The sequence below is a fragment of the Fluviibacter sp. genome (assembly GCF_057744235.1).
Genome location: NZ_JBIJFP010000014.1, coordinates 1 through 46,335 on the forward strand (window position 1 = coordinate 1; position 46,335 = coordinate 46,335).

41 protein-coding genes and 3 tRNA genes are annotated in these 46,335 nt (G+C 55.3%); 21 read left to right on the forward strand and 23 right to left on the reverse strand.

Translation table 11 applies throughout. From position 1 onward, the window contains the following. Positions 1–265: 265 nt before the first annotated feature. Both AC3GOJ_RS07625 and AC3GOJ_RS07630 read right to left on the reverse strand, forming a co-directional pair. On the reverse strand, positions 266–913 hold the full coding sequence (locus AC3GOJ_RS07625) for a response regulator transcription factor (RefSeq protein WP_488236869.1): 648 nt from the start codon (positions 911–913) through the stop codon (positions 266–268). Beyond that, positions 910–2,349: a sensor histidine kinase gene (locus AC3GOJ_RS07630; protein ID WP_488236870.1), complete on the reverse strand. Its 1,440-nt coding sequence runs from the start codon at positions 2,347–2,349 to the stop codon at positions 910–912. The genes AC3GOJ_RS07625 and AC3GOJ_RS07630 overlap by 4 nt, the downstream gene beginning before the upstream one ends. 683 nt (positions 2,350–3,032) lie before the next feature. On the opposite strand from AC3GOJ_RS07630, the gene AC3GOJ_RS07635 reads away from it, so the two are divergent. Then, positions 3,033–9,419: a hypothetical protein gene (locus tag AC3GOJ_RS07635; RefSeq protein ID WP_488236871.1), complete on the forward strand. Its 6,387-nt coding sequence runs from the start codon at positions 3,033–3,035 to the stop codon at positions 9,417–9,419. A 122-nt stretch (positions 9,420–9,541) separates the two neighbouring features. On the opposite strand, the gene AC3GOJ_RS07640 is transcribed toward AC3GOJ_RS07635, so the two are convergent. Together AC3GOJ_RS07640 and AC3GOJ_RS07645 are read right to left on the reverse strand one after the other, a co-directional pair. Beyond that, positions 9,542–9,617: transfer RNA gene (locus tag AC3GOJ_RS07640), tRNA-Lys, on the reverse strand. Positions 9,618–9,642: 25 nt separating this feature from the next. Next, positions 9,643–9,718 (reverse strand) — tRNA-Lys (locus AC3GOJ_RS07645). A gap of 126 nt (positions 9,719–9,844) precedes the next feature. On the opposite strand from AC3GOJ_RS07645, the gene ovoA reads away from it, so the two are divergent. After that, positions 9,845–11,971 (forward strand): 5-histidylcysteine sulfoxide synthase, encoded by a 2,127-nt coding sequence (gene ovoA, locus AC3GOJ_RS07650; protein ID WP_488236872.1) that lies wholly within the window; start codon positions 9,845–9,847, stop codon positions 11,969–11,971. Between the two features lies 1 nt (position 11,972). Here the strand turns inward: ovoA and queC are convergent, their stop codons facing one another. The 17 genes from queC to ftsY form a co-directional block, all read right to left on the reverse strand. Further along, a complete protein-coding gene (gene queC / locus AC3GOJ_RS07655) occupies positions 11,973–12,674 on the reverse strand; it encodes a 7-cyano-7-deazaguanine synthase QueC (RefSeq protein ID WP_488236873.1) in 702 nt (233 codons plus the stop codon). Further along, entirely contained in the window at positions 12,664–13,332 is a 669-nt protein-coding gene (gene queE, locus AC3GOJ_RS07660; RefSeq protein ID WP_488236874.1) for a 7-carboxy-7-deazaguanine synthase QueE, read from the reverse strand. Before queE ends, queC begins: the two co-directional genes overlap by 11 nt. A 6-nt stretch (positions 13,333–13,338) precedes the next feature. Next, positions 13,339–14,148 carry a tol-pal system protein YbgF gene (gene ybgF, locus AC3GOJ_RS07665; protein ID WP_488236875.1) on the reverse strand — a complete coding sequence of 270 codons (810 nt, stop codon included), beginning with the start codon at positions 14,146–14,148 and terminating at the stop codon, positions 13,339–13,341. Positions 14,149–14,150: 2 nt separating this feature from the next. Continuing rightward, the gene (gene pal / locus AC3GOJ_RS07670) at positions 14,151–14,675 is read right to left on the reverse strand and encodes a peptidoglycan-associated lipoprotein Pal (protein ID WP_488236876.1); all 525 of its coding nucleotides are present in this window, start codon (positions 14,673–14,675) and stop codon (positions 14,151–14,153) included. An 84-nt stretch (positions 14,676–14,759) separates the two neighbouring features. Then, complete coding sequence (tolB, locus tag AC3GOJ_RS07675) at positions 14,760–16,058, reverse strand: Tol-Pal system beta propeller repeat protein TolB (RefSeq protein WP_488236877.1); 1,299 nt, start codon at positions 16,056–16,058, stop codon at positions 14,760–14,762. Positions 16,059–16,088: 30 nt separating this feature from the next. Further along, positions 16,089–17,162, reverse strand: coding sequence for a cell envelope integrity protein TolA (gene tolA, locus AC3GOJ_RS07680; protein ID WP_488236878.1), 1,074 nt, complete (start codon positions 17,160–17,162; stop codon positions 16,089–16,091). A 13-nt stretch (positions 17,163–17,175) separates the two neighbouring features. Beyond that, positions 17,176–17,589 carry a protein TolR gene (tolR, locus tag AC3GOJ_RS07685; RefSeq protein ID WP_488236879.1) on the reverse strand — a complete coding sequence of 138 codons (414 nt, stop codon included), beginning with the start codon at positions 17,587–17,589 and terminating at the stop codon, positions 17,176–17,178. Positions 17,590–17,601: 12 nt separating this feature from the next. Then, the gene (gene tolQ, locus AC3GOJ_RS07690) at positions 17,602–18,282 is read right to left on the reverse strand and encodes a protein TolQ (RefSeq protein ID WP_488236880.1); all 681 of its coding nucleotides are present in this window, start codon (positions 18,280–18,282) and stop codon (positions 17,602–17,604) included. Then, a complete protein-coding gene (gene ybgC / locus AC3GOJ_RS07695) occupies positions 18,279–18,704 on the reverse strand; it encodes a tol-pal system-associated acyl-CoA thioesterase (protein WP_488236881.1) in 426 nt (141 codons plus the stop codon). The genes tolQ and ybgC overlap by 4 nt, the downstream gene beginning before the upstream one ends. Positions 18,705–18,714: 10 nt before the next feature. Beyond that, positions 18,715–19,791: a Holliday junction branch migration DNA helicase RuvB gene (gene ruvB, locus AC3GOJ_RS07700; protein ID WP_488236882.1), complete on the reverse strand. Its 1,077-nt coding sequence runs from the start codon at positions 19,789–19,791 to the stop codon at positions 18,715–18,717. Then, entirely contained in the window at positions 19,788–20,849 is a 1,062-nt protein-coding gene (locus AC3GOJ_RS07705; protein ID WP_488236883.1) for an AI-2E family transporter, read from the reverse strand. The genes ruvB and AC3GOJ_RS07705 overlap by 4 nt, the downstream gene beginning before the upstream one ends. 20 nt (positions 20,850–20,869) lie before the next feature. Further along, entirely contained in the window at positions 20,870–21,466 is a 597-nt protein-coding gene (gene ruvA, locus AC3GOJ_RS07710) for a Holliday junction branch migration protein RuvA (RefSeq protein ID WP_488236884.1), read from the reverse strand. Continuing rightward, positions 21,463–22,089 (reverse strand): crossover junction endodeoxyribonuclease RuvC, encoded by a 627-nt coding sequence (gene ruvC, locus AC3GOJ_RS07715; RefSeq protein ID WP_488236885.1) that lies wholly within the window; start codon positions 22,087–22,089, stop codon positions 21,463–21,465. Before ruvC ends, ruvA begins: the two co-directional genes overlap by 4 nt. 4 nt (positions 22,090–22,093) lie before the next feature. Next, positions 22,094–22,822 carry a YebC/PmpR family DNA-binding transcriptional regulator gene (locus AC3GOJ_RS07720; RefSeq protein ID WP_488236886.1) on the reverse strand — a complete coding sequence of 243 codons (729 nt, stop codon included), beginning with the start codon at positions 22,820–22,822 and terminating at the stop codon, positions 22,094–22,096. A 137-nt stretch (positions 22,823–22,959) separates the two neighbouring features. Next, on the reverse strand, positions 22,960–23,844 hold the full coding sequence (gene rpoH, locus AC3GOJ_RS07725) for an RNA polymerase sigma factor RpoH (protein ID WP_488236887.1): 885 nt from the start codon (positions 23,842–23,844) through the stop codon (positions 22,960–22,962). Between the two features lie 88 nt (positions 23,845–23,932). After that, positions 23,933–25,045, reverse strand: coding sequence for a calcium:cation antiporter (locus tag AC3GOJ_RS07730; protein WP_488236888.1), 1,113 nt, complete (start codon positions 25,043–25,045; stop codon positions 23,933–23,935). 3 nt (positions 25,046–25,048) lie between these two features. Then, entirely contained in the window at positions 25,049–25,993 is a 945-nt protein-coding gene (gene ftsY / locus AC3GOJ_RS07735; RefSeq protein WP_488236889.1) for a signal recognition particle-docking protein FtsY, read from the reverse strand. A 54-nt stretch (positions 25,994–26,047) separates the two neighbouring features. On the opposite strand from ftsY, the gene AC3GOJ_RS07740 reads away from it, so the two are divergent. From AC3GOJ_RS07740 to AC3GOJ_RS07760, 5 genes are all read left to right on the forward strand, one after another. After that, a complete protein-coding gene (locus tag AC3GOJ_RS07740; protein ID WP_488236890.1) occupies positions 26,048–27,454 on the forward strand; it encodes a M16 family metallopeptidase in 1,407 nt (468 codons plus the stop codon). Further along, a complete protein-coding gene (locus AC3GOJ_RS07745; RefSeq protein ID WP_488236891.1) occupies positions 27,454–28,782 on the forward strand; it encodes a M16 family metallopeptidase in 1,329 nt (442 codons plus the stop codon). Before AC3GOJ_RS07740 ends, AC3GOJ_RS07745 begins: the two co-directional genes overlap by 1 nt. Positions 28,783–28,792: 10 nt before the next feature. Then, positions 28,793–29,437 (forward strand): 16S rRNA (guanine(966)-N(2))-methyltransferase RsmD, encoded by a 645-nt coding sequence (gene rsmD, locus AC3GOJ_RS07750; RefSeq protein ID WP_488236892.1) that lies wholly within the window; start codon positions 28,793–28,795, stop codon positions 29,435–29,437. 4 nt (positions 29,438–29,441) lie between these two features. Then, positions 29,442–29,939 carry a pantetheine-phosphate adenylyltransferase gene (gene coaD / locus AC3GOJ_RS07755; protein WP_488236908.1) on the forward strand — a complete coding sequence of 166 codons (498 nt, stop codon included), beginning with the start codon at positions 29,442–29,444 and terminating at the stop codon, positions 29,937–29,939. Between the two features lie 75 nt (positions 29,940–30,014). Beyond that, positions 30,015–30,263 (forward strand): YfhL family 4Fe-4S dicluster ferredoxin, encoded by a 249-nt coding sequence (locus AC3GOJ_RS07760; protein WP_488236893.1) that lies wholly within the window; start codon positions 30,015–30,017, stop codon positions 30,261–30,263. A gap of 194 nt (positions 30,264–30,457) precedes the next feature. Here the strand turns inward: AC3GOJ_RS07760 and mutM are convergent, their stop codons facing one another. After that, entirely contained in the window at positions 30,458–31,294 is an 837-nt protein-coding gene (gene mutM / locus AC3GOJ_RS07765) for a bifunctional DNA-formamidopyrimidine glycosylase/DNA-(apurinic or apyrimidinic site) lyase (protein WP_488236894.1), read from the reverse strand. Between the two features lie 62 nt (positions 31,295–31,356). Here mutM and AC3GOJ_RS07770 point away from each other — a divergent pair, with 62 nt between their 5' ends. The 14 genes from AC3GOJ_RS07770 (at position 31,357) to AC3GOJ_RS07835 (ending at position 46,248) form a co-directional block, all read left to right on the forward strand. Continuing rightward, a complete protein-coding gene (locus AC3GOJ_RS07770) occupies positions 31,357–33,195 on the forward strand; it encodes a tetratricopeptide repeat protein (RefSeq protein ID WP_488236895.1) in 1,839 nt (612 codons plus the stop codon). Then, a complete protein-coding gene (locus tag AC3GOJ_RS07775; RefSeq protein ID WP_488236896.1) occupies positions 33,192–33,827 on the forward strand; it encodes a lipoprotein insertase outer membrane protein LolB in 636 nt (211 codons plus the stop codon). Before AC3GOJ_RS07770 ends, AC3GOJ_RS07775 begins: the two co-directional genes overlap by 4 nt. A 22-nt stretch (positions 33,828–33,849) precedes the next feature. After that, positions 33,850–34,779: a 4-(cytidine 5'-diphospho)-2-C-methyl-D-erythritol kinase gene (gene ispE, locus AC3GOJ_RS07780; protein ID WP_488236897.1), complete on the forward strand. Its 930-nt coding sequence runs from the start codon at positions 33,850–33,852 to the stop codon at positions 34,777–34,779. A gap of 120 nt (positions 34,780–34,899) precedes the next feature. Further along, a tRNA-Gln gene (locus tag AC3GOJ_RS07785) sits at positions 34,900–34,976 on the forward strand. A gap of 120 nt (positions 34,977–35,096) precedes the next feature. Beyond that, on the forward strand, positions 35,097–36,047 hold the full coding sequence (locus tag AC3GOJ_RS07790; RefSeq protein ID WP_488236898.1) for a ribose-phosphate pyrophosphokinase: 951 nt from the start codon (positions 35,097–35,099) through the stop codon (positions 36,045–36,047). Between the two features lie 65 nt (positions 36,048–36,112). Next, positions 36,113–36,733 carry a 50S ribosomal protein L25/general stress protein Ctc gene (locus AC3GOJ_RS07795; protein WP_488236899.1) on the forward strand — a complete coding sequence of 207 codons (621 nt, stop codon included), beginning with the start codon at positions 36,113–36,115 and terminating at the stop codon, positions 36,731–36,733. Positions 36,734–36,824: 91 nt separating this feature from the next. Then, the gene (pth, locus tag AC3GOJ_RS07800) at positions 36,825–37,475 is read left to right on the forward strand and encodes an aminoacyl-tRNA hydrolase (RefSeq protein WP_488236900.1); all 651 of its coding nucleotides are present in this window, start codon (positions 36,825–36,827) and stop codon (positions 37,473–37,475) included. Further along, on the forward strand, positions 37,462–39,390 hold the full coding sequence (locus AC3GOJ_RS07805) for a sensor histidine kinase (protein WP_488236901.1): 1,929 nt from the start codon (positions 37,462–37,464) through the stop codon (positions 39,388–39,390). The genes pth and AC3GOJ_RS07805 overlap by 14 nt, the downstream gene beginning before the upstream one ends. Next, complete coding sequence (locus AC3GOJ_RS07810; protein WP_488236902.1) at positions 39,384–40,058, forward strand: response regulator transcription factor; 675 nt, start codon at positions 39,384–39,386, stop codon at positions 40,056–40,058. The genes AC3GOJ_RS07805 and AC3GOJ_RS07810 overlap by 7 nt, the downstream gene beginning before the upstream one ends. Before the next feature lie 68 nt (positions 40,059–40,126). After that, positions 40,127–41,035: a hypothetical protein gene (locus AC3GOJ_RS07815; RefSeq protein ID WP_488236903.1), complete on the forward strand. Its 909-nt coding sequence runs from the start codon at positions 40,127–40,129 to the stop codon at positions 41,033–41,035. Positions 41,036–41,076: 41 nt separating this feature from the next. Further along, positions 41,077–42,390 carry an alpha/beta fold hydrolase gene (locus AC3GOJ_RS07820; protein ID WP_488236904.1) on the forward strand — a complete coding sequence of 438 codons (1,314 nt, stop codon included), beginning with the start codon at positions 41,077–41,079 and terminating at the stop codon, positions 42,388–42,390. 17 nt (positions 42,391–42,407) lie between these two features. Further along, positions 42,408–44,078, forward strand: coding sequence for an alpha-keto acid decarboxylase family protein (locus AC3GOJ_RS07825; RefSeq protein ID WP_488236905.1), 1,671 nt, complete (start codon positions 42,408–42,410; stop codon positions 44,076–44,078). A gap of 18 nt (positions 44,079–44,096) precedes the next feature. Beyond that, on the forward strand, positions 44,097–45,416 hold the full coding sequence (locus AC3GOJ_RS07830) for an alpha/beta fold hydrolase (RefSeq protein ID WP_488236906.1): 1,320 nt from the start codon (positions 44,097–44,099) through the stop codon (positions 45,414–45,416). Continuing rightward, positions 45,397–46,248: a hypothetical protein gene (locus tag AC3GOJ_RS07835; RefSeq protein ID WP_488236907.1), complete on the forward strand. Its 852-nt coding sequence runs from the start codon at positions 45,397–45,399 to the stop codon at positions 46,246–46,248. Before AC3GOJ_RS07830 ends, AC3GOJ_RS07835 begins: the two co-directional genes overlap by 20 nt. Here the strand turns inward: AC3GOJ_RS07835 and AC3GOJ_RS07840 are convergent. Next, positions 46,237–46,335: integrase core domain-containing protein (locus tag AC3GOJ_RS07840; protein WP_488236505.1), on the reverse strand; the 99-nt coding region annotated here is incomplete at its 5' end. The genes AC3GOJ_RS07835 and AC3GOJ_RS07840 overlap by 12 nt on opposite strands.

The following is a 46,335-nucleotide window of genomic DNA, read 5'->3' on the forward strand; positions in this document are numbered from 1 at the left end:
AGTTCGCCAGTAAAGATGTGAGTAATGCTTCAGGTACGTCGTGTTTCTTGCTGCTCATGGTGCCTCCGGTCAATACGGCAGTTTCCTGCCAAATGACCGTTTACACAAAATTCAGGACACCCTCCCCCCTCGTATGAAGAGGATCAGGCAATGCAACGTATGTTTAGTGAGATGGAAGAGCAGGGGCGGCGGTTACCTAAAATCTGAGGGCGGCCTGAGATTTAATGCTTACGGTATTCGGTGACTCTGACGTAGAGACTGGGATTTAGGTGCCTTCTACAATTCTTAAGATAGATTGACGGTGTTCATCATGGTAGCGAGCCAGCTCCATAAGCGTATTCAGATTGAGCTTGTTTTTTAAGAAGGTGCGGTACATCTTCACCGTTCTAAGAGATAGGCCCAGCATTTGAGCAACCTCGTTTTGTTGATGCCCTTGGCCGAGCAACAATAAGACTTGCGCCTCTCTCTGGCTGATCGGAATGTCAATAATTTTTTCATTGCCAATCCCTCGGCTAGTGACTTCACTATTTGCATGGGTGGAATCGAATAAGCTAGCAAGCTTATCGCTGACTTGATTTGCAGTGAACGGCTTAAGCATGAAATCTATAGCCCCACCATGCCATGCATCGATAATGTCCGCCTGATGGGCATTGCCACTCATGAAGATAATGGGAAACGCCACATTCATCAGCTTAAGGTTGGTTTGTAGTTCAACCCCTGTCATCCCCGGCATCTGGAAATCCAGGAGAATGCAGGAGGGGATCCCGTCTTCAAATTCAAAGTCATTGAATGCGCTTAAAAATGATTCGGCAGAATCAAAAGTGCGCACGAGATAGTCGCGGGATAGCCAGTCCTGCAATCCCTCACGAATATCTGACTCGTCGTCGACGATAATGACTCTAGCGTTCTTCATGAATGGATGATGCCTTCTCGCGCCAGGGGGATTTTAATTTCAAAAATGGCGCCGCCATAGATGCCATTGGAGGCGGTAATGCCACCCTGGTGTTTGTCCAGAATGGTTTTGCTTAGCCATAAGCCAACCCCTAACCCCTCTTTTTTTGTCGTGTTATAAAGATCGAATAGGGTAGGCAAAAGTGCAGGATTGATACCGGTCCCGCTATCCTCGATCGATAGTTTTGCGAATTCTGTGTCCTGGGAAATGGCTAATCTAATTTCTTTAAGAGTTGATTCGGATTCAGTGATTGAGTCAGTAGCATTGTTGAAGAGATTAATTAAGACCTGCTGAAGTTGGATCTTGTCTCCATAAACAACCGGATTTGATGAGATTGACTTTAGCAATGCAATCCTTTTGGCTTTCAGGGTTGGCTCAATGATTTCAAGAATTTCATGGGTGATCTGCTGTAGGTTTATGGGGTGAAATTCGTCATTACGTGACGTAAAGAGCTGACGTAGATTATTTACAAGATCAGATAATTTACCCAGTTGATCAGAGATTTTATTGAGTGGTATGACAAAGCTTGGGTTTTGGCCTGACTCCAAGAGGTTTCTCTTAACAGTCTCTGTTTGCAGAGCGATGCCTGTAAGCGGCTGACTCAGTTGATGGGCAAGAGAGCTCGCCAGGGAACTAATGCCTATGACACGGTTCGAAGCGATCAAGCCTCGCAAGAGTTGATCCTTTTCTTCAATTGCCCTAGCCAGATCTCTATTGAGGATGTTTGCTTTGTGGGTCCTGGGGTCCATCCAGCTAATCCGGAGGGATTGATAGGCAACGTACCGAAAAATACAAAGGCCGACATAAAACGCATAAAAAGAGGCGATAAGCGTTGTCGGGCCATGCGGCTTAATTGGGGCACCCAAAAAGTAACTTGCAATTCTTGTCAGCGCAAATAACGTGAGACCAATTTCTATGGCGCCGATCCATTTCAGGAATAGATTTTTTGAAATCTCAATGCCAGCGCTGGATTTATAAGCGGCATAGGTGCTTAAAGCTAATCCACACGAAACGATGGCATATAAAAGGGTGGGGAGATTGGGGTCGATAACTATCCGACAGAACTCCATGAATAAGCAATAGGCTGCACACAGCGTTAGCAGCATCACAAATTTTTCAATTCGTACCGCTCGAGTTAGCGCATGGATGCTAAATAGAATGGCTACCTCTGCGCAAAGCCCCATCAGGTTGCTGAAGAAAAATATCACCGGCTGCTGGTAGTCGGCGTTTGTGTTGATCAAGGCGAACAACACCACCATAGGGAGCGTGATCACCTCTGCAAGCAGGAAGAATCTTCCGGATGTATCGATTTGCTCTTTGAAGGAAAAATAAAGAATGCTCGCCGAGCCGACCGTCACAAAGAAGTATAAAACGGACAGGGAGATGAGCGGGTTCATTCGTTGGATAATGCCTTGAGGACAGTTAGGGCAGAGAGATGTCCAGCTTGGCAGCCAGCACACGCCGCTAGAAACCGTCGATTATAAAGATGTTGCATTGATGGAGGAACTGTACCTGGGTACGTAGTACTGATCTCGCGCAACCCATAGGATGTCTACTACCACAATGCTCTAACCTACCAGCATGGGTTGTCTTGGCAGAAATGCAGTGTGCATTAAATCCTACCGTAGTGGTTCTTTGAATTATCAACACCGGGTCTTTGCATAGTTGATTGGAGTTCGATGTGATAAATAGCCTAAACACAAAACTTTTTTTTCTGTCCGCTATATTCATAGTCAACAGTGTTTTTGCTCAATCATGGATTAGTAATGGCACTGATAGTTGGACTCTTGATTCGACAAGCGCTGCTAGCGCAGCGACAGGTAATCAACTTGGAAGCTTTTCCTTAGTTCCAGCCAATCCTTCGACTTCTGTTAATACCATTAATGCTGCGGTTTCCAGCTCAGATGGTACCCAAGGTAGTGGTACTGGGGGAGCTGGAGTCGGTGGTCAGTATTTTATTAATGTCACTGGTTATGGTGGAGGGGCGGGCACTGTAGGATCTAACGGCCCAAATATTAACTTTAGTTCCAGTACGGGGGGTTCAGCAACTATAAATGGAGCTGGATACATTGGTGGATCAATGCAAGACCCTTATCGACCCTCTGGTCCGACGTATACACAAGGACCTGGGGCCGTTATCAGCGTCATAAGCGATGGATCTAGCTCAACCAATGGATACTACACCAGTAGTCCTGTTGGTTACTCTGGAGGAAATGGTGGCAATCTGAATGTGGCAGTGACCGGCGGTACTTTCAATTTATATGGATCACCCACTGGTGTGGTTACCAATATACCGTGGCAACCAAACGCTAGCGCAATTGTCGTGCTTTCAAATGCTGGAACACCCACAGCAATTTATCCATATGGACAGCAACCCAAGGATGCAACGGTTGGTAATGGGGGAAATGGCGGTCAAGTCACTGTCGCTAATAGCGCCAATATCACCATCGGTTCATCAACTGCGCTAATTAATGCTCAATTTAATGGTATTACCGCCGTCTCTAATGGCGCCGCTGGTGCTGTTTGCTGTGGAATGCAGGTTAACAATAGTCCTTCATACCAACTCACCCCTTCTTACTATAACTCTAATACCCTTGCTTTATGGACTGGAGTAAATGGTAATGGTGGCGATGTGAGTGTCCAAAACTCTGGCTCCATCAACAGCTGGGGCGCAAGTAATATGGGGATTGTTGCTGCAAGTATTGGTGGTGCGCCGCAAATAGATCCCTCTCAGCCGGTGGATACCTCCGGATTATGGTTTACACAGGCCCAAGCCTCAGGTGTTGGTGGAAACGTGAATGTTACTAATTCAGGCAATATGAATTTAGTTGGCCAGCATTCATTTGGAATTTTTGCAGTAAGCACTGGTCAACAGATCATCTTACCTCCAACTATGCCTGCTGCTGGCTCTACTGTGTCCCCAGGCAATGTCACCGTTCAAAACACAGCAAATATTGTTGTTGGATCGCCAGGCTCTACCAGCTCTTTAGTGTCAAGTGGAATCTTCGCTTTGAGCTCTCCTGGATGGATGACATCGCCGCTATCAAACATGGCAAATGGCTTTACAACTGCTGGTACTGGTGGGGCTGTGCAGATTACCAATTCTGGAGCAATTTCTGCATACGGAACATCAAGCTATGGAATTGCCGCATTAAGCATTGGTAATAGCGGCATTTTTAGTAATAGTTCTGCGACCTCAAGCAAATACTACATGGGGAATGGAGCATCTGCCAACTCCTTAAATTCTAACGGTGGTTCCGCTAGCGTTAACAATAATAGTGGGGCCATTACTGTCGCTGGCCAAGGTACAGCCGGTATTATCGCCGCTGCAAACGGTGATGGTGGTTTGATTTCCAATTTGGCAAACCCCGTTTATTCCTCTAACGTTATCACCAATCCAAAAACACAAATTCAAACGGCTGACTTAATTGCCGGCACTACTGTTGGCAATAATTCAGGAACCTATACCGCCAATGGTGGCACAACTACGGTAAGCAATTCCGGATCCGTTGTAACTGGTATTGCTGGTGGCGGCGGAGAAACTGCTATTGGTATTCTGGCGCAATCCATTGGTGGTGGTGGAGGTCATGCAGGAGGTGCGTATTCTGTAGCTCAAGTTGGAGATAATGGCGGGGCTGGCGGTGTTGGCGGTAACGTAACCGTAAACAATACAGGCACCGTAAACACATCGAATGATGGCTCCCACGGCATCTTGACTCAATCGATTGGTGGCGGTGGTGGCAATGGTGCTGGTGGGGCTGGTGGGTTTGTTGCTGTCGGCGGAGCCGGTGGTTCTGGTGGTAATGCGGGCGCAGTGAGCGTTACCAACGGCGTAGCTGGCCAACCTATTCAAGGTTATGTTAATACCTACGGTGATTACTCGGCAGGCGTGGTTGCCCACAGCATCGGTGGTGGGGGCGGTAATGGTGGCTACAATAAGGCATATGGTATTTTTAATGCCACCAGCATCGGTGGAACCGGTGGCCAGGGTGGGGTCGGTGGGTCGGTTAATTTTGCTAACTACGGGATGATCGCAACGTCTGGCGATCAATCACAAGGCGTGCTTTTGCAATCTATTGGTGGTGGCGGTGGCGTTGGTGGCGCTGCGAGTAGTTATGCCGCCGGTATTGTTTTTGCCAGTGCAGTAGCGGTTGGCGGAACGGGTGGATCTGGTGGTGCTGGCGGAGCTATTGGTTCCAACTCTACACCTATAATTAATGCTGCCAACATCTCTACAAATGGCAACGATGCGATTGGCGTTCTGGCGCAAAGCATTGGCGGCGGCGGCGGTAATGCCGGCAGTTCTTTAGCTAAATCTATAGCGGCATCTCCTGATCCGGAACTTCCAGCCATTGCATTTACATCCTCTATTGGTGGCTCAGGGGGCGTAACCGGGAACGGAGGTAGTGTGTATTTCCAAAACAGCGGAAATATTAATACTATTGGCACCAACTCTCACGCAATAGCCCTCCAATCCATTGGCGGTGGCGGCGGTAATGGTGGAGATGCCAGTGCTGGAGCCAGTACCGTTGGAATACCTGAAGTCAGTATTGAGCTTGCAGTCGGTGTTGGCGGATCTAGCTCTGCTTCTGGTGATGGCGGTACAGTGTCCGTTGCGAATCTAATAAATTCTTCAATTAGTACTTATGGCCATAATGCAAGTGGCATTCTTGTGCAGAGCATTGGCGGCGGCGGTGGGATTAGCGGCATTGGTAATAGCACGCAACCAGGAGGTGCTGGCGGTGAAATTACAATTACCCCATCGATTGGCGTTGGCGGTAATGGTGGTGGTGGAGGGGCAGGTGGCACCGTTAACATAACTAGTGTTGGCGGTTTTACTACCTATGGAACAAACAGTTCCGCAATCACAGCGCAATCTATTGGTGGCGGTGGCGGAGTCGGCGGAAACGCTGGTGTGCTCGGAACCTCCGGAAGTATTGATGCCAATATCGCTGTTGGAGGTAACGGTGGCAGTGGCGGTAATGCGGGCTCAGTAACTGTTACCAATAGTGGAAACATTAGTACTGGCGCTTCAATTGTGTTTCCTAGTAATAACAATATTGCAATTGGTGGAGATTCGCATGGGATCGTTGCGCAATCCATCTCAGGGGGCGGTGGTATGGGTGGCAGTTCTGACCCAACTGCAAATCTGATTAGTAGTCCGTTTGCGGTTGTTGGCACATCGATCGACGCCATCTTAACGTGGAAGAATATATATAAATACTTCTCTGCAAGTAGCACCACCCCTCCTATGAGTTATGTTGCGACGGTGGGTGTTGGTGGAACGGGTGGTGCAGGGGGAACGGCTGGTGTGGTGGATGTGACTAACTCTGGGAATATACAAACCCTAGGACATCGATCCTTTGGCATCCTTGCTCAATCGATCGGTGGCGGTGGTGGTACCGGTGGCTCTGTTATGAGCGGTAGTTCTGCTGTGGGCTCTTCTCTTTCAGGGGGCATTGGCCTTGGGGTGCTTAAGGGATTAACTTTTGAAGCTGGGGTTAATGTTGGTGGTAGTGGTGGCACTTCTAGTACGGGTAATACCGTAAACATTACGCAATCAGGAAGTATTGTTACAGCGGGATATGGTTCTCACGGTGTTGTAGCTCAAAGTATTGGCGGTGGTGGTGGTATTGGGGCCGATGGATCTATTGCTGCCAATACTGGTTTTACTGGTTCTGCATCAGTGCATGGTGGGGTGAGTGGCGGATTTAACCTTGCCCTTGGAACCACATCTTCACAGCCTGCCATTGGTTCTGGAGGTACCGTTAATTATGGAAATGGAAGCTCTTCTTCCGCTTCAATTACAACCTATGGCGATAACGCAGTTGGACTCCTTGCCCAATCAATCGGCGGCGGAGGTGGTATTGCTTCTGGAGGCTGTACAAACAATGGCCTGAGCGCTAGCGCAAGTGCTTGCTTTACTAATACAGCCATGACTCCGGGCACTACAACACCAATTAGTTTTATTAACGGGGGGCAATCTATGGCCCTGTCAATTAATCCCTCGCCAGGCTCATCTACCTTTGCATCAAATGGGGGTTCAGTCACCGTCAATTCCAATGACACGATCAATATTAACGGCTCAGGATCGATTGGTATTGCAGCTCAAAGTATTGGTGGCGGAGGAGGTCTTATTCTAGCTAATGCGGCAAATATTTCGAGTGCTACATTACCGCTAGCGGGAACTTCAAATGGTACTGGAGGGGCTAATGTTATTGTGAACGCTAACGGTAACATCAACCTAAATCAAAGTGCCCAGGGCGCCATCGGAATTTTGGCGCAATCTATTGGTGGCGGAGGCGGCTACCTGGGTGATCCCAATGCTTTTAACCCCATGTCGGTTACCAGCTATTCATCACCGTTAATTAACACAGGAACAAATATAAATACTGCTGCCGGAGGGGGATACGTCGGCCCTACGGTGAATGGCAACATAACTATGTATGGGCCCAACCAAATTGGCGTAGTCGCCCAGTCTATAGGTGGGGGTGGTGGTATTGCCTCTGTAAATGGGGCCACCACTACGCAAAATACTTCTGCCGGCTCAGGCACAGTGGCGGGCTCAGGCAATCAAGTATTTGTGACAGTAAATGGATCTATTATTGATAATGGAAATAAAGGTGGTACGGTAGGCATTTTTGCGCAGAGTTCTGGTAATGCTGAGAGCACTTATGGTAGAGACATTATTACCGTACTTGTTTTTGGGGCAATAAAGGCGAATACTGGGATTATAATTTCTGGTGGTTCGAATACTTCATCTACGCCCAACAATTTATATCTTGGACAAAATGCTTCCATTACAGTACCCAGTGGTAACAATGCAATTGTTGCTACCGATGGTTTTGCCGTGCTTAATAACAATGGATATATTTCTGGGGGCTTAGCACTTGGTCCTGGAGGCTCGATAATTAACATCGGAACTACAAATGCTACTGGAGACATTACGACATCCAACAACAGCTTTAAAAATTACGGCAAGGTGTACGTAGCCGGTGTTGGCGCTATCGGTGAAACTGATATCTACGGTTCTTACAAACACTTTTCAACAGGTAGGACGTATTTTGATGTCAATACCACTTCAGGTTCAAACGATTTTGTGAAGATCGTGGCTGATAGTGTGAGTGCAGGGACCATGTTGCAAGGCGGTAGTTTTCAGATGAATCGCGTGGATAGCAACATACTCCCTACAAAGGGATCAACAAACTTAGTTCTGACTGCTCAAGGTGGATACCTGGCTAGTGCAGATGGTGTGAATGCAACACCCATTTCGATAAGTGACACTTCCCCATTGGTGACTTGGAGCTTGCAACAGAACGGGAATAATTTGTCAGCCCAGTATCAGGGGTTAAATGCCTCTCCAGCAGGATATTCATTTAACAAAAACCAGCAGAACTTCCTTAATTACGTTGTTAATGGGTACAACGCGGGTGATGCAGGGGTTAATAATGCACTCGGCAGCCTCGTTTCGAATGGGGCTGCGGCCAATCTCAATGGTGCATTGAATACGCTAAATGGTGCTGCCCAAACCATTCAGTCGCAAACGATTGTAATGACCGGTAATGCCATGTTGGGCAATGCGTTGAGTTGTCCTACCTTTGAACAAAACGGCACAATTTATGGCGAAACGGAATGCGTTTGGGGTAAGTTCAATGGCGGTCAGATGCGTCAGGCGTACTCGGATAACAACGTTGGCTATCGTGTCAACGACAACACTTTTTCACTCGGTACGCAGTTGAGAATAGCATCCGACACCTTTTTTGGGGCGTCAGCACGTTTTGGCCAAACCAATTCTTCCTCAACCAACTTTGGCGCAACGGCTAATGTGGGTGATGTGTCTCTAGGCATTAAAAAAATCGTTGGTGACTACTACTTAGGTGTATCAGGCGCTTTTGGCGTAGCAAGCCAGTCCAATAATCGGTACACCACCGACTTCTTTACAGGGCAGGGCTACAACATGACCTCTCACAGCAATGCCTATTACGGCGGGGTGAGAGCAAGAAACGCCTATCAGTTTAATCTGCCGCGAAACACCTATATCAAACCCTATCTGGATCTGGACGGTCTGTGGATTCATACGCCATCGTATCAAGAGAACGGATCTGCACAAGGTGTGCCGCTTCAGTACAACACCCAGAACAGCTTTAACTTTATGGCCTCACCGATGGTTGAAGTAGGCGGCAGGATCAATCTCGAATCCAAGAAAGATGCCTGGATCCGTCCTTTCGTGTCGGCTGGTGCTATGTTTATCACCAACAACACAACCAATATTGCGGCATCGATTGTCGGCGCCAATAGCGGCACCTATCAGATTAGTGCGCAAGCACCTAGTGCATTGTTTAATGCCAATGCGGGCATTCAGGTATTTAGTGGCGAAAAGGTCGATGTGAAGCTTGAATACAGTGCGCAAGCCGGCCAGGGATTCGTCGGCCAGAACGGCACTGCCAAGGTAAATTACAGATTCTAGGTGCAGTCTTCGGTATCAAGTGAGCTGTTTGGTAACTTCCCATGCAACAAAAAACCGCCTCATGGGCGGTTAGATGTTTTTGCTGATTTCCTGACGGGGCCACTACATAAAGCTAAGAGTAGTGGTGGGTCGTGAGTGACTCGAACACTCGACCTACGGATTAAGAGTCCGCTGCTCTACCAACTGAGCTAACGACCCCCGGCACAACTTTCTTCGTAATACTTGGTGGGTTGGGTGGGATTCGAACCCACGACCAACGGATTAAAAGTCCGCTGCTCTACCGACTGAGCTACCAACCCCCAGGGCACCACGAAGAGGCAAGATTATAGTGTTTAAGAAGTTGTTCGTCAATTTGTCGCTATGGCATACAATGACATCTTTATTTGTCCTAGACAAAACAAGTGTTAAACAGAAAGACTGGCCTCATGACTAACCCGAATGCGCATCCTTTTCCCGTTTCGCCAGATTGGTGTGGGCTTGATGAGACGGCTACTAGAGCCCGTTTGGCGGCTTACTTCACGGAGTGCATGGATCGTTACGAGTCGCTCTTTGGCTGTCTGGCTTCGGACAAGGCATATTACGAGAAGCCGATTACGCTTCGTCACCCGCTAATTTTTTATTATGGTCACACCGCAACGTTTTTTGTGAACAAGTTGCTTTTGGCCAAGCTCATTGACACCCGCATCAATCCTGCATTCGAAGCTATGTTCGCCGTTGGTGTTGATGAGATGAGTTGGGATGACCTGAACGACGCGCACTATGATTGGCCAGCGGTGAGTGACGTGCGTGCCTATCGTGATGTCGTGCGCAACTTGGTCCTACGAGTCATTCAAGAGTCGCCGTGGCAAGGTCCTATGAGTTGGGACAATCCCTGGTGGGCCATCGTCATGGGCATCGAACATGAATTGATTCACCTTGAAACCTCGTCTGTGTTGATACGCCAACATCAGCTAGACCATGTGGTCACTCAGCCGGATTGGCGGCCGGGTGCGCTGTCGACCAAGCCTTTGGCGAATGTGCCGTTGAATAGTCTGGTATCCGTGGACGGTGGCGAAGTTGTGATTGGTAAAGGTAGCCCGCACCAGGATGCACACCAGTATGGTTGGGATAACGAGTACGGTGAGCATCGTTCTGAGGTACCGGCCTTTCAGGCAAGCCGAATGCTGGTGTCCAACGCTGAATATCTGGCCTTTGTGAGTGCTGGCGCTTACATGCATGATCGATTCTGGAGTGAAGAAGGGTTGGGCTGGCGTACGTTTGTTAACGCGGTTAACCCGAGCTTCTGGATTCAGAGGGATGGTGCCTGGTGGTTACGGCTGATGTGTGAGGAAGTGCCGATGCCATGGGATTGGCCGGTGGAGGTGAATTGCCATGAGGCAGAAGCCTTCTGCCGCTGGAAGGCCGCCGAAACCGGCTTGCCGGTTCGGTTGCCCACGGAAGACGAGTGGTACCGGCTGTATGACGTCGCGCAAATTCATACCGAGACACCTGCTCAGCGACGGCTGGCAGGTGGTTGTAGCGCGGCGCCTGTGGACCAGTTTGCTCATGGTGATTTTTACGATGTTGTAGGTAATGCGTGGCAATGGACCTGTACGCCGATTTATCCTTTTGCTGGTTTCGAAGCCCATCCGCTCTACGATGATTTTTCAATACCGACCTTTGATGAGCGCCACAATCTGATCAAAGGGGGCAGCTGGATTTCCTGCGGCAATGAGGCATTGCGCGAGTCGCGTTATGCGTTCCGCCGGCATTTCTTCCAGCACGCGGGGTTCCGTTATGTGGTCGGCGAAGCACCGTTATTGCCGCAGGTATCGCGCTATGAAGATGATGCCTTGCTAGCCCAGTATGCCGAGTTTCATTTTGGGGCCTCCTATTTTGATGTCCCTAATTTCCCCGAGCGGGTGGCGCAAATTGCGCTGGCGGTTTCACAAGGACGGCCGCGTGGTCGGGCACTGGATATCGGTTGTGCCGTAGGGCGGAGTAGTTTTGCGCTGGCACAGGGTGGCTTCGAATCAGTCTCCGGTGTTGATTTCTCTGCGCGCTTTATCAACTTGGCGGATGCTTTGGTGCATGATGGCCTGGTGCGGTACGCGCTGACGGATGAGGGCGAACTGCAGTCTTTCCGTGAGGTGTCGCTGGCGGCAATGGGCTACGCCGAGAGTGCTCATCGAGTATCCTTCTGGCAGGGCGATGCTTGCAATCTGAAGAGCGCCCTGACGGGCTTTGATCTGGTGCTGGCCGCAAATCTGATTGATCGCTTGTATGACCCGAAAAAGTTTTTGGCAGAGATCGGGCAGCGCATCGTCTCGGGAGGCGTGCTGGTGCTGACGTCGCCGTATACTTGGCTCAATGAACATACACCGCGGGATCGTTGGCTGGGTGGTTTTAAACAGGGGGGCGAGCGTTATACGACGCTCGATGCATTACATGAATTACTGGCCAAAGATTTCATGCCCATCGGTGAACCGCAGGACGTGCCTTTTGTGATCCGTGAAACGGCACGTAAGTTCCAGCATACGGTGGCGCAACTCACTTGCTGGGAGCGACGCTGAGTCAGGCCTGGCTGACGTAGGGCGTCGGATCCGGGATGCCGGCAGCGGCAAAGCCTTCGGCACGCAGGGCGCAGGAGTCGCAGTGGCCGCAGGCGCGGCCTTCCGGCGTCGCTTGGTAACATGAAACGGTCAGACTGTAGTCCACGCCCAGTGCGGTACCGGTACGAATGATCTCGGCTTTGCTCATGTCAATCAGGGGTGCATGAATGCGGAAGCGGGTGCCTTCCACGCCAGCCTTGGTGGCCAGATTGGCCATCTGTTCAAAGGCGGCGATGTACTCGGGGCGACAATCCGGATAACCGGAGTAATCGACGGCGTTGACTCCGAGAAAGATGTCACGGCTTTGCAGTGTTTCGGCCAGGGCCAGGGCCAGCGACAGCATCACCGTGTTGCGCGCCGGGACGTAGGTGCTGGGAATGCCCGCTTGGCTATGTGCTTTCGGAACATCCATCGAAAGGTCGGTGAGTGCGGAACCACCAAACTGGTTCATGTCCACATGCACCACGCGATGCGTTAATGCGCCCAGCACTTTGGCCTGACGCAGCGAGGCGTCGAGTTCGGCGCGATGGCGCTGGCCGTAATCAAAGGCGATGGCATGACAGGCAAAGCCCTGATCCCCGGCAATGGCCAGCGTGGTGGCCGAGTCGAGCCCCCCGGATAGAAGCACCACAGCCGGCGGCGCAATGAGATCGTTACTTGCCACGGGCGTCGCTCCACAGGAGTTTGTGCATCTGAATCTGAAAACGGACCGGCAGGCCTTCCGCCAGAATCCAGTCGGCGAGATCGGTGGGGTTGAGCTGGCCGGCAACCGGTGACAGCACCACGTCACAGCGGTTGGTTAATCCGTGCGTGCGGATCATCTCGGCGGCCCAGTCAAAGTCGGCCCGCGAGGCCAGAACAACTTTAACTTCGTCGGTGGCACGCAGATCGGCAATATTGCTGAGGCGGTTACGCTCGCACTCACCGGAACCGGGCGCTTTCAGATCCATGATCCGCGCCACGCGGGAGTCCGTTGACTGGATATCCAGCGCGCCGGAGGTTTCTAGGCAGACGTCATAACCGGCATCACACAAAGCCGTCAGGAGCGGATGACAGTTCTTTTGGGCCAGGGGTTCGCCGCCAGTCACGCAGACGTAGCGCGTTGGGTATTTGGCCACTTCTGCCAGCACGGCATCAATGTCGGTGAGGGTGCCGCCAGTGAACGCGTATTCGGTGTCGCACCAGGTACAGCGCAGCGGGCAGCCGGTCAGTCGTATGAATACCGTGGGTAAACCAGAACGTGCCGCTTCACCCTGCAGTGAAAAAAATATTTCGGTCAGGCGAACCGTTGTTTCACGATTCGCGTCACGCTGATCCGCCATGCCCGTTTATTTCTTCAGTTGCTGTTTTGCAGCACCGGCAGCCTTGGACTCCGGGTATCTGGCCACCAGATCCTTCAGCGTCTTTTGCGACTCGGCTTTCTGGCCCAGCTCAGCCTGGCAGTTGGCGATATTCGCCATCGCATCCGGTGCCCGCGTATTCTTCGGCCATTTCGCCAGCAGCTTCTGCTGCGAACTAATCACTTGCTTGCACTCGCCAAGGGCGTAATAACTGTTACCCAGCCAGAACTGCGCTGCAGGAGCCTGTTCGCTGTCACCAAAGTTCTTGCCGAACTTGTCGAAGGCGGCAGCCGCGTCCTTGTATTTGCCGGCCTTGAACAAGCCCAGCGCTGCCTCATAGGCTTTCAGGGCGGCAGCCGGATCATCGGCAGCGGGCTTGCTATCGGCCTTGGCGTCCGCTTTATTCTCTGATTTGGTCTCGGCCTTGCTGTCGGTCTTCAGGTCAGCTTTGTCAGCCAGCTTGCTGTCAGGGACGACAGCTGCCGGTTTGGCAACGGCTTTGCCTTTACCTGCTTCGATGCTCTGCAGACGATTATCCAGATCCAGATAGAAATCCTTCTGGCGTTTGTCCAGCTCACCGATCTGGTTCACGAGCACCTCGATCTGTCCGCGCAGCTCGGCCACCTCACGGTTGAGTTGGTCAATCTGACGCGTCTGATCGATCAGTGTCTGACTGGTCGTTTTCTGAAGATCGCTTACTTGTTTGCGGGCGACATCATCGTCAAACAGACCTGCCTGCGCCGGCAATGCACACAGCAAACCGGCGGCGGCCAGCGCCGCCGGAAGAGACCGCATCATGATTAGTATTCGCCGTTGTAGAGCATGTCGGCGCGACGGTTCTCGGCCCAGGCGGCTTCGTTATCACCTAGGGCCTTCGGTTTTTCCTTGCCCAGGCTCACGGATTCGATCTGCGATTCCGGTGCGCCCATCAGGACGAGCTGCTTCTTCACGGCATCGGCACGGCGTTGACCCAGAGCCAGGTTGTATTCACGGCTACCGCGATCATCGGTGTTACCCTGAATCAGAACGCGGGCGTTCGGTTCGGAAGCGATGAACTTGGCATGTGCCTGGAGCTGGTTCTTGTACTCACCCTTGACGTCGTACTGGTCGTAGTCAAAGAACACGCTACGCTTGGACAGCGGGCTGTTCGGATCGCGCAGTTTGGCCAGGGCGGCAGCCGACAGTTTCGGGATACCCGAGGTGCCGGTGGCATCCACCGTTGCTAGGTCCGAGCTGTTGTCCGGGGTCGAGCTACAGGCGGTCAGCAGGGCCACTGCTAGCGCAGGCACCAGGCGGATGAATTGTTTGCGGGAGATGGTTTGCATGAGTTGCTCCGAAAGGTTTTCAGAATTGTAAGCGATTAAGCCCTTGAGACAGAAGCATTTTCCATGCCGAGGCTTAATAGTTGATTAGCGATTGGGCCCCCAGGCCGGTTCGCGGGCATCGCCATTGACGGCCGAAAGGCGCTGGCGAATCTGTCCGTCGGCCGAAACAGCCGCCAGAACACCGCGCCCTCCCAGGATGGTGGCGTACAGAATCATTTGGCCGTTGGGGGCGAATGTCGGTGATTCATCACGCTGGGAATCGGTCAGCACGGTAACCTGGCGTGTGGCCAGATCCAGCGTGGCGACACGGAAGCCGCCATCCCGACGAGTGATGAATGCCAGGGAGCGACCATCTGGCGAGGGGCGGCCCGAGACGTTGTAGTTGCCATCAAAGGTCACGCGCTGGGCGCTGCCCCCATTGGCCGGCATGCGGTAGATCTGGGGGCTGCCGCCCCGATCCGAAGTGAAATAGATCCATTGACCATCACGCGAGAAAGACGGCTCGGTATCAATACCGGAGGTGTTGGTGATACGCGTTGCCTGACCGGTGGTCAGTGCAATGCTGTACAACTGAGTGCCGCCCTCGCGGGAGAGAGCTACCACCAGGCGGCTGCCATCGGGCGACCAGGCCGGAGCGGAGTTCGAGCCACGGAAGCTGGCGACGGCACGACGCGCGCCGGTTTTGAGCGTCTGCTCAAAAATGACGGGTTTGCTCTTCTCGAAAGACACATAGGCCAGCTTGCTGCCATCGGGCGACCAGGCCGGCGAGATAATCGGCTGGTTGTATTTGAAGACGGGCACCGGATTCTGCCCATCGGCATCGGCCACAATCAGCTGGTATTGGGCTGCAGGGCCATTACCTTGTTTCAGCACATAGGCGATCCGCGACGAGAAGTAGCCGGGCTGACCGGTCAGCTTCTGGTAGATAAAGTCGGCGACTTTGTGACCGGCCAGGCGGGCGCTATTGCCCGGCACGGTGACGACGGTGTTGCCCAGTGTGCCGCGCTTCACGATGTCGGCCACGCGCACACGCACTTCAATCTGGCCGCCAGGGCGGGCTGCGCTGGCCGTCGCCAGCGCATCGGCACCACGGGTGCGCCAGGTATTGAAATCGACGGCGCTGTTTTCTTCGGCGACCAGCGTATCGGTGTTGACGATGTTGAAGAGACCCGTACTGGCCAAGTCATTGCGCACAACGGTGGCAATTTCTTTGCCTAGCCCTTCGTCGCCGCCGAAATTAGGGACGGCCACCGGAATGCGTTGCATACCGGCACCAACCACTTCAATGTTCAGCTGCGCGCTGACCGGGGCGGCCAGGGCGATCAGAGAGACCAGGGCCAGGGCGGCGCGGGTTTTTCGGGAGAAGAAAGTAAGCAGATTCATGGCGGGATTATAAGCGGTAGGGTCTGCGGATCAGGTGGGGGGTTTCTCGAAGGGCAGATAGGTGATGTCGATCACCCGATCCGGGGATCGTCCTTCAGGGACCGGAAGCGGGGAAGATTTACGGATGGCGCGTTCAACGGCCGTGTCCAGCTGTTGGTTGCCGCTTGATTTGATGAGCCGTACATCAATGACCTCACCCGAGGGCAACTGCGTCACGCGGAAGACCGCGGCCGGATTGCCCTGCACATTGGGTGGCAGGATGACGTTGCCACGGATTTTGGTTTTGAGCTTCGACAGATAGCTGCGGTCATCGCCTTTAGCGCGTTCAGCCCCCGCCGCTTTGGCTTCAGCACCGGCCTGGGCGCGCATCGCCGCCTCGCGCTGGGCGCGCGCATCCGCTGTGGCCGCAGCCTGCTGCTTTTGTGCCGCTTGCTGTTTCTGGGCGGCCAGCTTCTGCTCTTCGCGTTTCAGCTCTTCCAGAAAGTCATCCTGCGCCTTTTTGCGATTGTCTTTCGGGTCGGGCTTTTTCTTATCGTCCTTGGTGTCTTTGGTATCGGGCTTCTTTTTGTCGTCTTGTTTCTTGTCGTCCTTCACATCCTTGGACTTCGGATCTTTCTCGGTTTTCTTTTCCTGCTTGATGGCGATGTCGGCCTTCGGGTTGGCCGGCGTTTTGGCGGGCTCTGGTTTAGGCTGAGGCTTGGGTGGCGCTGGTTCGGGTTTCGGTTGGGGCTTAGGCTCAGGCTTGGGAGTGGGCTTCGGTTCAGGTTTGGGCGGTTCGGGCTGAGGCTTCGGTAGTTCTGGCTCAGGTTTCGGTGCCGGGTCACCGAAGGTCTGTGCTTCGCGCTGCGCCGCTGCGGTGGCTGCGGCCAGTTCTTGTGGCGTCCAAATCTCGGCCTGCATGGCTTCTGGCGCTTTGTTTTTCCAATCAATGCTGATGATGATGAATAGCACCAGCAGCAGGTGCATGGCAATCGTCAGAATCAACGCCCGGCGTTCGCGAAGCTTTTCCTCGCCAACACGGTCGAGCGATATCACGCCCTCACCGGCAAGGCGATGACCGTACCAGAGCGATTTAAGCCGCGATAGAAAATCAGGCAAAGACAATCAACGGCTCCGCTTACTTGCCCGTGGGTGCGACAAGCAGGCCCACGCGCTTGATCTGCGCGCGTTGCAGTTGGTCCATCACCTGCAGCACGGCTTCGTACGGCACATTTTTGGCACCGGCTATCAGTACCGGGGTGTCCGGGTTGCCTTTTTGCATGGTGAGCAACTGGTTGGTGAGCTGATCCAGCGAAACGGCCTGCTCCTTGCCGTTGCTGCCGCGATCGACAATGGCCAAGCTACGGTCTTCGCGAACCGTCACTTCAATCGGGGCGGCAGGCGGCGTCGCGGCGGTCCCCACCGTGGGCAGGTCAATATTGCCTGTCGGCATCATCGGTGCCGTGACCATAAAGATCACAAGCAACACCAGCATGACGTCAATGTAGGGAACGACGTTGATTTCGTTTTTGAGTTTACGGCGGTTACGCATTGCGCGGCACCCTTACTTCATCTGACGCTGGAGGATGTTCGAAAACTCTTCCATAAAGGACTCGAAGTGCGAGGCCAGACGGTCGATGTCATATGAGAAGCGGTTGTAGGCCACCACGGCCGGAATGGCAGCAAACAGACCAATCGCGGTGGCGACCAGGGCTTCGGCAATACCGGGGGCGACGGACGACAGGGTTGCCTGCCCGACGTTAGCTAGACCACGGAAGGCATGCATGATGCCCCAGACGGTGCCAAACAGGCCGACATAAGGCGACACTGAACCGGTCGAGGCCAGAAACGCCAGGTGCGATTCAATGCGGTCGAGTTCGCGCTGGTAGGTGGCGCGCATGGCGCGGCGTGAACCGTCCAGAATGTCTTTGGGTTCCAGGGTGTGCTGGTCACGCAGTTTATTGAACTCACGGAGACCCGATTCGAAAATACGCTCTAGGCTGCCGGCGTTGTGTCGGTCATTGAGTGCGGCCTGATAAAGATCATTCAGGCTGCTGCCGGACCAGAACGATTGTTCGAACTGATTCGTTTTTTGTTTTTCGGCGCGTACTGTCATCCATTTCAGGAAGATGTAGTACCACGACATGAAGGACACAATGAGTAGCAGGAGCATGATGCCCTGAACGACGGGCCCGGCATTGAATACCAGGCTGAGGATGGACATGTCTTGGGAGGGAGGAGTCATGATGCGTCGCTAGGTTGTAGTTGGCTGTGTAGCCAGTCAGGAATAGAAACGGGTCGGAGGGTCTTGAGGTTGACACAGGCGAGCTTGACGCCGCCGGTGACGAGTGTTTCGCGGGTACCGTCTGCGTTGAGACGATCGACCCACTGCTCGAACTGCATTTGAGCTCTGCCCAGGTGCGTGAGTTTCAGCCCGGCTTCGAGGCTGTCATCCAGTCGGGCCGGCCGTTTGTAATCGGCGTGTACCGATTTGACGACGAATACGATATCGGCGGCGGCCAGGAGATCGGTCTGATTATGGCCGAGCGAACGCAGCCATTCTGTTCGGCAGCGCTCGAAAAACTTGAGGTAGTTGGCGTAATACACCACACCACCGGCATCGGTGTCTTCGTAATATATGCGGACCGGATGATGAAAGCGCATCATGTCAGAGGGTTCACAGGGTGTCGTTCTGCCAGAGTGGCATGCGGGTGTCGCTCTCCGGCGTTGGCAGGCCGAGGTGGTGATAGACCCGGTTGGTGGCCACGCGACCGCGTGGGGTGCGCTGCAGATAGCCCTGCTGGATCAGGAAGGGTTCCAGCACATCTTCGATGGTGTCGCGGGCTTCGCCAATCGCCGCCGCCAGGTTGTCAACGCCAACGGGGCCGCCGCCGAATTTTTCAATGACGGCCAGTAACAGTTTGCGGTCCATCAGATCCAGACCCACCGGGTCGACGTCCAGCATGGAAAGTGCGGCATCGGCAATGCGGGCGTTGATGCCGCCGGTATGGTCGGCGGCACGGATCTCGGCATAGTCGCGGACGCGACGAAGTAACCGGTTGGCAATGCGCGGGGTGCCACGGGAGCGCTTGGCCACTTCCAGCGCGCCGTCATCCGCCAGGGCCATTTCCAGGAGACGGGCCGAGCGGGCCACGATCTGCTGCAGATCTTCCGGTGCGTAAAACTCCAGACGCGACACGATGCCGAAACGATCCCGTAGCGGGTTGGTCAACATGCCGGCGCGTGTGGTGGCACCGACCAGTGTAAATGGCGGCAAATCGAGTTTCACTGAGCGGGCGGCAGGGCCTTCGCCGATCATGATATCGATCTGATAATCCTCAAGCGCTGGGTAGAGAATCTCTTCGACCACGGGCGATAGACGATGAATTTCGTCGATGAACAGCACATCGTGCGGTTCCAGATTGGTGAGCAGCGCGGCTAGGTCACCCGGACGTTCCAGAACCGGCCCACTGGTCTGACGAAGATTGACGCCGAGTTCATGCGCAATGATGTGCGCTAGTGTGGTCTTGCCCAAGCCCGGAGGGCCAAAGAGCAGGACGTGATCGAGGGCATCACCGCGTTTCTTGGCGGCTTCGATAAATAGACCCAGCTGGTCTCGCACCTTGTGCTGGCCTGTGTAGTCGGCCAGCCGCTTTGGGCGCAGTGCCCGTTCCAGCGCTTCTTCCTGACGGGAGGCGCTGGTCGGGGTAATCAACCGGTCGGACGCGGTCGAGAAATCATCCGTCTCGATCACATGCGCTCCGCGTGGGTCAGGGAGTTGCGATGGTTCAGCCACTGGTTGGTAATGGCCACCGCCAGTGCCAGCAGTGTCGGGCCAATAAAGATACCGACAAAACCAAATCCCAGAATGCCGCCAAAGGTGCCTAGCGCGATGAGCAGAAAGGGCAGGCTGGCGGTGTGTGCGATCAGGATCGGGCGAACGACGTTATCCACGCTACTAATACCGGCAGCGCCCCAGACAGCCATGAAAATGGCCCAGCCGGTGAGGCCCTGGTCATACAGCCAGTAAGCAGCAGCCATCCAGATGAGCACCGGGCCCGCCGGCAGCATCGAAGTCATAAAGGTGGCGGCACCGAGCAGCCCGGCATTGGGGACACCGGCAATACGGAAGCCAATGTAGGCCACCAGCCCCTGGGCGGCGGCTGTGCCGAGAATGCCCACCATGACGCCGATGATGGTCTTACCGGCCACATTGACCATGTGCAGACCGATGTCGCCACTCAGCCGGCGCGCGGCACTGCGCAACCACTGGGCCCATTGTTCGCCATCGCGATAGGCAAAGAAGGCAATAAAGATGGCCAGCAATACCTGCAGTACGCCATTGGCAATCCCTGTGGCTGCGCCGGTAATCAGTTTGCGGGCTGGCTCATATATGCGCTGCAGAATTTCGGTGGAGGCACCGGCGTCATTGGTCAGGTGCGTCCAGTACTCCAGCGCATGCTCGCCAACGACAGGCAGGTTGATCAGCCATTCCGGCGGCGTGGGAATCCCGCCATCAAATTTCTGACGAACGGTTTCTGCCAGTACAGCAGCCACTTTGGTCGCCTGCCCCCCCAGGAAAAACATGGGGATCAGAATCACCACCGTGAGCAGCACGGTCATCAGAGCAGCAGCCAGCGTTTTACGCTTGCCGAGCTTGTTGACCAGCCAGCGGTAGGGACTCCAGGTGGCCACCACAATAATCAGGGCGGTGAGCAGCGGCGATAGAAAGGGGCGCAATACCCACAGCACCCCGATGATGAGCAGGGCGATGATCGTGATGCGGGAGATCTGTAGTCCGGGGGAGTACATGCGCTATGTCCTTGGGCCGGTTATTTCAGTCCGGACAACTGTTTCAGAGCGAGACGGATGGCGTCCGTGGTGCTGACACCGGCGGGCAGGGCTTTGGTGGCACTTTGCGCTTCCTTGGCATTGTAGCCGAGTGCGACCAGGGCATCGATCGTGTCCTGTAACGGGTCGGCAGCGATCGTCTGGCCGGCCGCCAGGATGGTGGCCTGTCCGCTCAGGGCATCCAGTTTGCCTTTCAGCTCCAGCAGCAGTCGCTCGGCTGTTTTTTTGCCAATGCCCGGGATGCGGGTAAAGCAGGCCACATCTTGGCGGGCAATGGCCGCCGCCAGCTCATCGACATTCAGGCCGGAGAGCACGGCCAGGGCCATGCGGGCCCCAACACCGGAGATCTTGATCAGTTGCCGGAAGGCAACGCGCTCCTGCTCGTGCAGAAAGCCATACAGGAAGTGACCATCTTCGCGCACCGCCATATGGATATGCAAAGTCACCGGGGCATCCAGCGCGGGTAACTCGCAGAAGGTATTCATTGACACATCGACTTCATAGCCTACCCCCTGGACATCGAGCATGATGGCGGGTGGTTGCTTGGCAATGAGGCGGCCGTTTAAGCGTCCGATCATGGGGTGTTGCTCCGGGCGGTCGATGTGCGCACCGGCGCACGGTTCAGAAGTTCGCTGTCGGCCAGCGCCAGCAGACGACCGCCGCGCTGGCGTCGTCCGGGGGCGGCCAACTGACCCAGCCCTTGCGAAGCATGGGCATGGCAAATGGCACAGGCGAGGGCGTCGGCCGCATCGCTGCCGGGCTCACCGGGCAGCGTGAGCAAGCGCATCACCATATGAGCTACCTGCTGTTTGGCGGCTTTGCCATGACCAACCACGGATTGTTTCACCTGCAATGCGGTGTATTCGCTAACGGGGAGCTGCTGAGATACCAAGGCGGTAATGGCCGCACCGCGGGCCTGGCCCAGTAATAAGGTGGATTGCGGGTTGACGTTGGAGAACACCTGTTCAACCGCCGCAATGTGCGGTTGGTAGGTGCCGATAATGTCAGTGATGCCGGCAAAGAGCGTATGCAGTCGCTGCGGCAGATGCTGGTTGCCATCGGATTTAATGCAGCCGCTGGCCACATAACGCAGCTTCTGGCCCTGTACGTCAATGACACCGAAGCCGGTCGTGCGCAGACCTGGGTCAATACCCAGAATCCGGGTAACAGTGGGGTTGGTCGTGCGCGTGACCGTGGCCAAGAGATCAGGCCTCGTCGAAAACAGCGCTGGTGTAGACCGCCTGCACGTCATCCAGGGATTCAATGGCGTCAATCAGCTTCTGCATTTTGGCCGCATCGTCACCCGTCAGCTCGGTTTCGTTGAGCGGACGCATGGTGACTTCAGCCATCTCCGGTTTGAAGCCAGCAGCGGTCAGCGCCTCTTGCACGGTGCCAAAATCGTTCGGCGGGCACAGCACTTCCAGCGCGCCATCCTCATGGGTCAGCACGTCATCGGCACCGGCCTCGATGGCGGTGTCCATCAGCGCGGCTTCATCGGTGCCCGGCGCGAACAGAAACTGGCCGCAATGCTGAAACTGGAAGGCCACGCAACCATCCGTGCCCAGGTTGCCGCCATGCTTGGAGAATGCATGACGTACATCAGCAACGGTGCGGGTTTTATTGTCGGTCAGGCAGTCCACGATCACCGCGGCACCATTGGTACCGTAGCCCTCGTAGCGCAGTTCAACGTATTCAACGCCTTCCAGCTCGCCGGTGCCTTTTTTAACGGCGCGGTCGATATTGTCGGCAGGCATGTTAACGCCTTTCGCACGGTCGATTGCCATGCGCAGACGCGGGTTAAAGTTGATGTCGCCACCGCCCATTTTTGCAGCGACGGTAATTTCCTTGGCCAGACGCGAAAAGACGCGCCCACGTTTTTCATCCTGGCGACCTTTACGGTGTTGGATATTTGCCCATTTACTATGACCGGCCATGCGATTTCCTGAATACGGGTGTCGAGAACTCTGACAAAAAAATAGGGAAACGCCCGCAACGGGCGGGCGCTTCGTACTACGTTGAATTATACGGCTTTCCTGCGGTTTTCGGCAGGGCCGCCCATCGGGTCCGGGACTTAGACTGCGACCAGGTGTGTGCGCAGTGACTTCAGGGCTTTTGCCTCAATCTGGCGGATCCGTTCTGCCGAAACGCCATACTCGTCGGCCAGTTCCTGCAGCGTCGCGCCGCTGTCATCGGCCAACCAGCGGGCGGTGACGATATGACGACTGCGATCATCCAGCTGGGCCAGCGCGTGTTGCAGGCCGTCAGACTGTAGGCGGTCACGGTCACGCGCTTCCAACACCGCGGTCGGCTCCATGGTGTCATCGGCCAGATAGTCGATCGGGGCGAAGTTGTCTTCATCCGAGACGTCCGGTCCCGGATCCAGCGCGATGTCATGGCCGGAGAGGCGCATGTTCATTTCGCGCACATCGGCTTCCGACACGTTCAACTGGGTGGCAATGGCTTCCGTCGTCGCCTGATCCAGATGGCTGGCGTTGCCTTTCATGCTGCGCAGGTTAAAGAACAGTTTGCGCTGGGCTTTGGTGGTGGCCACTTTGACCAGGCGCCAGTTCTTCAGCACATACTCATGGATTTCGGCCTTGATCCAGTGCATGGCAAACGATACCAGGCGCACACCGCGTTCCGGATCGAAGCGCTTGACGGCCTTCATCAGGCCGACGTTGCCTTCCTGGATCAGGTCGGCGTGCGGCAGGCCATAGCCTAGATACTGGCGGGCGGTAGAAACCACCAGGCGCAGGTGCGACAGAATCAGCTGACGGGCAGCGTCCAGGTCATCCTGGTCACGCAGGCGGCGAGCGAGCGATTGCTCTTCCTGCTCGGTGAGCATGGGGTATTGCTGAACGGCACGGATGTAGGCGTCCAGATTGCCAACCGGCGATGGCATCGCGGTTAGCGCATTCATTTTGGGATTGGCAATAGTCATTGCAGTCGTTGTCATGGTTTCCCTTTCGCTATTATCGTTTTTTTGGCACTCAAAGCAATAGAGTGCTAAAAACGTCAAAAGTTCCCGGAAACCCCAATTATTTTTAAGGGACCACGATCAGGAAGCCGAATGTCAGAAAAAGCACTAATAAAACAGTGCCTTGCATGAGGTTGGTGCGTTCGGTCGCCAGGGCGATGTTGGCCACCCAGAGCGTGGCCAGCAGCATGACCATTTCGTTGTTGGGTAACCCAAGGATCAGGGTATGGCCCATATAGGATGCTGCCAGCAGGATGGCGGGTACACTGAGCGAGAGGGTGGCCAGGCCGCTGCCCAGGGCGATGTTGACAGAGCGTTGCAGCCGGTTGTGCAGGGCGGCATTGGCCGAGGCCAGGCATTCGGGGGCGAGCACCAGCATGGCGACAAACAGGCCGCCCAGTGCTTCCGGTAGGTTCTTGGCTTCTAGCTGGTCATCAATAAGTACAGCCAGTTCTTCGGCCAGAAAGACGACCAGAAAAAGGTTGCCGACCAGCCAGCCAATGCTGAGCATCAGCTCATGACGGGTGTGTTGGCCTTGCCGGCTACGCTGTGAGCCATTCGGGTCGAAGGTCAGGGGTTCTGGTGCCGAACGATCCTTGAACATCTGACGATGCCGTCGGGTCTGTATGAATAGGAAGATGGCGTACAGGACGATGGAAACGACGGCAATAAAGACTTCCTGGGCCAATGCCAGGCTTGGCCCAATGGTGCTGCTGGTGAAGTTGGGTAAGACCAGGGCCAGAATGGCCAGCGGGACAATGAGGCCCAGATAGGTCAGCGCACCTTCCGTGTTCACCGTCTGTTGCCGGTGGACGAAGGCACCGATGAACATGGCCAATCCCAGCATCAGACCAACCGTGATCATGACAGTGGCCGCAATCGTGTCGCGGACAAAGGTGGGATTGCTGTCGCTGTGCCCGAGCACGGTGATCATGATGGCCACTTCGATGATGGTGGCCGACATGGTCAGAATGAGCGTGCCATAGGGCTCGCCCAGCATCTCGGCCAGTTCATCGGCGTGATGTGTGACGCGGAAGATGGCAGAAAGCGTAATGAGAAATAGGCTGCCGGCCAGCCAGCCTTGATAGGGCAAGTGGTTGATGGCGAGGGGCGAAAAGAAAATAGCGGCGGCCGTGATCAGGCACAGCAGGAATGGCCATTCGGCCCGCAGCTGTTTCATGACTTACTGGCCGAGCAGAGCTTCGGCAAAGGCGCGGGCGGTAAAGGGCTGCAGATCTTCGACCTGTTCGCCGACGCCGACGTAACGGACCGGTTTGGGGCACTGTTTGGCAATCGCGGCAATAACGCCGCCTTTGGCGGAGCCGTCGAGTTTGGTGATCACCAGCCCCGTGACGCCAATAGCTTTGTCGAAGGCCTTAACTTGACCGATGGCGTTTTGCCCGATGGTGCCGTCCAGTACCAGCAGCACTTCGTGCGGTGCTGTGGCTTCGGCTTTGCTGATGACACGACGGATTTTGGCGATTTCGTCCATCAGATGCATCTGGGTGGGCAGTCGGCCGGCCGTATCGGCCAGCACAATATCAATGCCCCGGGCCTTGGCTGCCTGAACCGCGTCGAAAATTACGGCTGACGGGTCGCCGCCTTCCTGGGCAATAACGGTGACGTTATTGCGCTCACCCCAGGCCTGGAGTTGTTCCCGGGCGGCAGCCCGGAAGGTGTCGCCCGCTGCAAGTAGCACAGAATGGCCAGCGGCCTGGAAATGATGGGTCAGCTTGCCCAGCGTGGTGGTCTTGCCCGCGCCATTGATGCCGGCGACCATGATCACAAAAGGCGATCCGGCGGGCGGTGTAATCTGGAGTGGGGCTTCCAGTGGTTGCAGCAGCTCGGCCAGGCTATCGACCATCGCGGCCTGAATGGCCTCGGGGGTTTGCAGATGATCGCGGCGAGCACGTTGGCGCAGGTCTTCCAGGAGCGTGACAGTGGCTTCGACGCCGACATCCGCTGAAAGCAGCAGCGTTTCGAGTTCTTCCAGCAGTTCGTCATCGACCTTGCCGCGGGAAAACAGGCTGCGCACAGAACCGCCAATGGATTGCCGGGTCTTGGAGAGACCGGCGAAAAGACGTTCGCGCCAGGAGCGGCGAGGTTGATTATCGGTAGCGTCAGACATGGCGGCGGGGGTATCCTTCGTAATCTGATGATTCTAGCGTAGACCGATCTTATTATGCGACCTCGATTTGCTTTACGGCTTTTGGCCTGTCTGTCCCCCTGGTGGGTGGCAACCACCAGTCTGGCGGCCAGCACGCAAGACAATACCTTTGAAACCACGCTGAGCAACGGTATGCGGGTGGTGGTGCGCGAAGATCATCGGGCGCCGACGGCGGTGCAGATGGTCTGGTACCGCGTGGGGAGTATTGACGAGCACGATGGCGTCACCGGGGTGGCCCACGTGACGGAGCATATGATGTTCAAAGGGACGCCGAAAGTGGGCCCGGGCGAGTTCAATCGTCGGGTAGCGGCCCTCGGTGGGCGCGATAACGCCTTTACCAGCACCGATTACACGGCCTACTTCCAGCAGGTGCCGGCCAGCCAGCTGAAAACGGTGATGGGGCTGGAGGCCGACCGGATGCGCCATCTGACCCTCGAGCCGGGCGGTTACAGCAAGGAAATCCAGGTCATTATGGAAGAGCGCCGGATGCGCACGGATGACCAGTCGACGGCCCGGGTCTATGAGGCCATGAATGCGGTCACCTGGCAGGCACACCCCTATCGGCGACCGATTATCGGCTGGATGAGTGATCTGGAGCAGATGACGGTGCAGGATGTGCGGGACTGGTATCGTCGTTGGTACGCGCCAAACAATGCCATTCTGGTGGTGGTGGGCGATGTGAATTACCAGCAGGTCTTCAGCTGGGCGAAACAGACCTACGGCGCTATCGCCGCTCGCGCCTTGCCGGAGCGCAAACAGTATGAAGAGCCTGTGCAGGCAGGCCAGCGCCAGCTGGACGTAAAAGCCCCAGCTGACCTGCCGATGCTGGTGATGGCGTGGAAGGCCCCCCGTCTGAATAACCCGCAAACTGATGTGGACCCGTATGCGTTGGAGATGCTGGCGCAGATTCTGGATGGCCACGAAGCGGCCCGTTTGCCGGCGGCGCTGGTACGCGAGCAACAGGTCGCGGTATCGGTGGACAGCAGTTACGATGCCACGCACCGCGGACCGGGGTTGTTCCTGCTGCAGGCGTCACCTCGCCCCGGTCATTCGGTGGGCGAACTGGAGCAAGCGATCCGTGCCGTGCTGGCTGAAGTGGCCAAGAATGGCGTGACGGCGCAGGAGTTGAAACGGGCGCGCAGCCAGTTGCAGTCTTCCGAGGTCTATAAAAAAGATTCTGTTATGGGGCAGGCCATGGAAATCGGCATGCTGGAAACCCTGGGTTATGGCTGGCAGAGCAGTGCCCTCATGCTTGACCGCCTGAACCAGGTGACGCAAGCCGATGTGCAGCGCGTGGCACAAAGTTACTTTAAGGATGACCAGCTCACGGTCGCCCGTCTGGAGCCGCAACCGCTGGATGCGGCTGAGCAGGCGGCCCGCGCCAAGCGGGCAGAAAATGTTCAAGCCGGAGGTCGTCACTGATGCGAGACTTTACAAGTATGTCCGTGCACATCGTGCGTGGTGCAACAGCAATGATTGCCACGTGCCTGCTCGCAGTCGGCTCAGCGTTCGCCGCGCCAGTGCAGTCCTGGACAACACCGCAAGGCACGCGGGTGTACTTTATAGAAACGCATGCGCTGCCGATGATCGATGTGCAGATCAGTTTTCTGGCGGGGGGGGCCTTCGATCCGGCCGACAAGCCGGGCTTGGCCGCCATGACGGCGGCGATGCTGGATCAGGGGGCCGCAAGCCGCGATGAAAAAGCCGTCGCCGAAACGCTGGCCGATATCGGTGCGCAGTTGGGGAGTGGTGCCGGTATGGATAGCGCCACCGTGAGCCTACGAACCCTGTCGGATCCGGAGCGCCGCACAACCGCCGTGGGTCTGATGGTGGATGCGTTAAGCCAGCCACATTTTGATGCGGCGGTATTCAAACGGGACCAGGCGCGCAGCATTGCCGCACTCAAGGAATCGCTGACCAAACCACAGGTGTTGTCACAGCGCGCTTATATGTCGGCGATTTATCCGGATCATCCCTATGGCCGCTTGACTACGCCAGAGTCGCTGTCGGTCATTTCCCGCTCGGACCTGGAGACTTTCTGGAAGCGTCATTACAGTGCGGCGCGCGCCAGCATTGCCCTGGTGGGTGATCTGACGCGACCGGAGGCTGAGGCGCTGGTGCAGCAGATGACCGCCAATCTGCCGGTGGATCAGGCCGATGTGCCCAAAGGCTTGCCGTCGCCGGCGGTGACCCAGGCGCGTACGGTACGCGTCGATCACCCGGCGTCACAGGCACATCTGCTGTTGGGTATGCCGTCGGTCGCACGGGATGATCCGGAACAGATTGCTTTGCAGGTCGGTAACTACACGCTGGGTGGCGGTGGCTTCGTCTCGCTGCTGACCAAGGCGGTGCGCGAAGATCGGGGCTATGCGTACAGCGTGTACAGTTATTTTGATCCCAAACTGGTAGCCGGGCCGTTTACGATTGGCCTCGAGACCAAGCGTTCTCAAGCGGACGATGCGTTGAAGGTAGTGGATCAGGTGCTCAAGGATTTTGTCAGTAAGGGACCGACACCCGCTCAGCTCAAAGCGGCGCAGGACAATATTGCCGGGGGCTTTGCGCTGCGTATTGATTCCAACAGCAAGCTGGCAGCGAATCTGAATGTGATGGCTTTTTATGGCCTGCCCACTGACTGGCTGGAGCAATACCCGGTTCGGGTGCGTGCGCTGACGGCCGAGCAGGTACGTGACGCTTTCCGCAAGCATGTGATGCCGGATGGGCTCGTTACTGTCCGCACGGCGGCGGATTGAGGTTCTAGCCATGCGTCGTGCAGCACCGACGGCAGTCCGCCGCGGGCAACCCCCGAAAGCCCGTCCGCCGAATCAAACCAACCAGGTGCGCATCATTGGCGGGCGGCATCGCGGTCGCAAGCTGGTCGTTGCGGATGCGCCGGGTTTGCGGCCGACACCTGATCGGGTGCGGGAAACGCTGTTCAACTGGCTGGGCCAGAATCTGACCGGCTGGCATTGTCTGGATCTATTTGCCGGGTCCGGTGCCCTTGGTTTCGAGGCGGCTTCGCGGGGAGCCGCCGAATCGATTCTGGTAGAGCAGGCGGTGCCGGTGGCCCGGTGCCTACAGGCGGCCGCTCAGACGCTGGGTGATCCGGCTGTCCGGGTGGTGTGTGCCGATGCACTGGCCTATCTCAAGCGACCGGTGGGGGCTGCTTCGCAGCGGCTGGATCTGGTGTTTCTGGATCCGCCCTATGGACAGGGATGGCTGGATCGGGTCATCATGCCCTTGTTGCCGCATCTGGCCGATGATGCGCGGCTGTATATCGAGTCGGAACAGGCGTTGCCGGATGATCTGGCGCCGAGGTTGACCTGTGTGCGCCGTGGTCTCGCCGGACAGGTGCATTATCATCTCTACGCCTATGCCTCTGAACCTACTGACCAGGAATCCTCCTGACATGCTGAAACGTGAAATCGCCATCTATCCGGGCACCTTTGATCCGTTGACCTGCGGCCATGAAGACCTCGTGCGTCGTGCCGCCGAACTGTTTGATGAAGTAGTGTTAGCGGTTGCTGAAAGCCCGGCCAAGTCGCCAGTGTTCAGTTTGCAGGAGCGGATCGAAATGGCGCAAGCTGCGCTGGCGCCTTTGGGCAATGTCCGTGTGGTCGGCTTTGCCGGCCTGTTGATGGATTTTGTGCATGCCCAGAACGCCAAAGTGCTGATTCGCGGTTTGCGCGCGGTATCTGATTTCGAATACGAATTCCAGATGGCCGGTATGAACCGTCGTCTTTATCCGGAAGTGGAAACGGTGTTTCTGACGCCGGGTGAGCGGCACATGTTTGTGTCGGCCACGATGGTGCGGGAAATCGCCCGTCTGGGTGGCGATGTCAGCTCTTTTGTGTCACCGCACGTCAATGCCTGCTTTGTAGCCCGGGGATGGGGTAAGCCATCACCCTGATGCGGGAAGGGTGGCTAAAAATCCGCCGATGGGCGAGAATCCCGTTTTTACTGTTTTGTTGTCCAGGAGTCTGCTATGTCGCTCATAATCACCGATGAGTGCATCAACTGTGATGTCTGTGAACCGGAATGCCCGAATGAGGCCATTTCCCAGGGTCCGGAAATTTATGTGATCGATCCGAACAAGTGCACGGAATGCGTGGGTCATTACGACGAACCGCAGTGCCAGCAGGTGTGTCCGGTGGATTGTATTCCCAAGGATCCGGCGCATGAAGAAAACCAGGAACAGCTCTGGGCGAAGTACGAGAAGCTGACGGGTAAATAAGTTCAAGGCTCGGAGGCGAACGAAAGCGCGGTAGCCGGTACGCGCTCTTAGCTCAAGTGCCGCTGCGCGCCAATTCGCTAATCACGCGCACCCGTCTCCGCGCCTGGGCCAGCCTCTGACCATTAGCGGTTAGACGTGATGTTTGGTGTGCATGAGCGGCGAATTGGCGCGAGTAAAACGAAGCGGCACAAATATTACTTCTGGCAGTGTGGGCAGTAAAACGTGGATCGCCCCGCCTGTCGGATACGCCGGACGGGTTTGCCGCATCCCAGACAGGGCTGCCCCTCACGTTCATAGACGGCGCATTGCAGCTGGAAGCAGCCGGCGCCGCCATCCGAATGCACGTAATCTCGTACGCTGGAGCCGCCCGCCGCAACGGCGGCAGAAAGTGTCTGGCGCACTGCATCGGCGAGTCGGTCACAGCGGTTGGCGCTAATGTTGTTGGCGGCCCGTAGCGGTGAAATACGCGACAGAAACAGACTTTCTGCGGCGTAGATGTTGCCGATCCCCACGACCAGATGACTATCCATGAGTACCGGCTTAATCGGACCGGCGCGTTTGTGCAGATGGGTGTGCAGCCATTCACCATCAAATCCCGTTTCCAGCGGTTCAACCCCCAGCACGGCCAGCAGCGGATGGGTTTCCAGCGGGGTGTCGTGATCGTGCCAGAGCAGCGCCCCGAAGCGTCGGGGGTCGCGTAAGCGCAGCACGCGGTCCGCAAAAATAATATCCACGTGATCGTGCCGCTGGGGTGGGGTATCCGGCGGCACGATGCGTAGGCTGCCCGACATGCCCAAGTGCAGAATCAGGCTGGCCGTGGTGTTTCCGGAGACCTGATCCAGATCAAATAGCAGATATTTGCCCCGGCGACGAATGCCGGCGAGGCGGGCGCCGCGTAGCCGTTCGTTCAATCGCTCGGGGAGTGGATAGCGTAGTCGCGGGGTGCGTGTGATGGCACCGGTGATGAATCGGCCGGTTAGCTCGGGTTCCAGCCCGAGTCGGCTGACTTCTACCTCGGGAAGTTCGGGCATGAGGGGAGTCCTGACGCGATATTGCAGTGAAAATACCTAAGACGGGATAAGATAACGCCACCATGCCGCTTAAACCAAGTTTTTTGTCACCCGATCTGTTGCTGTCCTCGCTTGACCGCCGGTCCATCTCTCCGGCCTTCCGTCGGATGCGCCGAGGCGGCTGGCTGGCCGCGCTTCTGACCGCCGGTACCGTGTGTGCGGAGACACCCGCAGCACCCGCAAGCGCTGCCGCGATGGATACGCCGCCCCAGGTCGTGTTCGAAGTCGTGTTGGCGGAGATTGCCCTGAAACGCGATAAGCCGCAGGTTGCGCTCGCGGCTTACGCCGATCTGGCACTCAAGTACAACGATCCGGAAATTTTCCGCCGGACGATGGAGATTGCTGCGATCAATCGCCAACCAGATCTGATGCTGGAAGCCGGGCGTCTGTGGGTTCAGAAAGAGCCGGACTCTCTCGAAGCCCTGAACCTGTTGTCCTCGACCCAGATTCTGCTCGGGCGTTATTCGGATGCGCAGCCGATACTGCAACGCTACTTTGCGCTGTTGCCGGAGGATCGTCGGGGACCGGAATTTCTGCGCCTGAATCAGCGTTTCCCGGCACAGGCAGACCCGCAACGCGCTCAGCAACTGGTGGATACGGTGACGGCACCTTATCTGTCGATGCCAGAAGCCCAGTTGGCACGCGCGCAGAGCGCCATGCGCGCCGGTAATGATGCCGCAGCCATGGAGGCTGTAGGCAATGTACGTCGCCTCCAACCGGCCTCCGAGCCCGGCATCTTGCTGTATGCGCAGCTAGTCGGCAAGCGTTCGCCCGCTGCGGCGCTGGATGCGTATACCGAGTATCTGACGCATTATCCCGATGCAGCACCAATCCGGGCGCTGTACGCACAGCAACTGCTGGTGACGGGAAAACTGGCCGAAACGCGTGCCCAGGCACGGATACTGGTGGAGCAGCCAAACATTAATCCGGAGCCGTTGTTTGCGGCGGCCGCCATTGCTGTGCAGGCGCAGGATCCGGCGTTGGCCGTGCGTGCGTTGCAGCGTTTGCTGACGATCGATTCGGTGGATACGTCACTGATTGAATACAACCTGGGCCTGGCCTACGAGAGTGGCGCCGAACTGGCGCGTGAGCGCAAAGACAGCGCGGCGTTGACTGCGCAGGAATCGGATGCGATTCTGCATTACCTGAAAGTGCTGCCGGGCGAGTACTATGTGCCGGCCCGTTTGCGAGCGGCCAATCTGCTGGCGCGGCAGGGTGATATGAAAGCAGCGCAGGCGTTGCTACAAACGACGCCGGCGCGGAATACATCGACGCGTGTCGAGTTGATCCTGGGGCAAGCCACGCTGCTCCGCGATAGCGGTGATGTGACGGGGGCTTTCCAGCTGATCGAGCAGGCACAGAAGCAGTATCCTGCGAGTGTGCCTTTACGCTATGAATACGGTATGTTGGCTGAGCGTGCTGGCAAAATGGCGCTCTTTGAAAAAACCATGCGCGATGTGATCCGCAAGGATCCGAATTTTGCCCAGGCCTATAATGCCCTCGGCTTTACCTTTGCCGATAAGAATATCCGCCTGAAAGAGGCGCGCGGCCTGCTGGAAAAGGCCCTGTCGTTGTCGCCCAACGATCCATTTATTCTCGATAGCATGGGCTGGCTCTGCTACCGGGAAAAAAACTTTGGTGTGGCGCTGGATTATCTGAACCGTGCCGCATCGTTGCGGGCCGATCCGGAAATCATTCTGCATCAGGTGACGGTGCTGAAGGCGATGGGCCGTGTCGAGGAGGCTGGTCGTGTCTGGCGTGCCGGGTTGCAACAGTTCCCGGATAACGACGCGTTGCGTTCGGGCGGGCAGGCGCTGGGCTTGGATTCGGTGGCACCTATCGTGCCCGGTCGGTCGTTATGAAGGCTTTGCCGAAGCGCCGGTGGTTGTGGCCCTGTGTGCCGTTGTTGTTGACGCTGTTCTCGGCGGCATGTGCCCATGTGCCAGGCCCTGAGACACCGGTTCAGGGGGTTGCTGCGACCGCGCAGCAATGGCAATTGGGTGGGCGCTTTGTGGCTGGGCAGTCTCAGCCACAGGATGGTGGGGGCAGTGAGCCCGTGGCCGGGCGTTTTGCCTGGCAGCATCAACCCGGGGCCGATACGCTGTGGCTGATTGGGCCATTGGGGAACGCGCTGGCGCGGGTGGATATCTCACCAACGGGTGTGCGCTGGCAGGATGCGGCGGGTAAGCGTGGCGAGGGTACGAATCTGCGGGCGCTGGGGGAATCGCTGGCGGGCATCCGTTTGCCGGATGTGGCGGCAGACGCCTGGCTCCGCGGCCGATGGTCCGTCGCAGATGTGTTACAGCGCGATGCACAGGGGCGGGTGGTTCAGGCGCGTGCCGGTGGCTGGCAGTTCGATTATCGCTATGGTGCGCCGGCACCAGCATCCTGGCCGCTGGCCGTGGAAGGCCAGGGGCCGGAAGGTCTGTGGTTACGCGTCGCGCTGACGGAATGGGACGGTGTCAGCGACCCCGCTGAACAGCCGGCCCCCTGATGGAGCCAACCGTCGAGTTTCCATGAGTTTCAAAACGCCCGCACAGTTACCAGACCCTGAACTGGCCATGCGCTGGAACTGGTCCTCCTCCTACCCGGCGCCAGCAAAGATCAATCTGTTTCTGCATGTCACCGGGCGCCGACCGGATGGGTATCATACGTTGCAGACGCTGTTCCGGTTTGTGGGTTTGCAGGATACCTTGCGTTTCGTGCCACGGAGTGATGGCCAGGTTGTGTTGGCGAATCCGATTCCCGGGGTGCCCCCTGCATCAGATCTGAGTGTTCGCGCTGCCGAGGCTTTGCGTCAGGCGGCGGGTGTGCACGATGGTGTGAGCATCCATCTGGAAAAGCGTTTACCGATGGGCGGTGGGTTAGGGGGTGGTAGCTCCGATGCCGCGACGGTGTTGATTGCGCTGAATCATTTGTGGCGTTTAGAGGGGTCGCAGACCGAGTTGCAGGCGTTAGCATTGCCGCTGGGGGCCGATGTGCCGGTGTTTGTGGGCGGGCAGGCCGCATTTGCCGAAGGCGTTGGCGAAGCTTTGACCCCTGTACACCTGCCGGCGGCATGGTATCTGGTCGTGTACCCCGGCGTCTCGGTGCCCACTGCCGCGATTTTCTCGTCGCCAGATCTCAAGCGCGATACGCCGAGCATGCCGGCGAATGATTGGGGACAGGGGCTGCGAGAGGATGCCGGGGTCGGCGCGAACGATCTGGAGCCTATGGCGGCCGCGTTGTACCCGGCGGTGGCGCTTGCGCTGTCTTGGTTGAACGACCAGCCGGAAACCCGTGGCCGTGTTCGGATGAGCGGTTCAGGGGCCTGTGTCTTTGCCGTTTTCGACGACGAGGCTGTGGCTATCAACGTGCTGGACAGGCTGCCTGCTGCCCAGGGCTGGCAGGCTTGGGTGGCCCCCGGCCTGGATCGCCACCCTTTGTTCGATTTGATTCCGGGCTGAGCCCTGAGATGAGGAACCGGAGTGCTCGGCTGGCCGTTTCAGAAAAAGCACGGTTGGGGGGTGTGCAATCCGGATTTTTTGGATATAATCTTGCCCTCATCTCCGTAAGGGGGTGAATGTTGGGGAGTCGCCAAGCTGGTTAAGGCACCGGATTTTGATTCCGGCATGCGAAGGTTCGAATCCTTCCTCCTCAGCCACCGAATTCCGGGCAGTTGCCAGAAGCAGCTGCCCATTTTGTTTGTGGCGTGTTTATAACGTACCGCGTGCCGTCGACGGGCACACCGATTGGTCCAGGAAACCAAAAGGATAATCGCATCATGGCCCTCCAGAACCTGATGGTCTTTTCCGGCAATGCCAACCCCAAGCTGGCCGCCGACGTTGCGCAACGTCTGGGCCTGCCCCTAGGTCAGGCAGACGTTGGTCGCTTCTCCGATGGCGAAGTCAGTGTCGAGATTCAGGAGCACGTGCGTGGTCACGATGTTTTCGTCCTGCAATCGACCTGCCACCCATCGAACGATAATCTGATGGAACTGCTGGTGATGGTCGATGCGCTCAAACGCGCCTCAGCCGGCCGTATCACCGCTGCCATCCCGTATTTTGGTTACGCCCGTCAGGATCGCCGTTCACGTTCAAACCGCGTGCCGATTGCGGCCAAGCTGGTTGCCAATATGCTGGTGGCGGCTGGCGTTGACCGCGTGATGACTATGGACCTCCACGCGGAGCAGATCCAGGGCTTCTTCGATATCCCGGTCGATAATATCTATGGCCTGCCGATTCTTCTGGAAGATGTGCAGAACAAGCATCTGGAAAAGCCCATTGTCGTGTCGCCGGACCATGGGGGTGTGGTGCGCGCCCGTTCCCTGGCCAAGCGCCTGGAGTGCGATCTGGCCATCATCGACAAACGTCGACCCAAAGCCAACGTCTCGGAAGTGATGAATATCATCGGTGACGTTAGCGGTAAAGATTGCATCATCGTCGACGACCTCGTGGATACCGCCGGCACGCTGTGCAAGGCTGCGGCAGCGCTCAAGGAAAATGGTGCCCGTAGCGTGACCGCCTACTGTACCCACCCGGTGCTGTCGGGCGCTGCAGTGGAGCGTATCAACGATTCCGTACTGGACGAGCTGGTGGTGCTGGATACCATTCCGCTCACCGATGCTGCGCAAAAGTGTTCCCGCATCCGTCAATTGTCGGTTGCAGAGTTGCTGGCGGAAACCATCCGCCGCATCAGCAAGGAAGACTCTGTCTCCTCGCTGTTCATCGACTGAGGCATCCGCCCCGGTCATTTAACCGGACAACCTGGTCGCGGGTTGTTCAATATCTGGAGTAAGTCATGAACTTTGAATTCAATGCTACCAAGCGCGAACTGCAGGGATCGAGTGCGAGCCGCCGCCTGCGTCGTGCTGGCCGTGTCCCCGGTGTCATTTATGGCGCAGGCAAGCCGGCTGTGTCCTTTGACGTTGATCACAACGACATCTATCAGTGCCTGCGCAAGGAAGCTTTCCACGCGTCTGTTGTCACTGCCAATCTGGATGGTGTCAAGGAACAGGTCCTGCTGCGCGACGTGCAACTGCACGCCTACAAGCCGCTGGTGCTGCACGTTGATTTCCAGCGTGTTGATGCCAACACCGAAATCCACACCAAGGTGCCGCTGCACTTCGTGAACGGTGACGTTTGCCCGGGCGTTAAGCTGCAAGGCGGTATCGTGAGCCATGTGATCACCGAAATCGATGTCGCTTGCTTGCCGAAGGCACTGCCAGAATTCATCGAAGTGGATCTGAAGGCCCTGGAAATGGGTCACTCGATGCACGTAACCGATCTGAAGTTGCCCGCTGGCGTGCGCGTTGTTCAGCACGGCGCAGGCAACCCAGTCGTCGCTGCTGTGATGGCTGTGAAGGGTTCTGACGCCAGTGCCGGCGCTGCTGCCGACGAAGGTGCTACACCTGCTGCCTAAGTAAACTATGCCGGCTTGCCGGCACAGTGCTTAAAAGCCGTGTCGGTTCGCCGCACGGCTTTTTTTATGGAAATACGCTACGCTACGCCCTATGATTAATGCTGAAATTCAAACGCCTAAAGCCGCTGCAAAACCCAAAGCACCCGTAGTGCTATCGCCTATTCGCTTGCTGGTAGGGTTGGGCAACCCCGGCAGCGAATATGAGCGTACGCGTCATAACGCCGGCTGCTGGGCGCTGGATGAAATGGCGCGCGTGATTGGTGCAACCAGCTTTAGTGCAGACAAAAAAATGAAGGCGGATGTTGCGTCAGCCAATGTCGATGGACGCAAAGTCTGGCTGATCAAACCGCAAACCTATATGAACTGTTCGGGCCAATCAGTGGGCCCCTTCGCACGCTTTCACAATATTCTACCCGCCGAAGTGCTGGTGCTTCACGATGAATTGGATCTGTTGCCAGGCCACTTGCGCGTTAAGTTGGGTGGTAGTAGCGGTGGCCACAATGGCCTTAAAGATATTCAGTCTGCGTTAGGGACGCCCGATTACTGGCGTTTACGCATCGGTATTGGCCATCCTCGCTCTCTGCAGCTTAACCAGGGCGTGGCCGATTTTGTGTTGCACCGGCCACGGCAGGAAGAGCAGATCGACATTGACCGGGCTATTGATCGTGTGAGCGCACAAACGAATGTGCTTTTGCGCGGTGATATGGCCGAAGCGCAAAAGCGTTTGCATGTGGCCTTGTAAGTTTATCGGCACATTTAATTTGAGCAACGGTTATGGACCGCTGTTGAAAGGGTTCTTTGCTGGGGTTCTGCTCTTATGTGCGCTATGTGGCCTGGCAGCCCCGTCTAACGCACATGCCGAAGACCTAATCAGCCATCGGGCTTTTTACGAAGACCGAAGTTCACAGCAAACTTTTGAGCAGATTCAGTCGCAACCCTTTCAAGCGTTTAGTGGTTTAATTAATCTGGGCTTTACCCGCAGTGCGATCTGGGTTCGGGTGCGTATTGAGCCGGGCGCAAAGAGCCTGGTGCCTTGGGTAGATTTGCGCCTCCAACCGAGTTTTCTGGATGAGGTTGTCGCCTACGACCCATTGATCACAGGCAATGTACCGATGGCGGTGACCGGGGACCGCTATCCCTGGGCTAGCGATCGTTATCAGTCACTTAATTTGAATGTCTTGTTGCCACAGGCCGATGTGGCGAGAGACATCTGGCTGCGCATGACTACCACCAGTACGGCCATGCTCTATCTTACGGCGCTACCACTCACTGAGGCGCTGGCTGTCGATTTAACGCAAACGTTGCTGAGTTCGTTATACCTTGCCCTGCTCGGGGTTTTCGTTCTTTGGGGGCTGGTGGAGTGGGTGCGTCATCGTGATGCGGTTATGGGTACCTTGGTGCTGAGCCAGCTGATTGGTTTGCTCTATGTGACGGCCTATCTGGGGTACCTCCGACCGTTGTGGCCGAGCATGGGGTCTGGGCTTACGCCTGATGTCGTGACCTCCGTTCTGATTTTGTTGTTGACACCAGCGGCTTACTTGTTCGAATGGCGATTTCTGCGGGAGTATTGCCCAAAGCGCTGGCTGATTGGCCTTTACCCGTTGGTTTTGAGTATTTATGCAGCACTCCTAGTGCTATATGCGATGGGCTACGAGCGGCTGGCATTAAACATCAATATGTCATTCGTACTGCTGCTACCCATACTAGATGTGGCAACACTGTGGAGCGCACGTCGAAGTACGGGATTGGCGCATGAACCACCGGTATCTTGGCGCACCGCTATGATTTTTTACATAGGACTCTTCGTTGGTCTTGTGGCGATGAGCCTGCAGTTTCTGGGGGTGCTCCGAGCTGCTACCCTGTCGTTGTATGGGTTTCTGGCCTACTGTTTGTGGACGGCAGCGCTGCTGATGTTTATGGCGCAGCTTCGTGCCCGAAGAATCCAGCAACAACAGGCCGCACTGGAACAAGCGCTGCGTGAGACTGAGGTCGTCGCTGCCTCTGAAAAGCGGTTGCGCGAAGAAAAAGAGCACTTTCTTGCGATGTTGACGCATGAACTGAAGTCGCCGCTCGGCGTGATCGATATGACCCTAGGGGCTAAAAATTTTACCCAGGAATTACGTCAGGTTGCAGAAGACGCAGTGACGGACATCAATGCCGTACTTGATCGTTGTCTGCAGACGCAACGAATTGAAGAGGGTATCGTCAAAGCAAATCGTGAGCAATGCGATGTAGGTGCCGTCATGGCGGATCTGATCGGCCGATCGGCTGCACCTGCCGTGGTTCAGCTTCGTGTTGAAACATCGACCGGGGTTTTAACCGATATGACATTACTTAAAACCCTGTTGAGCAATCTCCTGGATAACGCGCTGAAATATCGTGAGCCGGATAGCCCCGTGCGGGTTCGTGTGTGTTCGGCTGACCTGGGTGAAGGGCCTGGCATTATCGTTTCTGTAGCGAATACCCCGGGGGCTGCCGGCTGGCCGGATCCAGAACAGCTTTTTGCCAAGTATTATCGAAGCGCCGGTGCGCATCGGGTCACGGGTTCTGGCCTTGGGTTGTATCTCGTGGCGCAGCTTGGCGAGGTCCTAGGGTTTCGGGTAGCGTATGTCCCTACAGAACGGCAAGTAATCTTCACCGTGAGCATGCCATGTTGACCGTGGTTCTCGTTGAAGATCATGATGCCTTGCGCCTCGCGACAGGCAATATCCTGCAAGATGCCGGGTATCGGGTATTGGCTGGGGCGTCGGTTGAAGAAGTCGAAGGGCGGGCCGATCATGCTGCAGTTGATGTCTATGTTCTGGATTTGAATCTTCCGGGTCGTGATGGTGCCGATTATGCTGCGTCAATCCGTCATGCTAATCCGCAGGTTGGCATCATTATGTTTACTGCGCGGGCAACACCGGCAGATATTAGCCGAGGCTATCAACAGGGTGCGGACGTATACCTAACCAAACCTGTGGCGCCCGAAGCGTTGGTAGGGGCGATTGAAGCCCTGGGTCGCCGTATGTATCCGCTTGGTGTCCCGCGTTTTGATTATGTGCTGGACGCTTGTCAACAAACGCTGAGCGGGCCTACAGGCGTTGTGGCGTTAAAGCGTACCGAGCTTGCCCTGCTGGCGGGGTTTTTAAAGGAACCAGGGCAGACTCTGGAAACCTGGCAGGTGTCTGAGTATCTTGGACAGGAAGAACTGAACAAACCAAGCCTTGAGGTGCAGCTGGTTCGGCTAAGAAAAAAACTTATAGAAGCAGGCGCGCAGCCTAAATCATTGCGCGCGGTGCGTTTGTCTGGGTATCAGCTGTGCCTGCGCATACGTTTTGAGTGAGTGATTTCCCTGTTAGGTTTTTGAAGGTTTGGTCCGGTTGAACGTGTAAGAATTGGCCAAGATTATTCTTGGTGCCTATCCCGTTAACTGTCATGTTCCGAACGATGCGTCCTCTAGGTCGTTTGTGGCCATTTTCGCTGAGTATTCTGATAGTGATGCCTGCATTAGCAGTAGATAATCAGACCGAGTCGGAAAAAACCGTACAGGAAGAAGTCCTTTGGCCGGATCCGCAGCCGAAAAAGAAAGAAGAGCTGCTGATTTCAGAAAAAGTGCTGAATGCACACGAAGACGTTGCAGCAATACCAATTACCTACAACTTTGATCAGAAAGTGGGACAAGCACATCAGGGCACCACGAATTATATTAATGCGCAACCTTACGTGCCATTTCGTTTGTCCGAAAACTATAGTTTTGTTCTCTATCCGTCATTTACTTACCAATACTTCAACAACTTCGACGGAATAAATTCGCAAGCATTCAAACCGATTGTTCTGCAGACATTTTTTACGCAATCCGGGCAGACTACTTTGCGTACATCATTCGGCGTAGGCCCCATGATGGTGATACCAACCGGGGCAGGCTTGGAGTTTGGTACGCAGCAGACAGGTGTGGGATATACCTTTGGGGGTTTTCACCGAACAGAGCGCTGGGTTGTGGGGTTGCTCGGGTATCAGTCTTTTGGTGTTAGTCCGCCACAAAAGCTGCCGCCGTCAGCAAACTATGTGTCGGTTCATCCCACCATTAAGTACATCACTGCCAAGGCCGGGAGCATTACATTGAACTCGGAAGCGACTTTTCATACGGATGGCCAGGGGAATAGTGTTCCGATTAATCTGATGGGCAGCAAGATTGTGAGCTTCGGTAACCAACCCTTGCTGCTAACGCTTGGCGTTCGTTATTGGGCAGTCAGCACCGGTTACGGTGGGGCGCAAGGGTGGGGTGGCCGGATTGGTGTGATGTATTCGTTTGCCGACTAATTTGAAAGAGATTTAGGTTAATCAATAGACAGGAGAAGATGATGAAAAAGTTTAAGTGCCGAGCACCCTTGTGTATGGTCACTCTAGCGGTGATTGGATTTGTTGCCCCTGCTGTTGCATCAGCAGATGTATCGTTACCGCCGTTCTATGAGGCTGTGACCAAGATGCAGCCAGTGGGTAAGCTGGGGCAGGTGATCAAGAAAGAAAAAATTGCGACACCCGTGCCAGGTGCTCAGGCCTGGCGTATCGCTTATATTTCATCCGATGTAAATGACCGCAAGACAATTTCAACAGGCTTGCTGGTGGCACCAACTACTAAAGCCCCCGCGAATGGGCGCCCAGTCGTTTCATGGGGTCATGGCACAACGGGCACGGCACAAAACTGCGGCCCATCCCAGGCCGTAAATCCGGCGGTGGCGTTGAACCAATACTTTTTGATGAGTGGGAATTCATGGCTGGATTACGGCATGCCCGCTCTGGAAGAGTTTATTAAAGAAGGCTATGTGGTCGTTGCGAGTGACTATCAGGGTCTCGGCGGTGGGGGCAAGCACCAGTACGTGGTGTCTGCAACGCAAGGGCGCGATGCAATCAATGCGATTCGTGCAGCCGGTTCAATCAAGGAAACCGGTGCAGGTAAAAAAGCACTGGTTTACGGATGGTCACAAGGTGGCGGCACAGTCTTAGCGGCTGCGGGCTCGCCGGATTACATCAATCAGAAGGGTACCGCGTTTGATGATATCGAAATGGTGGGCTTTGTTGCTATGGCGCCACCAGACTTCCGGTCAATGGCACCTGCAGATGGATTAACGGATGCCGAAGCAGAAAAAATGTTAGCCGGGCTCTCCACGACTTTTTCAAACAACGTATTTAATTTCACGCATCTGGCTATGAACTTATGGGCTACGCAAGCCGCATATCCGGATCGACTGAAACTATCGGATCTTTATTCAGCAGAAGGTGCCGCGTCCGTTGATGAAATCATGTCGAATAAATGTGTACATGTGGCATCGGATACTTTCACCTATACGTATGGTAATGATTACGCTCGGCTCATGAAAGCCAAGCCGGATAATGCCAAAGCCTGGGCTGACGCTATATTGAACGGCACCGTTCCAGCTGCAAATCCGGTTGCGCCTGTGATTGTGTACTGGGGAAGCAAAGATACCGTCGTGCCACCGGTCATGGGGCAGCTTTATCGTGAGCAAATGTGTAAGCGTGGCGCTAACGTGGCACGTGTGCAGGTTGGCGATGCCACCCATTTCGGAACGCCTGCGGCTTCGCAACCCTTGTATCTGCCTTGGGTCAAAGACCGCTTTGCTGGTAAGCCGGCGGCCGATGGTTGTGTCGATCAGTAATTGCTAAAGGAAACCTCATGACTACCGTTGCTGAATACGTTATTGATCGTCTTGCTGAACTTGGCATTGATTGTGCTTTCGGGGTGCCTGGAGACTTTTCGTTCCCATTCGACGATGCCATTGACGCGAGTGATCGCGTTCAATGGATCGTTTGCGCGAACGAGCTTAATGCAGCCTATGCAGCTGATGGCTATGCGCGTATTAAAGGCGCTGCGATTCTGTCAACGACCTATGGTGTTGGCGAATTGAGTGCTTTGAATGGTGTTATGGGGTCCAAAGCACATCGACTTCCGGTGTTTCACATCGTTGGTTCGCCCAGCACCCGTGTACAGAAAAAAGGGCTGATTACACACCATACCCTGGGTGACGGGGTCTACAACAATTTTGCAGGCTTATCCGCATCTGCAGCTTGCGTTGTGGCCAACCTGACGCCAGAAAACACGATTGCAGAGATGGAGCGTGTGATTAAAGAAGCCTTTCTTCATTCAGCGCCTGCCTACATTACCGTGCCTATGGATCTTGGTTTGATGCCGGTGATTGGTGAGCGACCAGAAAAACTCGTGACCCGTGCAGATTGTCAGCAGGGAATCAGCATGCAAGGCGAATTGGATGCGGCAGTCTCATGCATTTTAGACAAGCTGGCGAGTGCAAAAACCGCAGTGGCATTGCCGACTGGGTTCCTTGCAACCCGTGGATTGCAGTCCTTGTGCGAATCTTTCTTGAATAAAGTTAATTTGCCATTTGCGACGACCCCTATGGATAAGGCTGTACTGTCCGAGGCGCACCCCAGCTATCTAGGTTTATATGCGGGGGCAGGATCAGTTCCCGAGTCATTGAAAGACTGGGTTGAATCGGCAGATGTCGTATTAGATATTGGTGGCGTTGTATTTCTTGATTTCAACACCACAATCTGGACGAGCTCGATTGATCAGGACAGGCTCATTACGATTGGTGACCAGTTTGTCAGAGTAGGCCAGAAGATCTTTACAGGCATTGCTATGGGTGATGTGCTGCAGAAATTGGTCGATAAAGCTTCATTTAAAGGAACCCAAACCCCCCAGCTTGGTTATCCCGAAAGCTCGATAACCGACTCATCAGAAAAGTTTGTATGCTCCAGTGACTTTTACCCGCGCTTGCGTTCGCTTTTGAAGCCAGATGATGTTTTGGTGGGAGAGACAGGTACTTGTCTATTGCATATGAACAAGTTGAGACTCCCTGATCGAGTAGGTTTTCAAAATCAGACCTTATGGGGGTCTATTGGTTGGGCTACCCCGGCCACGCTGGGCATTAGCTTGGCAAACCAGTCCGGCCGAACAATTTTGGTGACGGGGGATGGCGCACATCAACTTACTGCCAATGAAATCGGAACGATGGGTCGTTATGGCATTAACCCAATTATTTTCGTGCTCAACAACGGTATCTATGGTGTAGAAGACGTGCTGAGCGAACTCGGTCATGTCTATGATGATCTTGCGGCCTGGCAGTTCCATCAATTGCCTGCAGCGATGGGTTGCGGCAAGTGGTTTACGGCTCGATGCGCCACCATCGAAGCATTGGATGCTGCGATAGCGCATGCTGATTCATTTGATGGCGCTTGTTATATCGAGGTCATGATTCCAGCAAGTGAAAGTAAGCCTTTGCCAGAGCAGATAAAGCAAAGTCTTTATCAGACTAAGACACCTACTTAAGTTCAAAAAGGAATAGAGATGCGCTTTAAAAACAGAGTCACAATGAATAGTATGTTTTACGCTGCTGTTGCATTTGTTGCTGCTGGGCTGTCGCCATGCGCAACAGCGGAGGTGTCATTGCCACCATTTTATGATGCAGTGACCAAGATGCCTGCAAAGGGGAAGTTAGGCCAAGTCATAAAAAAAGAATCCGTATCGACACCGATACGCGGTGCACAGGCATGGCGAATTGCATATATCACTTCAGATATGAATGATCGCCCCACGATTGCAACAGCATTAGTGATATCTCCAACGGCAAAGGCTCCTGCAGATGGTCGCCCGGTGGTTTCCTGGGGGCATGGCACCACAGGTACGGCTCAGAACTGTGGACCATCTCAAACCGTCAACCCAGCTGTTCCGCTTAATGAATATTTTTTAGTCGGTGGAAATTCCTGGCTAGATTACGGTGTTCCGGCGCTGGAGGAGTTCATTCAAGCGGGATATGTTGTTGTTGCTAGTGATTATCAAGGTTTGGGTGGCGGCGGCAAACACCAATATTCAGTGGCACTCACCCAAGCGCATGACACGATTGATGCTATCCGTGCTGTGGGTTACATGAAGGAAACCGGTGCCGGTAAGAAAGCGATTATTTACGGATGGTCGCAAGGTGGGGGTGCTGCCATTTCTGCTGCGAGTGCTGACGACTACATTCGACGGAATGGCACAGCCTTTGATGACATTGATCTCGTTGGATTTGTTGCCTTAGCCCCACAAGATTTATCGGTAATGGCCCCTCAGGGAGCGCTTACGGAAGCATCGGCTCAATCCATGATGTCTGGGTTGTCAAAGACGTTTACAAATAACCTCGCAAATTTTACGCACCTCGCTATGACGATGTGGGCAACACAAGCCGCATTCCCAGACAGACTAAAGCTAACCGATCTCTATACCCAGGAAGGTGCGAACGTCCTCGACAATGTGTTGTCTAACAAATGCGTTCATGTTGTGTCTGACACACTTAAGTACACCTATGGCGATAACTTCTCCAGCTTAATGAAGCCAGAGGCTGAAAATGCAAAGGTATGGGCTGAAGCACTGCTTGCCGGCGCAGTCCCTAATCAAAAGCCTGTGGCACCTGTTGTGATTTATTGGGGTGCCAAAGATGTGGTGGTGCCACCAGTAATGGGCCAGCGCTATCGCGATCAGATGTGCAAAATGGGTGGGAATGTGGCACGAGTCGAAGTGGGTGATGTTACGCACTTTGAAACGCCCGCAGCATCAAAGCCTTTGTATGTGGCATGGATGAGTGAGCGTTTCGCCGGCAAACCGGCTGCCAATGGTTGTGAAGCTAACTAAAAACCCGATTGTTGCAGCGGTTGGCGTGTTGCTCTGTGTGGCTGCCCATGGCGGCGACCAGAGCACATACTCGATCGGCTATCTAAAAGTCGAGAACGAAACCGACGATTACAATCGGCTGCGTATCGTGGAACTTTGGGGATACAACAACTATCAAGGCAATGCCAGCTATAGCGAGACACTCCGATTGCGTTATTACCAACCGATTGATGTAGGACGTTGGCATGCGACGATGCGTTTAGATACGGCAGAGGTTTGGAACCGCGGACCATCCTACGCGGCCGAAAACAACGGTCAACACAGCCCAGGTAATACGATGATTACGATTTGGGGAAACCATCCCCATGTGTTGCCGGAGCTGGGGGTTAACGTAGGAGGGCGAGTTATTTTCCCTTTTGGTAATAATGGACAGTGGGCGATAGGCCCACAGCTGGGTTCGGTATTCCGGCCAACAAACCCTGAATCAGTTCTGGCGGATATATCGCCAACTGTGCGTTATATGTATGGCTTCGATACGAAAAACAATTCATTTGCAGTAAATCCGCAACAACCCCCATTGCTACGTAACCTTCAGATTTACCCAACCTTTGGTATTCGATTGAAGCCTGGTACGCAGCTGAGATTTTGGGATGAGAATGGCTTGCAGTACAACACTCAGGGCGATAGTTGGTTTATTCCAGCAGATGCCATGTTGACGCATGAGTTGAACAAAGAGTTCCTTGTTGCGCTGGGTGGTAGCGCAAAGCTGGTGAGCACCTATCAGCAGTACAACTGGTCGGTGTATGGCAAGGTTGTAATGACCCACCGAAAGTTGCACAGGTTACGCTGCTAACGGGTAGTTGTTAAAGGTTGCTGCTGGGGTTTTCATACCAAGGGCCTGATGTGGCCTCTGATGGTTGTAGAAAGTAATCCAGTCACC

Excerpts from the sequence above, each read along its gene's own strand:
- ovoA (WP_488236872.1), top strand. The coding sequence starts at position 9,845 with ATGACTAACCCGAATGCGCATCCTTTTCCCGTTTCGCCAGATTGGTGT.
- rpoH (WP_488236887.1), bottom strand. The coding sequence starts at position 23,844 with ATGACAACGACTGCAATGACTATTGCCAATCCCAAAATGAATGCGCTA.
- AC3GOJ_RS07635 (WP_488236871.1), top strand. The coding sequence starts at position 3,033 with ATGCAAGACCCTTATCGACCCTCTGGTCCGACGTATACACAAGGACCT.
- queE (WP_488236874.1), bottom strand. The coding sequence starts at position 13,332 with ATGGCGGATCAGCGTGACGCGAATCGTGAAACAACGGTTCGCCTGACC.
- tolQ (WP_488236880.1), bottom strand. The coding sequence starts at position 18,282 with ATGACTCCTCCCTCCCAAGACATGTCCATCCTCAGCCTGGTATTCAAT.
- AC3GOJ_RS07830 (WP_488236906.1), top strand. The coding sequence starts at position 44,097 with ATGCGCTTTAAAAACAGAGTCACAATGAATAGTATGTTTTACGCTGCT.
- AC3GOJ_RS07630 (WP_488236870.1), bottom strand. The coding sequence starts at position 2,349 with ATGAACCCGCTCATCTCCCTGTCCGTTTTATACTTCTTTGTGACGGTC.
- pal (WP_488236876.1), bottom strand. The coding sequence starts at position 14,675 with ATGCAAACCATCTCCCGCAAACAATTCATCCGCCTGGTGCCTGCGCTA.
- AC3GOJ_RS07625 (WP_488236869.1), bottom strand. The coding sequence starts at position 913 with ATGAAGAACGCTAGAGTCATTATCGTCGACGACGAGTCAGATATTCGT.
- AC3GOJ_RS07760 (WP_488236893.1), top strand. The coding sequence starts at position 30,015 with ATGTCGCTCATAATCACCGATGAGTGCATCAACTGTGATGTCTGTGAA.
- AC3GOJ_RS07740 (WP_488236890.1), top strand. The coding sequence starts at position 26,048 with ATGCGACCTCGATTTGCTTTACGGCTTTTGGCCTGTCTGTCCCCCTGG.
- AC3GOJ_RS07745 (WP_488236891.1), top strand. The coding sequence starts at position 27,454 with ATGCGAGACTTTACAAGTATGTCCGTGCACATCGTGCGTGGTGCAACA.
- rsmD (WP_488236892.1), top strand. The coding sequence starts at position 28,793 with ATGCGTCGTGCAGCACCGACGGCAGTCCGCCGCGGGCAACCCCCGAAA.
- AC3GOJ_RS07705 (WP_488236883.1), bottom strand. The coding sequence starts at position 20,849 with ATGTACTCCCCCGGACTACAGATCTCCCGCATCACGATCATCGCCCTG.
- AC3GOJ_RS07720 (WP_488236886.1), bottom strand. The coding sequence starts at position 22,822 with ATGGCCGGTCATAGTAAATGGGCAAATATCCAACACCGTAAAGGTCGC.
- tolB (WP_488236877.1), bottom strand. The coding sequence starts at position 16,058 with ATGAATCTGCTTACTTTCTTCTCCCGAAAAACCCGCGCCGCCCTGGCC.
- AC3GOJ_RS07825 (WP_488236905.1), top strand. The coding sequence starts at position 42,408 with ATGACTACCGTTGCTGAATACGTTATTGATCGTCTTGCTGAACTTGGC.
- tolR (WP_488236879.1), bottom strand. The coding sequence starts at position 17,589 with ATGCGTAACCGCCGTAAACTCAAAAACGAAATCAACGTCGTTCCCTAC.
- ftsY (WP_488236889.1), bottom strand. The coding sequence starts at position 25,993 with ATGTCTGACGCTACCGATAATCAACCTCGCCGCTCCTGGCGCGAACGT.
- mutM (WP_488236894.1), bottom strand. The coding sequence starts at position 31,294 with ATGCCCGAACTTCCCGAGGTAGAAGTCAGCCGACTCGGGCTGGAACCC.
- AC3GOJ_RS07775 (WP_488236896.1), top strand. The coding sequence starts at position 33,192 with ATGAAGGCTTTGCCGAAGCGCCGGTGGTTGTGGCCCTGTGTGCCGTTG.
- AC3GOJ_RS07805 (WP_488236901.1), top strand. The coding sequence starts at position 37,462 with ATGTGGCCTTGTAAGTTTATCGGCACATTTAATTTGAGCAACGGTTAT.
- AC3GOJ_RS07790 (WP_488236898.1), top strand. The coding sequence starts at position 35,097 with ATGGCCCTCCAGAACCTGATGGTCTTTTCCGGCAATGCCAACCCCAAG.
- AC3GOJ_RS07795 (WP_488236899.1), top strand. The coding sequence starts at position 36,113 with ATGAACTTTGAATTCAATGCTACCAAGCGCGAACTGCAGGGATCGAGT.
- AC3GOJ_RS07770 (WP_488236895.1), top strand. The coding sequence starts at position 31,357 with ATGCCGCTTAAACCAAGTTTTTTGTCACCCGATCTGTTGCTGTCCTCG.
- AC3GOJ_RS07835 (WP_488236907.1), top strand. The coding sequence starts at position 45,397 with ATGGTTGTGAAGCTAACTAAAAACCCGATTGTTGCAGCGGTTGGCGTG.
- AC3GOJ_RS07810 (WP_488236902.1), top strand. The coding sequence starts at position 39,384 with ATGTTGACCGTGGTTCTCGTTGAAGATCATGATGCCTTGCGCCTCGCG.
- ruvA (WP_488236884.1), bottom strand. The coding sequence starts at position 21,466 with ATGATCGGACGCTTAAACGGCCGCCTCATTGCCAAGCAACCACCCGCC.
- AC3GOJ_RS07730 (WP_488236888.1), bottom strand. The coding sequence starts at position 25,045 with ATGAAACAGCTGCGGGCCGAATGGCCATTCCTGCTGTGCCTGATCACG.
- ispE (WP_488236897.1), top strand. The coding sequence starts at position 33,850 with ATGAGTTTCAAAACGCCCGCACAGTTACCAGACCCTGAACTGGCCATG.
- AC3GOJ_RS07820 (WP_488236904.1), top strand. The coding sequence starts at position 41,077 with ATGAAAAAGTTTAAGTGCCGAGCACCCTTGTGTATGGTCACTCTAGCG.
- ybgF (WP_488236875.1), bottom strand. The coding sequence starts at position 14,148 with ATGATGCGGTCTCTTCCGGCGGCGCTGGCCGCCGCCGGTTTGCTGTGT.
- ybgC (WP_488236881.1), bottom strand. The coding sequence starts at position 18,704 with ATGATGCGCTTTCATCATCCGGTCCGCATATATTACGAAGACACCGAT.
- pth (WP_488236900.1), top strand. The coding sequence starts at position 36,825 with ATGATTAATGCTGAAATTCAAACGCCTAAAGCCGCTGCAAAACCCAAA.